The organism is Streptomyces sp. NPDC050508 (genome assembly GCF_040655155.1).
Classification (GTDB): domain Bacteria; phylum Actinomycetota; class Actinomycetes; order Streptomycetales; family Streptomycetaceae; genus Streptomyces.
The window spans coordinates 1-56,915 of record NZ_JBFAJJ010000003.1; the positions used below are offsets into that span (position 1 = coordinate 1).

The 56,915-nt window shown below is 70.7% G+C and carries 47 protein-coding genes (1 of these 47 running past the window's edge); 12 read left to right on the forward strand and 35 right to left on the reverse strand.

Going from position 1 to position 56,915, the window contains the following annotated elements:
- Positions 1-123 precede the first annotated feature (123 nt).
- The 4 genes from AB0I69_RS09615 (at position 124) to AB0I69_RS09630 (ending at position 5,449) form a co-directional block, all read left to right on the forward strand.
- Complete coding sequence (locus AB0I69_RS09615; RefSeq protein WP_363095049.1) at positions 124-909, forward strand: IclR family transcriptional regulator; 786 nt, start codon at positions 124-126, stop codon at positions 907-909.
- A gap of 133 nt (positions 910-1,042) precedes the next feature.
- On the forward strand, positions 1,043-3,115 hold the full coding sequence (locus tag AB0I69_RS09620) for an FAD-dependent oxidoreductase (RefSeq protein ID WP_363095050.1): 2,073 nt from the start codon (positions 1,043-1,045) through the stop codon (positions 3,113-3,115).
- Positions 3,116-3,164: 49 nt separating this feature from the next.
- Positions 3,165-4,418, forward strand: a complete 1,254-nt coding sequence (locus AB0I69_RS09625) for an aromatic ring-hydroxylating dioxygenase subunit alpha (RefSeq protein ID WP_363095051.1) — start codon at positions 3,165-3,167, stop codon at positions 4,416-4,418.
- The gene (locus AB0I69_RS09630; protein WP_363095052.1) at positions 4,415-5,449 is read left to right on the forward strand and encodes a hybrid-cluster NAD(P)-dependent oxidoreductase; all 1,035 of its coding nucleotides are present in this window, start codon (positions 4,415-4,417) and stop codon (positions 5,447-5,449) included. The genes AB0I69_RS09625 and AB0I69_RS09630 overlap by 4 nt, the downstream gene beginning before the upstream one ends.
- Before the next feature lie 35 nt (positions 5,450-5,484).
- Here AB0I69_RS09630 and AB0I69_RS09635 read toward each other — a convergent pair whose 3' ends face one another.
- From AB0I69_RS09635 to AB0I69_RS09670, 8 genes are all read right to left on the reverse strand, one after another.
- A complete protein-coding gene (locus AB0I69_RS09635) occupies positions 5,485-5,994 on the reverse strand; it encodes an O-acetyl-ADP-ribose deacetylase (protein ID WP_363095053.1) in 510 nt (169 codons plus the stop codon).
- Complete coding sequence (locus AB0I69_RS09640; RefSeq protein ID WP_363095054.1) at positions 5,991-7,400, reverse strand: NAD(P)/FAD-dependent oxidoreductase; 1,410 nt, start codon at positions 7,398-7,400, stop codon at positions 5,991-5,993. The genes AB0I69_RS09635 and AB0I69_RS09640 overlap by 4 nt, the downstream gene beginning before the upstream one ends.
- A gap of 109 nt (positions 7,401-7,509) precedes the next feature.
- Complete coding sequence (locus tag AB0I69_RS09645) at positions 7,510-8,352, reverse strand: inositol monophosphatase family protein (protein ID WP_363095055.1); 843 nt, start codon at positions 8,350-8,352, stop codon at positions 7,510-7,512.
- Positions 8,353-8,459: 107 nt separating this feature from the next.
- Positions 8,460-10,259, reverse strand: a complete 1,800-nt coding sequence (locus AB0I69_RS09650; RefSeq protein WP_363095056.1) for a gamma-glutamyltransferase — start codon at positions 10,257-10,259, stop codon at positions 8,460-8,462.
- Positions 10,260-10,294: 35 nt separating this feature from the next.
- Positions 10,295-12,304: a LamG-like jellyroll fold domain-containing protein gene (locus AB0I69_RS09655; RefSeq protein ID WP_363095057.1), complete on the reverse strand. Its 2,010-nt coding sequence runs from the start codon at positions 12,302-12,304 to the stop codon at positions 10,295-10,297.
- Between the two features lie 114 nt (positions 12,305-12,418).
- Positions 12,419-13,237, reverse strand: a complete 819-nt coding sequence (locus AB0I69_RS09660; RefSeq protein ID WP_363095058.1) for a class I SAM-dependent methyltransferase — start codon at positions 13,235-13,237, stop codon at positions 12,419-12,421.
- Complete coding sequence (locus AB0I69_RS09665; RefSeq protein WP_363095059.1) at positions 13,234-13,941, reverse strand: response regulator transcription factor; 708 nt, start codon at positions 13,939-13,941, stop codon at positions 13,234-13,236. Before AB0I69_RS09665 ends, AB0I69_RS09660 begins: the two co-directional genes overlap by 4 nt.
- Entirely contained in the window at positions 13,938-15,053 is a 1,116-nt protein-coding gene (locus AB0I69_RS09670; protein WP_363095060.1) for a sensor histidine kinase, read from the reverse strand. Before AB0I69_RS09670 ends, AB0I69_RS09665 begins: the two co-directional genes overlap by 4 nt.
- A gap of 165 nt (positions 15,054-15,218) precedes the next feature.
- On the opposite strand from AB0I69_RS09670, the gene AB0I69_RS09675 reads away from it, so the two are divergent.
- Together AB0I69_RS09675 and AB0I69_RS09680 are read left to right on the forward strand one after the other, a co-directional pair.
- Positions 15,219-16,214, forward strand: a complete 996-nt coding sequence (locus AB0I69_RS09675) for a carboxymuconolactone decarboxylase family protein (protein WP_363095061.1) — start codon at positions 15,219-15,221, stop codon at positions 16,212-16,214.
- Between the two features lie 162 nt (positions 16,215-16,376).
- Positions 16,377-17,048, forward strand: coding sequence for a hypothetical protein (locus tag AB0I69_RS09680; RefSeq protein WP_363095062.1), 672 nt, complete (start codon positions 16,377-16,379; stop codon positions 17,046-17,048).
- A gap of 29 nt (positions 17,049-17,077) precedes the next feature.
- Here the strand turns inward: AB0I69_RS09680 and AB0I69_RS09685 are convergent, their stop codons facing one another.
- The 9 genes from AB0I69_RS09685 to AB0I69_RS09725 all read right to left on the reverse strand — a co-directional run bounded on the left by AB0I69_RS09685 (position 17,078) and on the right by AB0I69_RS09725 (position 28,462).
- Positions 17,078-18,637, reverse strand: coding sequence for an NCS1 family nucleobase:cation symporter-1 (locus AB0I69_RS09685; protein WP_363095063.1), 1,560 nt, complete (start codon positions 18,635-18,637; stop codon positions 17,078-17,080).
- A gap of 129 nt (positions 18,638-18,766) precedes the next feature.
- The gene (locus AB0I69_RS09690) at positions 18,767-19,786 is read right to left on the reverse strand and encodes a TIGR03842 family LLM class F420-dependent oxidoreductase (RefSeq protein ID WP_317885526.1); all 1,020 of its coding nucleotides are present in this window, start codon (positions 19,784-19,786) and stop codon (positions 18,767-18,769) included.
- Between the two features lie 11 nt (positions 19,787-19,797).
- On the reverse strand, positions 19,798-21,201 hold the full coding sequence (gene hydA / locus AB0I69_RS09695; RefSeq protein ID WP_363095064.1) for a dihydropyrimidinase: 1,404 nt from the start codon (positions 21,199-21,201) through the stop codon (positions 19,798-19,800).
- A 136-nt stretch (positions 21,202-21,337) separates the two neighbouring features.
- Positions 21,338-22,180 carry a nitrilase-related carbon-nitrogen hydrolase gene (locus AB0I69_RS09700; protein WP_329260767.1) on the reverse strand — a complete coding sequence of 281 codons (843 nt, stop codon included), beginning with the start codon at positions 22,178-22,180 and terminating at the stop codon, positions 21,338-21,340.
- A 155-nt stretch (positions 22,181-22,335) separates the two neighbouring features.
- The gene (locus tag AB0I69_RS09705) at positions 22,336-23,916 is read right to left on the reverse strand and encodes a PucR family transcriptional regulator ligand-binding domain-containing protein (RefSeq protein ID WP_363095065.1); all 1,581 of its coding nucleotides are present in this window, start codon (positions 23,914-23,916) and stop codon (positions 22,336-22,338) included.
- A gap of 28 nt (positions 23,917-23,944) precedes the next feature.
- Positions 23,945-25,231 carry an aspartate aminotransferase family protein gene (locus AB0I69_RS09710; protein ID WP_363095066.1) on the reverse strand — a complete coding sequence of 429 codons (1,287 nt, stop codon included), beginning with the start codon at positions 25,229-25,231 and terminating at the stop codon, positions 23,945-23,947.
- Complete coding sequence (locus AB0I69_RS09715; protein WP_363095067.1) at positions 25,228-26,070, reverse strand: nitrilase-related carbon-nitrogen hydrolase; 843 nt, start codon at positions 26,068-26,070, stop codon at positions 25,228-25,230. Before AB0I69_RS09715 ends, AB0I69_RS09710 begins: the two co-directional genes overlap by 4 nt.
- Before the next feature lie 287 nt (positions 26,071-26,357).
- Positions 26,358-27,989, reverse strand: coding sequence for a hypothetical protein (locus AB0I69_RS09720; RefSeq protein WP_363095068.1), 1,632 nt, complete (start codon positions 27,987-27,989; stop codon positions 26,358-26,360).
- Positions 27,990-28,210: 221 nt separating this feature from the next.
- Complete coding sequence (locus tag AB0I69_RS09725) at positions 28,211-28,462, reverse strand: helix-turn-helix transcriptional regulator (RefSeq protein ID WP_019062010.1); 252 nt, start codon at positions 28,460-28,462, stop codon at positions 28,211-28,213.
- Positions 28,463-28,494: 32 nt separating this feature from the next.
- Here AB0I69_RS09725 and map point away from each other — a divergent pair, with 32 nt between their 5' ends.
- Both map and AB0I69_RS09735 read left to right on the forward strand, forming a co-directional pair.
- Entirely contained in the window at positions 28,495-29,265 is a 771-nt protein-coding gene (gene map, locus AB0I69_RS09730) for a type I methionyl aminopeptidase (RefSeq protein WP_363095069.1), read from the forward strand.
- A gap of 125 nt (positions 29,266-29,390) precedes the next feature.
- Complete coding sequence (locus tag AB0I69_RS09735; RefSeq protein ID WP_363095070.1) at positions 29,391-31,910, forward strand: ATP-dependent Clp protease ATP-binding subunit; 2,520 nt, start codon at positions 29,391-29,393, stop codon at positions 31,908-31,910.
- Positions 31,911-31,916: 6 nt separating this feature from the next.
- Here AB0I69_RS09735 and ggt read toward each other — a convergent pair whose 3' ends face one another.
- Positions 31,917-33,728 carry a gamma-glutamyltransferase gene (gene ggt / locus AB0I69_RS09740; protein ID WP_363095071.1) on the reverse strand — a complete coding sequence of 604 codons (1,812 nt, stop codon included), beginning with the start codon at positions 33,726-33,728 and terminating at the stop codon, positions 31,917-31,919.
- A gap of 142 nt (positions 33,729-33,870) precedes the next feature.
- On the opposite strand from ggt, the gene AB0I69_RS09745 reads away from it, so the two are divergent.
- Complete coding sequence (locus tag AB0I69_RS09745) at positions 33,871-34,626, forward strand: hypothetical protein (RefSeq protein WP_363095072.1); 756 nt, start codon at positions 33,871-33,873, stop codon at positions 34,624-34,626.
- A gap of 116 nt (positions 34,627-34,742) precedes the next feature.
- Positions 34,743-36,311, forward strand: coding sequence for a CocE/NonD family hydrolase (locus AB0I69_RS09750; protein WP_363095073.1), 1,569 nt, complete (start codon positions 34,743-34,745; stop codon positions 36,309-36,311).
- 37 nt (positions 36,312-36,348) lie between these two features.
- On the opposite strand, the gene AB0I69_RS09755 is transcribed toward AB0I69_RS09750, so the two are convergent.
- The 5 genes from AB0I69_RS09755 to AB0I69_RS09775 all read right to left on the reverse strand — a co-directional run bounded on the left by AB0I69_RS09755 (position 36,349) and on the right by AB0I69_RS09775 (position 40,051).
- Positions 36,349-37,206 (reverse strand): amino acid ABC transporter permease, encoded by an 858-nt coding sequence (locus AB0I69_RS09755; protein WP_363095074.1) that lies wholly within the window; start codon positions 37,204-37,206, stop codon positions 36,349-36,351.
- Entirely contained in the window at positions 37,203-37,847 is a 645-nt protein-coding gene (locus AB0I69_RS09760; protein WP_363095075.1) for an amino acid ABC transporter permease, read from the reverse strand. Before AB0I69_RS09760 ends, AB0I69_RS09755 begins: the two co-directional genes overlap by 4 nt.
- An 11-nt stretch (positions 37,848-37,858) precedes the next feature.
- Complete coding sequence (locus tag AB0I69_RS09765; RefSeq protein WP_363095076.1) at positions 37,859-38,770, reverse strand: glutamate ABC transporter substrate-binding protein; 912 nt, start codon at positions 38,768-38,770, stop codon at positions 37,859-37,861.
- Positions 38,771-38,787: 17 nt separating this feature from the next.
- Entirely contained in the window at positions 38,788-39,531 is a 744-nt protein-coding gene (locus AB0I69_RS09770) for an amino acid ABC transporter ATP-binding protein (RefSeq protein ID WP_363095077.1), read from the reverse strand.
- Between the two features lie 112 nt (positions 39,532-39,643).
- Positions 39,644-40,051 carry a DUF6278 family protein gene (locus AB0I69_RS09775; protein ID WP_363095078.1) on the reverse strand — a complete coding sequence of 136 codons (408 nt, stop codon included), beginning with the start codon at positions 40,049-40,051 and terminating at the stop codon, positions 39,644-39,646.
- A 148-nt stretch (positions 40,052-40,199) separates the two neighbouring features.
- Between AB0I69_RS09775 and AB0I69_RS09780 the strand changes: the two genes are divergently transcribed.
- Positions 40,200-41,468, forward strand: coding sequence for a lipase (locus AB0I69_RS09780; protein WP_363095079.1), 1,269 nt, complete (start codon positions 40,200-40,202; stop codon positions 41,466-41,468).
- A gap of 19 nt (positions 41,469-41,487) precedes the next feature.
- Here AB0I69_RS09780 and AB0I69_RS09785 read toward each other — a convergent pair whose 3' ends face one another.
- The 8 genes from AB0I69_RS09785 to AB0I69_RS09820 all read right to left on the reverse strand — a co-directional run bounded on the left by AB0I69_RS09785 (position 41,488) and on the right by AB0I69_RS09820 (position 52,244).
- Complete coding sequence (locus AB0I69_RS09785) at positions 41,488-42,267, reverse strand: exodeoxyribonuclease III (protein ID WP_363095080.1); 780 nt, start codon at positions 42,265-42,267, stop codon at positions 41,488-41,490.
- Between the two features lie 30 nt (positions 42,268-42,297).
- Positions 42,298-42,942, reverse strand: a complete 645-nt coding sequence (locus AB0I69_RS09790) for an MBL fold metallo-hydrolase (protein WP_363095081.1) — start codon at positions 42,940-42,942, stop codon at positions 42,298-42,300.
- Positions 42,943-43,013: 71 nt separating this feature from the next.
- A complete protein-coding gene (pcaC, locus tag AB0I69_RS09795; RefSeq protein WP_363095082.1) occupies positions 43,014-44,312 on the reverse strand; it encodes a 4-carboxymuconolactone decarboxylase in 1,299 nt (432 codons plus the stop codon).
- A gap of 168 nt (positions 44,313-44,480) precedes the next feature.
- Complete coding sequence (locus tag AB0I69_RS09800) at positions 44,481-46,559, reverse strand: SWIM zinc finger family protein (RefSeq protein ID WP_363095560.1); 2,079 nt, start codon at positions 46,557-46,559, stop codon at positions 44,481-44,483.
- A 149-nt stretch (positions 46,560-46,708) separates the two neighbouring features.
- Complete coding sequence (locus AB0I69_RS09805) at positions 46,709-49,543, reverse strand: DEAD/DEAH box helicase (protein ID WP_363095083.1); 2,835 nt, start codon at positions 49,541-49,543, stop codon at positions 46,709-46,711.
- A 97-nt stretch (positions 49,544-49,640) separates the two neighbouring features.
- On the reverse strand, positions 49,641-50,222 hold the full coding sequence (locus AB0I69_RS09810; RefSeq protein ID WP_363095084.1) for a sugar kinase: 582 nt from the start codon (positions 50,220-50,222) through the stop codon (positions 49,641-49,643).
- Entirely contained in the window at positions 50,219-51,367 is a 1,149-nt protein-coding gene (locus tag AB0I69_RS09815) for an ROK family glucokinase (RefSeq protein ID WP_363095085.1), read from the reverse strand. The genes AB0I69_RS09810 and AB0I69_RS09815 overlap by 4 nt, the downstream gene beginning before the upstream one ends.
- Positions 51,368-51,506: 139 nt before the next feature.
- Positions 51,507-52,244 (reverse strand): GntR family transcriptional regulator, encoded by a 738-nt coding sequence (locus AB0I69_RS09820; RefSeq protein WP_363095561.1) that lies wholly within the window; start codon positions 52,242-52,244, stop codon positions 51,507-51,509.
- A gap of 130 nt (positions 52,245-52,374) precedes the next feature.
- Here AB0I69_RS09820 and AB0I69_RS09825 point away from each other — a divergent pair, with 130 nt between their 5' ends.
- A complete protein-coding gene (locus AB0I69_RS09825) occupies positions 52,375-53,391 on the forward strand; it encodes a Gfo/Idh/MocA family oxidoreductase (protein WP_363095086.1) in 1,017 nt (338 codons plus the stop codon).
- 63 nt (positions 53,392-53,454) lie between these two features.
- Here the strand turns inward: AB0I69_RS09825 and AB0I69_RS09830 are convergent, their stop codons facing one another.
- The 4 genes from AB0I69_RS09830 to AB0I69_RS09845 all read right to left on the reverse strand — a co-directional run.
- Positions 53,455-53,853 (reverse strand): PaaI family thioesterase, encoded by a 399-nt coding sequence (locus AB0I69_RS09830; protein WP_363095562.1) that lies wholly within the window; start codon positions 53,851-53,853, stop codon positions 53,455-53,457.
- Positions 53,854-54,006: 153 nt separating this feature from the next.
- Positions 54,007-55,191: a cytochrome P450 gene (locus AB0I69_RS09835; RefSeq protein WP_363095087.1), complete on the reverse strand. Its 1,185-nt coding sequence runs from the start codon at positions 55,189-55,191 to the stop codon at positions 54,007-54,009.
- A gap of 65 nt (positions 55,192-55,256) precedes the next feature.
- The gene (locus AB0I69_RS09840) at positions 55,257-55,937 is read right to left on the reverse strand and encodes a response regulator transcription factor (RefSeq protein WP_363095088.1); all 681 of its coding nucleotides are present in this window, start codon (positions 55,935-55,937) and stop codon (positions 55,257-55,259) included.
- A gap of 341 nt (positions 55,938-56,278) precedes the next feature.
- On the reverse strand, positions 56,279-56,915 hold the 3' portion of the coding sequence (locus tag AB0I69_RS09845; RefSeq protein WP_363095089.1) for a histidine kinase. It continues 620 nt past the right edge of the window; 637 of the gene's 1,257 nt are visible here — the last part of the coding sequence; the start codon falls outside the window, past its right edge; its stop codon occupies positions 56,279-56,281.

Sequence of the window (56,915 nt, forward strand, 5' to 3'; positions counted from 1 at the left end):
CCCGGCGCTCGCGCGTACCCGCTGCGGACCGCTCGCGGTGAGTTCGCCGTCGTGGCGCCACCCCCCTTTGTGGTCGGCCCAGAGGCTCGCGGGCTGTGCCGTCCCCTCGATTACCCTTCCGCCATGACCAGCAACGGAAGCCGTCCGCGCGATCACTCGGTGCAGTCCGTCGACCGGGCGGTGTCGATCCTTCAGGTGCTGGCCACGCGGGGGCCCAGCGGCGTGACCGAGATCGCCGAGGAGTTGGGTGTCCACAAGTCGACCGTGTTCCGGCTGCTGGCGACCCTGGAGTCACGGGGTCTGGTCGAGCAGGACACCGAGCGCGGGCGGTACCGCATCGGGTACACGATGGTCGAACTCGCGGCCGGGGCGAGCAAGGTGAACGATCTGTCCCTGCTGAGCCGTCCCGTCTGCCAGGAACTGGCCGCGGCCGTCGGTGACACCGTGAACGTGGCGATCCATGACGGGCACGACGTGATCAGCATCGACCAGGCGATCGGCGCGGCGGCGATCACGAGCATCGACTGGGTCGGCAGGCGCACCCCGATGCACGCCACCGGAGCCGGCAAGCTCTTCATGGCGCACATGTCCCCCGACCAGGTCGCGGAGATCCTCGCGCGCGGGGTGGAGAAGTACACCCCGCACACCCTCGTCGACCCGGCGCCCTTCGCCGCGGCACTGGAGACGATCCGCGAGCGGGGTTACGCCACGACCAGCGAGGAGCACGAGATCGGGCTGGCCGTCATCGCCGCGCCGATCCGCGCCCTGGACGGCAAGGTCATCGCGGCCGTGACGCTGTCGGGGCCGACCTTCCGTATCAACGAGGACACCGTTCCCGGTCTCGCGGAACAGGTGCTGGCCGCCGCCGCGAAGATCTCCTGGCGCCGGGGCCACGTGAAACGCGGATGAGCGCTGCGCGCACGGCGAGTTAACACGGCGGGCTCTTGACGGCTGGGGATTTCCAGCTCCACCATTTGTTTCGTATCGCGGAGCTGTTTCGCATAGCGAAACCATCCGCTCGGAGCTTTCCTGAGGAGCTGCTGTGCCCTCACTCGCCGCTGTGCCCTCGCCCGTCCTGGATCCCCTGCTCCAGCCCTTCCGGCTGAAGCACCTCACCCTGCGCAACCGTGTGGTCAGCACCTCCCACGAACCGGCGTTCGGCGAGGACGGCCTGCCCAAGGACCGCTACCGGGCCTACCACGTGGAGAAGGCGCGGGGCGGGGTCGGCCTCACGATGATCGGCGGCTCGGCGGTGGTCTCGCCCGACAGCCCGCCGGCGTTCGGCAACCTGCTCCTGTACCGCGACGACATCGTGCCGTGGCTGCGCCGGCTCGCCGACGAGGTGCACGAGGCCGGGGCCGCGGTGATGTGCCAGGTCACCCATCTGGGCCGCCGTACCAGCAACTTCACCGGCGACTGGCTCCCGGTGGTGTCCGCCTCGGCGCTGCGCGAACCCGCGCACCGCGCCTTCCCGAAGGCCGCCGAGTCCTGGGACCTGGACCGGATCGTCGCCGACTACGCGGCTGCGGCGGTCCGTTGCAAGGAGGGCGGCCTCGACGGCATCGAACTGGAGGCGTACGGCCACCTGTTGGACAGTTTCCTGTCCCCCGCGACCAACCACCGCGACGACGAGTGGGGCGGCAGCCTGGAGAACCGCATGGCGTTCCCGCGCCGGGTGATCCGTGCCGTCCGCGAAGCCGTCGGCCCGGACTTCGTCGTCGGCATCCGGATGTCGCTCGACGAGGCGCGCCCCGGCGGCCTCACTTGTGACGAGGCACTCACCGCCGCCGAGCAGTACGCCGCCGACGGCATCGACTTCCTCAGCGTCATCCACGGCTCCATCGAGAGCGACGCGTCCCTGGCGAAGGCCATCCCGTCCATCGGCACCCCCCTCGGGCCGTACCTGGACTTCACCGGCGAGATCAAGCGACGCCTCTCCGTCCCCGTGATGCACGCGGCACGCATCGCCGACGTCGCCACCGCGCGGCACGCCCTGCGCGAGGGACTGCTCGACCTGGTCGGCATGACCCGCGCGCAGATCGCCGATCCGCACCTGGTCGCCAAGGTGAAGTCCGGCCAGGAGGACCGCATCCGGCCCTGCGTCGGGGCGAGTTACTGCCTGGACGCGATCTACGACTCCGGCGACACCAAGTGCATCCACAACCCGGCCGTCGGCCGCGAACTCCAGGTACCGCACCTGATCTCCCCCACAATCGGCCGCCGCAGGAAGGCAGTTGTCGTCGGAGGGGGCCCGGCCGGTCTGGAAGCGGCGCGCGTGCTCGGTGAACGAGGCCATGACGTCGTCCTGTTCGAAGCGGGCGACCGGCCCGGCGGGCAGATCAGGCTCGCCGCGTCGAACCCGCGCCGGGGCGACCTGATCCAGATCGTCGACTGGCGCCTCGCCGAGTGCAAACACCTCGGCGTCGACCTGCGCCTGGGCACGTACGCCGAGGCCGCCGACGTCCTCGCCGAACACCCCGACCTCGTGATCGTCGCCACCGGAGGCCTGCCCAACCGCAGCTTCCTCACCGCCGGCGAGGACCTGGTCTCCGACACCTGGGACGTGATGACGGGCTCGCTGCGCCGACCGCGGGGCGAGATCCTGGTCTACGACGACCACGGCGGCTACCCGGCGATGGACGCCGTGGAGGTCCTCACCGCGTCGCCCGGCGTCCGGATCGAGTACGTCACCCCGGAGCGCACGCTCGCCCCCGACGTCGGCAGCATGAACTCCCCTGCTTATCTAAGGGCGTTCACGAAGCACGACGTCACCACCACGCTCGCCCGGCGGTTGCGCTCCGTGCGCCGGGCCGGGGACGGACGGCTCGCCGCGACCCTCTACAGCGAGTACACCGAGACGGAGACCGAGCGGACCGTGGACCACGTGATCGTGGAGCACGGAACCCTGCCGAACGACGAGTTGTACGTCGAACTCCTCCCCGGCTCGACCAACCTCGGCGAGGTCGACCACCGCGCCCTGCTGGCCTACGAACAGCAGTCGGTGGTCCGCAACGAGGCGGGCCGCTACCAGCTGTTCCGCATCGGCGACGCCGTGGCCGCCCGCACCGTGCACGCCGCGGTCTATGACGGGCTGCGGCTGTGTCTGCCGGTCTGAGCGTCACCCCGTCCGCAGGTCAACTCCCCAGTCGTACCGGAGAGATGAGATGAAACAAGCGACCCCCGACGTCGACGACCTCGTTGCCCGACGTCCCTCAGGTCAGAGCCTCGAAGCCCCGTTCTACGTGGGCCAGGAGTTCTTCGACCTCGACATCGAGGCCGTCTTCGCCCGGAGTTGGCTGTTCGTCGCCGCCGAGGCGGAGCTTCCCGAGCCCGGCGACTACGTGACGGTCGACATCGGGTCGTACTCGGTCATCGTCGTGCGCGACGACGAGGAGGACGTACGGGCCTTCCACAACGTCTGCCGCCACCGCGGCGCGCGCGTCCTCAACGAGGAGCGCGGCTCGGTGGGCAACATCGTCTGCGGATACCACCGTTGGACGTACGGCGTGGACGGCAAACTGCTGCACGCCGAGTCCCAGGCACCCGGCTTCGACCCGTCGTGCTTCGGGCTGCGCACCGTGCACGCACGCACGGTGGCCGGGCTGGTCTTCATCTGCCTGGCCGACGAACCGCCCGCCGACTTCGACGAGGTCGCCGCCCGCATCGAGCCGTACCTCGCCCCGCACAACCTCGCCAAAGCGAAGGTCGCCACGCAGATCGACCTGGTCGAGAACGGCAACTGGAAGCTGACCATGGAGAACAACCGGGAGTGCTACCACTGCGTGGGCCACCCCGAACTCCAGGCCTGCTACTTCCCGATCTACGGCTACCAGGAGAAGGACATCCCGCCCGCGCTGCGCCCCGCCTACGAGCGCTTCCAGCGGGCCGACGCCGAGGCCCGTAAAACCTACGACTCCCTGGGTCTGCCCTACGCCGAGATCGAGGAACTGGACACCCGCCCCACCGGTTTCCGTATCCAGCGCGAACCTCTCGACCTGGCCGGGGAGTCCTACACCCCCGACGGCACGGCCGCATGCAAACGCCTGCTGGCGGACTTCCCCACGGCACGCCTGGGCCGACTGTCCATGCACCTCCAGCCCAACTCCTGGTTCCATTTCATGGCCGACCACGCGATCACGTTCTCCACTATCCCGCTCGGCCCGGACCGCACCCTCGTCCGCACCACCTGGCTCGTGCACGCCGACGCCGTGGAGGGGATCGACTACGACCTCGACACGATGACGAAGGTGTGGCAGGCCACGAACGACCAGGACGCGGTGCTGGTGGCCCGCGCCCACCAGGGCATCAGCAGCCCTGCCTACCTGCCGGGCCCGTACGGCCCGACGGAGGAGCAGGTCGAGGCGTTCGTCAACTGGTACGTGACCAGGCTCAAGGCACACCTGGAGCGCCGGCCATGAGCGAGACCGAAGAGCTGCTGGTGTGCCGCCAGGTGCACCCGCTCACGCACGACGTGTCCACGTTCGTGTTCGAGTACGCCGAACCCCGGCTGTTCCGGCACGACCCGGGCCAGTTCCTGACGCTGACCCTCGACATCGACGGCCGACCGGTCCAGCGCTGCTACACCATCTCCTCCTCGCCCACCCGCCCCTTCCTGCTCTCGATCACGGTGAAGCGCATCCCGGGCGGACTCGTGTCGAACTGGCTGCACGACCACCTGCGGCCCGGCGACACCGTGCGGGCGCACGGACCGCTGGGCGAGTTCAGCACGGCCCGGCATCCGGCGCCCAAGTACCTCTTCCTGTCCGGGGGCGTCGGCGTGACGCCGTCGATGTCGATGACCAGGACGCTGTACGACCTTGCCGACCCGGCCGACGTGGTGTTCGTGCACAGCGCACGCACCCCGGCGGACATCGTCTTCCGCCACGAACTCGACCTCATCGCCGCGACCGCGCCCAACATCCGGGTGGTCCACATCTGCGAGGAGGACCGCCCCTACGCCCCCTGGGGCGGCTACCGCGGCCGGCTGACGATCGAGACGCTCCGGCAGGTCGCGCCGGACTTCCACGAACGGGAGGTCTTCACCTGCGGTCCCGCCCCCTACATGGCCGCCGTACGGCACATGCTGGCGGACGCCGGCCTCGACATGGACCGCTACCACGAGGAGAGCTTCACCTTCGAGACACCGGCCACGCAGGCCGAGGCCTCGCCGACCACCGCCACGGATGCCGGTTTCAAGGTCGAGTTCACGCGCAGCGGACGCACCCTCGACTGCGACCCCGACACCTCGCTCCTCGCCGCCGCGTCCCGAGCCGGCCTCAGCCTCCCGGCCTCGTGCGCTCAGGGCATGTGCGGCACGTGCAAGGCGACCCTGCTCTCCGGCTCCGTCGACATGCAGCACAACGGGGGCATCCGGCCACGCGAGATCACCCAGAACAAGATCCTGCTCTGCTGCTCGAAACCGCTGGAGGACGTCGTGATCGATGCGTGAGATCCCCCCACCGACAGACGGCCTACGGCCATCGATCAGCGGACCTGCCGCCCGAACGCCTCGTACGCCGCCTCGTCGAAGAGCACGAACGTGACCTCCTCGACCGATGTCTCCGCCGCCCGCACGGTTTCTACGGCGATGCGCGCGGCGTCGTCCATCGGCCAGCCGTAGATACCGGCGGACACGGCGGGGAACGCGACCGTACGGGCACCGAGTTCATCGGCGACCCGCAGCGACTCCCGGTAGCAGGAGGCGAGTTGCTCCGAGCGGTCCTCCTCGCGGGAGTAGACGGGTCCTACCGTGTGGATCACCCACTGGGCGTCCAGTTCGCCCGCAGTCGTCGCGACCGCCTTGCCCGTCGCCAGGCCCTTGCCGTAGTGCGAGGCGCGGAGCCTGCGGCAGTCCGCCAGGATCGCGGGGCCGCCCCGGCGGTGGATCGCGCCATCGACTCCTCCGCCGCCCAGGAGGGAGGAGTTGGCCGCGTTGACGATCGCGTCGGCGGTCTGGCGGGTGATGTCGCCCCGGACGAGGGTGATGGTGGTCATGACTGCCGCAGCCGTCGCCAGACGGCCTTCGCCGCGTTGTGTCCTGACATGCCGTGCACTCCGGGGCCGGGCGGGGTGGCCGAGGAGCAGATGAAGACGGCGGGGTGCGGGGTGCCGTAGGGAGAGAGGGAAAGCTTCGGGCGGAGCAGGATCTGGAGTCCGGAGACCGCGCCGGTGCCGATGTCGCCGCCTACGTAGTTGGCGTTGCGGGCGGCCAGTTCCGGTGGGCCCGCAGTCGCTCGGGCGAGGACGCGGTCGCGGAAACCCGGTGCGAAGCGCTCCAGTTGGCGTTCGAGGGCGTCCGTGAGGTCGCCCGTCCAGCCGCTGGGGACATGGCCGTAGGCCCAGAAGACCTGTTTGCCGGCCGGGGCCCGGGTGGGGTCCACGATGCTGGGCTGCACGGTGATCATGAACGGCCGCTCGGGGGCGCGGTTCTCGCGGGACGCGGCGCGCAGGGCGTTGCCGATCTCCGTGCTGTCGGCGCCGATCTGCACGGTACCGGCCGTGCGCGCCTCCTTGGCGGTCCAGGGCACCGGGCCGTCCAGGGCGTAGTCGATCTTGAAGACGCCGGGGCCGTAGCGGTAGTTCTCGTAGTAGTTGCCGAAGCCCGCGATCTTCGCCAGGGCGGTGGGTGAGGTGTCGAAGACGTAGGCGCGGGCCGGGGGGAGGTCGTCGAGGCGCTTGACCTCGTAGTCGGTGTGGATCTCGCCGCCGAGGTCCTTGAGGTAGGCGGCGAGGGCGTCCGAGATGGACTGGGAGCCGCCGCGGGCCACCGGCCAGCCACGCGCGTGTGCCGCCAGGGCGAAGACCAGGCCGATCGCGCCGGTGGCGAAGCCGTTGAGCGGAGCCATCACATGGCCGACCAGTCCGGCGAACAGGGTCTTGGCGCGCTCGTCCCGGAAGCGGCTGGTCAGCCACGTCGACGGGGGCAGGCCTGCCAGGCCGAAGCGGGCGAGGGTGACCGGGTCGCGCGGCAGCGAGGTGAGCGGCAGGGACATGAAGTCGCGGACCAGGGTGTCCCACTTGGGGAGGAAGGGCTCGACCAGCCTGCGGTACGTCCCCGCGTCGCGCGGTCCGAACGAGGCGGCCGTCTCCGCGACCGACCGCGACAGCACGGCCGCGGTGCCGTCGGTGAACGGGTGCGCCATGGGCAGCTCGGCGTGCAGCCACTCCAGGCCGTAGCGCTCCAGGGGCAGGGCGCGGAACGCGGGTGAGTTGATCCCGAGCGGGTGTGCCGCCGCACAGGGGTCGTGCCGGAAGCCGGGGAGGGTGAGCTCCTCGGTGCGGGCGCCTCCGCCCACGGTGTCCCGTGCCTCGAACACGGCCACGGAGAAGCCGCGCCGGGCCAGCTCCACGGCAGCCGTCAGTCCGTTCGGCCCCGCACCCACCACGACCGCATCGAGCATCGACGGCACCTTCGGACCCCTTCGTCAGCCGGTGGCAACTCGAAGTCAGGATATGCCGCAGGACTGACAATCCCGGGGCCAGCCCACCAGGTGAGCGGAACCCGTGATCCTACGAGGCCCTCAGCAGCTCCATCACGCGCTGCGCGGTCGCCGCGTCCCGGGCCGCCGTGAACGGCAGCGCGTTGCCGCCCGTGATGCGGAACGGCTCTCCGGTGAGGGTGAGGTGGGCGCCGCCCGCCTCCTCGACGAGGAGCAGGCCCGCCGCATGATCCCAGGCCGCCTCCCAACTGAAGGCAGTGGCGTCCAACTCGCCCCGGGCGATGGCGAGATACTCCAGTCCGGCCGAGCCGCACGGGCGCGTGCGCACACCGTCCGCCCACAGGCCGAGCAGGGCGCGCTTCTGCGCGTCCGTCGTGTAGTCCGGGTGGGAGGTGGCCACTTCCAGGTCCCGGGCGGGGTCCGGGGCGCCGGAGCGCAACCGTACGCCGTCGAGGAAGGCGCCGCCGCCCCTTACGGCCGTGGCCAGTTGGTCGCGGGCGGGCGCGTACGTCCAGGAGGCGAGCAGCTCCCCGTGGCGGGCGAGCGCGATCAGCGTGCAGAAGCCGGTCTCGCCGCGCACGAACTGCCGTGTCCCGTCGACCGGGTCGACGATCCAGACCGGGGCGTCGCCCTGTATCGCCTCGTACGTCTCCGGGTCGGCGTGCACCGCTTCCTCGCCGACCACGACGGAGCCGGGCAGGAGGGCGCCGAGCACCTTCGTCAGATACCGCTCGGCGTCGCGGTCGGCGTCCGTGACCAGGTCGTGCGGGCCGCTCTTCTGGTCGACCTCGTGCGCGGCGAGCTGCCGGAAGCGGGGCATGATCTCGGTCGCCGCCGCCTGGCGGACGGCTTCTTCGACGTCGGCCGTGTGCTGTACGAGAAACTCGTCGATGGTTTCGGTGTCTTCGATCATGCCTCCATGAGAGCACGCGTCACTGACAATCCCCACCCGCCCGGTGCACTCCGGGTGGAATCACCATGAACACCCGGCGCCTGAGATCGACTCAAGCCTCCCGGGGCTCAGCGCCCCACGGCATACCCCTGCATGCCCCGCGGATTCGCCGCCGCCGACAGGATCCCGGCCGCCGGATCCCGGGCGACCGCGCACAGCCGCCCCTCGGACCAGGCGTCCCCGACGGTTACGTCATGTCCGCGCTGCCGCAGCTCCTCCACCACCGCCTCGTCCATGGGGGCCTCGACGGTGACGCTGCCGGGCCGCATGCCGCGCGGGTAGAAGGAACTGGGGAAGCTGTCGTTGTGCCAGTTCGGGGCGTCGATGGCGCCCTGGAGGTCGAGTCCGCCGCGCACCTTCGCGCGCGTGGCGACCGCCAGGAAGAAGTGCAGCTGCCACTGGTCCTGCTGGTCCCCACCAGGCGTGCCGAACGCCAGGACCGGTACTCCGTCGCGCAGGGCGATCGACGGGGTGAGCGTGGTGCGCGGACGACGGCCCGGGGCAAGGGAGTTGGGCAGGCCGGACTCCAGCCAGGCCATCTGGAGCCGGGTGCCGAGGGGGAAACCCAGCTCGGGCACCACGGGGTTGGACTGCAGCCAGCCGCCGCTGGGCGTGGCCGCGATCATGTTGCCCCAGCGGTCGACGACATCGAGGTGGCAGGTGTCGCCACGGGTACCGCCGTCGGCGCTCACCCGCGCGACGGTCGGCTCCCCCGCCCCCATCGGATCGAAGCCGGACTCCTCGGGCGCCACCACGCGCGCGTGCCCGCACAGTCGCGGCGCGCGCCCTCCGGGACTGCCGGGCCGCAGCTCGTACGACGCCTTCTCACCGATCAGCTCCCGCCGCGCGGCGTTGTAGTCCGCCGACAACAACTCCCCCAGCGGTACGGCGTCCTCGCCCGCGTCCCCGTACCAGGCCTCCCGGTCGGCCATCGCGAGCTTGCAACCCTCGATCAGGAGATGGACGTAGTCGGCGGACCCGTAGGACGGCAACTCGGGCGGGAGCAGGGCGAGTTGCTGGAGGAAGGCCGGGCCCTGGCTCCAGGGGCCGGCCTTGCAGAGCGTCCAGCCGTTCCAGTCGTACGTCGCCGGGGCCTCGTAGGACGCGGACCAGGAGGCCAGGTCGGCGGCTGTGAGGGTGCCGGTGTGGCGCTCGCCGCTGGTGTCCATGGTGGGCCGCGCGGACTGCCGTACGAGGGCCTCGGCGATGAACCCGGACCGCCACACCTCCCGCGCCGCCTCGATCTGGGCCTCCCGGTCCCCCGCCCCGGCGGCCTCGGCGAGGAGTCGCTTCCAGGTGGCGGCGAGGGCGGGGTTGCGGAACAGCTCGCCGGGGCGGGGTGCCCTCCCGCCGGGCAGGTACACGTCCGCCGACGAGGTCCACTCCGTCTCGAACAGCTTCCGTACGGCCTCGACGGTCGCCCCGACGTTGTCCACGCACGCGTGCCCGTCCTCGGCGTACCCGATGGCGTACTTCAGGACGTCGGCCAGGGACTTCGTACCGTGATCGCGCAGGAGCAGCATCCAGGCGTCGAAGGCGCCCGGGACGGCCGCCGCGAGGGGTCCCGTACCGGGTACGAGATCCAGACCGAGCCCCCTGTAGTGCTCGATCGTCGCTCCGGCGGGCGCGACGCCCTGTCCGCACAGCACCCGCACCTCCCCGCCCGCCGGGGCGAGGAGGATGGGCACCTCACCGGCGGGTCCGTTGAGGTGCGGCTCCACGACGTGCAGCACGAAGGCACCGGCGACGGCGGCGTCGTACGCGTTGCCGCCGTCCTCCAGGACGGCCATCGCCGACTGCGAGGCCAGCCAGTGGGTGGAGGACACCATGCCGAAGGTGCCCTGAAGGGTGGGGCGGGTGGTGAACATACGGAAAATCTAACCAACCGGGGTGTCCACGAACCCTAGGCGTTCATGAACTGGCCCGGCCGCAGCGCCCGGTCGGTGATCCGTACGTCGCCGATGGTGCCGTGGAATACCTGGCTGACCGCGCCCGCCCATTGGTAACCGCCAAGGAGGAACGGCATGTTGAGCGTGGTCAGGCCGACGGCCGTGCTCGTGGGGTTGCGGCCCTCCTCGCAGCCGTTGACGTAGAGCTTGCTGACCCGGCCGTCGTTGGCTACGGCAACGTGCCACCACTCCTCCTGCTGGAGGAGGTGGCTCCAGGCGGTCGTGGCGCCGTTCTGGTTGAGCGGATAGGCGTTCCACTGCAGTTCGATGGAGCTGGACAGACTGATGGTGAGGACGGGTTCCTCGGCGGTGGCGGAGGGGCCGTTCTTGCCCGCCTGGGCTGCCGTGCCCGCGCGGCTGAGCATCGAGGACCAGCCGTTGCGGCCGCCGTCCCAGTCGGCGGGGACCTTGAAGAAGACCTCGAAGGTGAAGCCGTGGGCGAAGGTCTCGCGGTTGAGGGGTGCCTGGTCGACGGTCTGGAGGTACGCGCCACCGACCGGGTTGCCCTGGCCCGCGAACACCAGCCCCGCGTGGGCGGGTTGGTCCGGGTGGTGGTCGGCGGTCCAGGTGAGCGCGTGTGCGGGGGTGCCCGGGACGGTCTTCAGGACGAGGTCGTTGCCGTGGCCCGTCTGGTCCTTGACGACCGTGTCGGCGGCGACGTCGGCACCGGCCGTACCACCACCCTCGTCGAACCGCCAGTAGGCCAAGGTGCCCGGCAGCAGCATCCGTCGGGCAGGGCGGGACTTGCGTGGCGGGACCGGCGCGAACCCGGCGAAGCGCTTCTCGAAGTCGATCGCCATCGAGAAGTAATCGACCTTCGACGTCAGTTCGAGTTCCTTCGCCGCGAGGGCATTCAACTCGCCCTGCTCCGCCAGCTCGCGGATCCACGGCGAGAAGGTCGCGACGTCGATCATGCCCCGGTCGAGGTCGAAGCGGTAGGAGCGGATCATGCCCGCGCCGCCGTAGTAGCGGTCCTGGTAGTTGGTGATGTGCAGGTGGACGTCGTTCCCCGCACTGTTCTTCAGCACCGTGCTGCCGGGCGGCCAGTAGTGGCCGTTGAGGGTGAGGAAGACCTGGTCGTTGTCCTTGATCAGGCCGTCCCACAACTGCCGTCCGTAGTCGGACAGTTCGGCCGCGCCGTCCTCGTCCGAGCCGACGATCTCGTGCGTGGTGACGATCACCGGCAGCGTCGGATTCGCGGCGATGACCGCGTTGGCCCACGCGAAGCCCTTGGCCGACAGGCGCCAGTCCAGCGACAGCAGCATCCAACTACGGCCGCCCGCACGGAAGATGTGCGCGGTGTTGTAGCCGTCGGGGCTGGAGGAGTGGTAGCCCGGCGTCTTCCGGGCCCGCGCCGGGCTGAAGGTGTCCAGGTAGGGGGTGGGGCCGCGCTGGTCGTCGGCGCGGACGTCGTGGTTGCCGGCCAGCACACCGTACGAGGCGCCCGCACGGTCCAGCATGCCGAACACCTTGGTGACCGCCGCGTACTCCTCGGCGAGCCCGTTCTGCGTCACGTCACCGAGGTGGGCCAGGAACACGATGTTCTCGTCGTTGCCGCCCGCGCGGCCCGCCGGATCGAGGACGTAGCGGAACGACGCCTCCATCGGCACCGGGTGGATGCGGTCCTGGTCGAACATGTACTGCGTGTCGGGCATCACGACGACGGTGAACCGGGGGTTGTCGGGATCCGGGTCCCAACTCCCGCGCGGCGCCGGTGACATCGTTGTCTGCCCATATGGATCACCGCCGCGCCTTTCCGCGTGTGCGGGGATCGCGCCCAGCAGCCCGGCCGCGGCCGTTCCCGCGCCGAGCGCACCGGCCCGGTGCAGGAACGTACGGCGGCTCGACGCGGCGATGCCGTCACCGTCGAGGTCCGCGGTGCGGGGACAGTCGCAGCCCGCCGCATGCAAGTCGTGCCGCTCCTGGTCGTCGAGGCCTCTGTCACCCGTGGGAGAGCTGTCCATGTCCGCTCCAATTGCCGAGTAGGAGAACGGCGTCACGCTACGGACGGCTGCGGTACGGCGGACTTGCGCGGCGGGTACCGGCTGCCGAACGCTCCCCCAACACCACCCGTCCCACTAGGACTTGCGCCTGCCCGCGGTGAGCAGGTGGCCGCTGGTGCCGAGCAGTGTGGGCTCGGACTCGGTGCGTCGGACGGCCGCGAGGACGGCCTCGCGGCGGTCCGGGTCGTCCAGCCAGTCCTCGATGCCGCCCATCAGCCAGGCGGCGCCTTCCAGGCCGTACTGGCCCTCGACGGTGAGGCCCGTCTCCGCGAACTCTTCGGGAGTTTCGTGCGGTTGGGCGAAGTAGGCGGTCGTGAAAGGCCCGCCGCCGTTCCTCCCATGGGTGCTGATCGCGTCGGTGTTGGCCCGCTGGCTCGGGTCGAAGTAGCACTCCCGCAGAAGCATGTCGTGCAGCCCCGCGAACCGGTTGATGGTCGCCGCGACCACCAGTCCGCCCGGCCGCACCACTCGGCACGCCTCACTCAACGCCCTTACGCGGTCCGCCCGTTCGGGCAGGTGGTACAGCGGCCCGAGCATCAACACCACGTCGTACGAGGCCTCCTCGTCCGGCAGTGCCCTGGCGTCCCCGGCCCGCGCGGTGACCCCCGGCAGTCGGCTCGCCTGCTCCACGTGCAGCGGTACGGGGTCGACGAGTTCGACCTCGTACCCGTCCCGGGCGAGCCACTCGGCGTGGATCCCGCTGCCCCCGCCGACGTCGAGCACCTTCGCGGGAGCCGTCGGCAGCAGTCGCCGCAGGACGTCCTGGGTGCGCCAGAACTCCAGCCGGTTGGAACCCTGTCTGAGGCGGCCGTCCTCCTCGCCGCGGGCGTAGTAGGCGAGGATCTCCTCGCGGACACCGACGGCGGGGTCTTGCGCGCGTGTCGTCTCGGTCATCGCCCAAGGTTGCGATCCGGCGCGTCCTCCTCGCAACGGGATTCCGGTGCGCGTGCCGTCACCAGCCCCGACTCGTAGGCGAACACGACGAGTTGGGCCCGGTCCCGGGCCGCGAGTTTCGTCATCGCCCGGCTGATGTGGGTCTTCGCCGTGAACGGGCTGATGACCATGTGGGCGGCGATCTCCTCGTTGGTGAGGCCGTGGGCGGCGAGCGCGGTGACCTCGCGTTCGCGGCGGGTGAGGTGTTCCAGGCCGGAGGGTGTGCAGCGGTCCGGGGGCCGGGAGACGAACTCGCCGATGAGGGTGCGGGTGACGGCCGGGGAGAGGAGCGCCTCGCCGCCGGCGACGATCTCGATCGCCTGGAGCAGGTCCGCCGGGTCGGTGTCCTTGAGGAGGAAGCCGCTCGCGCCCGCGCGCAGCGCCTCGAAGACATACTCGTCCAGGCCGTAGTTGGTGAGGATGACGACTCTGACCGCCGAGAGAGCCGGATCGGCGGCGATGCGGCGGGTGGCCTCGATGCCCGTCATTACCGGCATCTGTACGTCGATCAGCGCGATGTCGGGGAGTTGGGCGCGGACGAGGGCCACGCCCTGTTCGCCGTTCGCCGCCTCGCCCACCACCTCGATGCCGTCCTCGGCGTCGAGGAGGGCACGGAAGCCCGCGCGCATCAGCGCCTGGTCGTCGACGACCGCGACCCGGATCATCCCGTTTCCCCCAGCGGCAGTTCGGCCCGGACCGCGAAGCCGCCCTCCGCGCGCGGGGCGGTGTGCAGGGTGCCGCCCAACGCCGTGACGCGCTCGCGCATGCCGGTGAGGCCGATGCCCGGCTTCGGCGGGCAGCCGGGGTCGGCCGCTCCGTCGTCCTCCACCCGTATCGTCAAGTCACCGTCGCCGTAGTCGAGTTGGACGTTGACCTTCGCCGGTCCCGCGTGCCGGGCGGCGTTGGTGAGGGCCTCCTGCACGATGCGGTACACCGCGCGGTCGACCGTCGCCGCCAGGGGGCGTTCCTCACCGGTCACCGCGAGTTCGACGGCGAGGCCCGCCGCGCAGGCCCGCTCGACGAGCAGTGCGGGGGTGCCGGTGGGCTCCTCCGTGGTGCGCAGGATCTCCAGGGTGGCCCGCAGTTCGCGCATCGCCTCGCCGCCCGCCTCCTGGATGGCGAGCAGCGCGGGCGGCACCTCCTCGCCGCGCTTGCGGGCGAGATGGACGGCAACTCCCGCCTGGAGCTTGACGATCGAGATGCTGTGGGTGAGGGAGTCGTGCAACTCCCGGGCTATACGCAGGCGTTCCTCGCCCGCCCGCCGCAACGCGGCCTCCTCACGGGTACGTTCGGCCTCCAGGGCGCGCTGTTCGGTCTGGCGCAGATACGCCTGCCAGTTGCGGTCGGCGAGGCCGGTGACCACCGCGCACAGGAACCAGCCGGCGATGAGCGCGGTCCGCTCGACCACCTGCTGGGTCGTCGGCCCGGTCGCGAAGTACGCCGCCAGGAACACCGCGCCCGCCCCGGCCGCCCAACCGCGGTGTCCCGCGCGGGCCGCCGTGTGCATGGCGGCGAGGACGGGCAGAGCGGCGATCGGCCCCGGATGGGCGTGCAGGACGTAGGCCGCCTCCGCCGCCGTGGCCACGGCGAGGACCGACCTCGGAGCCGTCTGGTAGAAGGCCAGGGCCGCCGAGGCGAGGGCTGCGAGCGCGAAGTCGACGGCGGTGGTGTCCGCGTCGAAGGCCGCGACGGTCACGACGAGGCCGCCGATCACGGCCGCGAGGGACGCGTCGGCGAGCCGCCTGCGTGGGGTCACATCGACCGGATACCCGCTCATGTCCGCACACTAGACCGCCACGCCGACCCGGGCGTCAGCCCTGTGGACAACTCCTGGACTACTCCCTCTGTAGTACTGCGCGCCGCCCCGGACCTCCCCGTCGTAGCCCCAACTGCCTTCGCCCGTACGACGACCCGGACCACCCCGGCCGCGCACGCTGCTGCCATGCCCACACCCTTCCGTCACACCCGGCCACCGTCGCCGAAGTCGGCCACGGGCCGTACCGCCGAGGTCTTCGAGCAGATCGCCGTCGACTTCGGGATCGAGCGTCCTCCGACCTTCGTGGTCCTGTCCTCCGCATCCGAACTCCTGGCGCCCGCCTGGGCGTTGATGCGGGAGTCACTGATCGCGGGCAACGGCAGCCGCACCGGCAAGGAGCTGGCCGCCCTCGGTGTCTCGCTCGCCAACAAGTGCCCGTTCTGCGCGGACGCGCACACCGTCCTGCTGCACGCCACCGGCGACCACGCCCTCGCCGAGCACCTGGCCCGGGGCGGCACACCGGAGAACGAGGAGCACGCGCGCGTGCTCGACTGGGGGCGCCGGACGCGCGTCCCGGGTGCGACCCTCACGCCGTACCCGTTCCCGCGCGAACAGGCGCCCGCCTACCTGGGCACCGCTCTCGCCTTCCACTTCATCAACCGCATCGTGTCGGCCCTGCTGAACGAGCAGCTCCTGCCGGGCAACGCCCAGCGGTTCCGGGCCGTACGCAGCCTCGCCGGCCGCTCCGTCGCCCGCACCGTGCGCCGTACCGCCGTACCGGGAGCGGCCCTCCCCCTGCTCGACGCGCCGGGCCCCGGCCCGGACTGGGCGGCCGGAACCCCGGTGGGCCCGGCCTACGACGCCCTGCGCACGGCCGCACACGCGGGCGCCGACCTGCTCGACGCCGACGACCGGACGCTCGTACGAGAGACGCTGTGGGCCTGGGACGGATCGCATCCGCCGGTCGTCCTGCGCGGCTTCCCGAACCGTCGGGAGCGGCCCGCGGCGCGCCTGGCGGTGCTGGCCGCGCTCGCGCCGTACCGGATCACGGAGGAGGACGTGGCCGCCTGGCGCGAGCCGGGACACAGCGACGCGAGTCTGGTGCGGCTCGTCGCGTACGGGGCGTTCGCGGCCGTCGAACGGATCGAGACGACGATGCGCGTGCCCGCCGCTCAAGCATGAGGCGCGGACATAAGGGGACACACAGCCCGTCGACAGCGAGGCACTGTCACCGCACAGGCACGGAGCGAGTTCATACTTCCGCCTCACAGGCAGTCATGTGACACTGGCGTCCCCGTCCGCAGTGCGGACCCGCTCCGCACCATCCCCCACGAGAAGTGCGACTTGCGTTCTCTTCCTCTGCCGCTCGCTCTCACCGCGCGTCTGTCGCCGGTCGTCGTGCTCGCCGCGATGGGCTGGGCCCTGACGTCCGGACCGTTCGCCGCGACGACGACCGCCGATCACAAGTCGACGCCCGACGCCGGCTCCTCGTCCGGGACCTCGGCCCCGTCGACGGCGCCCGTGGCCAAGGCGTACGCCACCTCCCCCGCCCCGTGCGGAAGTGTGGCGGTGGCGACGATCAAGTCGCTGGTGCCGGGGGCGAAGACGGCAGGCAAGGAGATCCCGTCGACGGACACGAAGGTGCGCCGCACCTGCTCGTGGAACGCGCTCAAGGGGTACGACTACCGCTGGCTCGACGTGTCGTACGAGATCACGGAATCGGACGCGGCGGCACAGAAGTCGTACACCGAGACGACTACGGAGAAGAGCGGCGGCGGCGCGGTTCCCGGGCTCGGCGACCAGGCCTACTCCATCGTGAACCTCACCACGGAGGACAAGCAGCAGACGCGTGAGGGCACGGTCGTCGTCCGCGCGGGCAACGCGCTGGTGACCATCACGTACAACGGCAGCGACTTCGAGAACAAGAAGGCGCCCAGTACGGACGTCATCAACAAGGGTGCGATCAAGGCCGCCAAGGAGGCGGTGACCGCACTGGAGGGCGGCAAGGCCAGCTAGCCTCGACCGCCCCCCAAGTCGCGGAGTCCTTACGCCTCGACGGTCTCCGACGGCGCCGCTTCGGCCACCGGTTCCGTCTCCTTCCCGGTCAGCAGCGTCAGCACCACGTAGAGCACCATCGACGTGCCCAGGCCCACGGCCCAGCCGTAGTCGGCGAGCGAGGACAGTGCCGGGATGGGCCGGCCGTCGATCAGCGGGTGGAAGTCGGCGCCGCCCACGGCGAGTACGCCACCCACCAGGAAGGCGACGACGGCCCGCCAGTTCCAGCCGCCGTCGTACCAGTAGCGGCCGCCCGCGCGGTACAGGTCGGTGAGGTCGAGCTTGCCGCGGCGCAGGATCCAGTAGTCGGCGATGAGGATGCCGGCGACCGTGCCGAGCAGACCGCCGACCAGACCGAGCCAGGTGAAGATGTAGCCCTGCGGGTCGGAGTACAGCTTCCAGGGGAAGATCAGCACGCCGAGGACGCTGGTCACGAGGGCGCCGGTGCGGAAACTGATCTTCCGGGGCGCGATGTTGGAGAAATCGAAGGCGGGCGAGACCAGGTTGGCCGCGATGTTCACGGACAGGGTCGCGACCAGGACGGTCACCAACGCATAGAGCAGGCCTACGACGTTGTCGGTCTTCGCGGCCAGTTGCACCGGGTCCCAGATCGCCGTGCCGTACACCGCCTGCGAACCGGAGGTGACCATCACGGACAGGAACGCGAACAGGGTCATGGTGGTCGGCAGACCGAGCGCCTGGCCCCACGTCTGGGCCTTCTGGCTCTTGCCGTAGCGGGTGAAGTCCGGGATGTTCAGCGACAGCGTGGACCAGAAGCCGATCATGCCCATGAGCGAAGGCCAGAACAGCTTCCAGAAGCTGCCGCCCCAACCGAGCTTGGACGGCTGGTCGAGCAGCGGGCCGAAGCCGCCGGCCTTGCTGCTCATCCACCACAGCATCACGAACGCACCGACGAGCACGAAGGGCGCCGCCCAGTTCTCGAAGCGGCGGATCGTCTCCATACCCCGGTAGATGATGGCCACTTGGAGCACCCAGAACAGCGCGAACGACAGCCACATCGTCCAGGCGTACCCACCGATGTGCGAGGCGTTGGCCCAGCTGTCCCCGATCAGCTTGCCGGCGAGGAAGTAGATCGCCTCACCGCCGATCCAGGTCTGGATGCCGAACCAGCCACAGGCCACCAACGCCCTTACTACGGCGGGGAGGTTGGCGCCACGCACACCGAACGAGGCACGCGCGAAGACCGGGAAGGGGATGCCGTACTTCGGTCCCGCGTGCCCGGTGAGCAGCATCGGCACGAGCACGATCAGGTTGGCCAGGGCGATGGTGAACACCGCCTGCTTCCAGTCCATGCCGACGGCGATGAGACCGGAAGCGAGGGTCCAGGAGGCCGTGTTGTGGGCCATGCCGACCCAGAGTGCGGAGAAGTTGTACGTGGTCCAGGTGCGCTTCTCGACAGGAACCGGAAGCAGGTCGTCGTTGGCGTACGGCCCGCTGGGCAGCGGGGACCCCGGGGCGATCTCCACCCGCCCGTCGGCGAGGGTGACTTGAGCGGTCGGCGGTATGGCCGTGGGAGCGGTGTCGGTCATGGGCAGGCCAATCAAACGAGGGGCGGATCCGGAAAGGCCGTGCGGGGGCTCCGGCCCCCCTCCCCAGGACGGTGGGGAGGGGGAGAACTGGAGTGGGGGGACGGGGAGTTGAGCGGTACCTAGAGGGGATCAGCCGTTGACTGCCGGGATCACCTTCGACCCGTAGGCGTCGATCGTCGCTTCCTGCGCGTCGTGCATGTCGTAGACGGCGAACTGGTCGACGCCCAACTCGCGCAGGGCGTTGAGCTTTTCGATCTGCTTCTCGGCCGATCCGATGATGCAGAACCGGTCGACGATCTCGTCGGGCACGAAGGCCGTGTCGGGGTTGTCGGCGCGACCGTGATGCGAATAGTCGTACCCCTCACGGGCCTTGATGTAGTCCGTGAGTTCCTCGGGGACGGCGGCGGAGTGCTCGCCGTACTTGGAGACGAGGTCGGCGACGTGGTTGCCGACCATGCCGCCGAACCAGCGGCACTGGTCGCGCGCGTGGGCGAGCGCCTCGGGCGAGTCGTCCTCGGTGACGTAGGCAGGGGCGGCGACGCAGATCTTGACCTCGGACGGGTCGCGGCCCGCGGCGACGGCCGCGTCCTTGACCGCCTTCACCATGTACTCGGTGAGGTAGAGGTCCGAGAGCTGGAGGATGAAGCCGTCGGCCTCCTCGCCGGTCATCTTCAGGGCCTTGGGGCCGTACGCGGCCATCCAGACCGGGAGTTGGGCGTCTTCCTTGGCCCAGGGGAACTTGATGACCGTGCCGCCGAGGTCCGCCTCCTGGCCGGAGCCGAGCGCCCTGATGACCTTCATGGCCTCGCTGATCCGGGCCAGCGTGTTCGGGGCGCGGCCGGCGACGCGCATCGCGGAGTCGCCGCGGCCGATGCCACAGACCGTGCGGTTGCCGAACATGTCGTTCAGGGTGGCGAAGGTGGAGGCGGTGACCTCCCAGGTGCGGGTGCCCGGGTTGGTGACCATCGGGCCGACCGTCAACTTCGTGGTGTTGGCCAGGATCTGACTGTAGATCACGAACGGCTCCTGCCACAGCACGGCGGAGTCGAAGGTCCAGCCGTAGGTGAAGCCGTTGCGCTCGGCGCGCTTCATCAGGCTGATGACCCGCGAGGCGGGCGGGTCGGTCTGGAGGACAAGTCCGAAGTCCATTGGCGCCACTCCTAGTTGAGGTACTGACTGGTGGAGCGCGGGGTGTAGACGCCGTGGCCCGCGTGCCCGGTGTACTCCCGCTCGGTGATGACGAGTTCGCCGCGCGAGAGGACGGTCTCGACGCGGCCGGTGAGGCGCTTGCCCTCGTACGCCGAGTAGTCGACGTTCATGTGGTGGGTCTCGGCGGAGACGGTCTGCTCGGCGTGCGGGTCGTAGATGACGACGTCGGCGTCGGCGCCCGGGGCGATGGTGCCCTTCTTGGGGTAGAGGCCGAACATCCGCGCCGGGGAGGCGCAGGCGATCTCGATCCAGCGGCGGCGGCTGATGTGGCCGTCGACGACGCCTTGGTGGAGGAGGTCCATGCGGTTCTCGACGCCCGGCATGCCGTTGGGGATCTTCGAGAAGTCGCCCCGGCCGAGCTCCTTCTGGCCCACGAAGCAGAAGGGGCAGTGGTCGGTGGAGACGACCTGGAGGTCGTTGGTGCGCAGGCCCTGCCAGAGCTTGGCCTGGTGCTCCTTGGGGCGAAGGGGCGTGCTGCACACGTACTTCGCGCCCTCGAAGTCGGGCTCGGCGAGGTTGTCAGTCGACAGGAACAGGTACTGCGGACAGGTCTCGCCGAAGACGGGGAGGCCCTCGTCGCGCGCCTTGGCCAGCTCCGCGACCGCCTCCATCGCGGAGACGTGCACGACGTAGAGGGGTGCTCCGGCGACCTGCGCGAGCTTGATGGCGCGGTGGGTGGCCTCGGCTTCGAGGAGGGCCTTGCGGACCTCGCCGTGGTAGCGGGGGTCCCGCTCGCCGCGGGCGAGCGCCTGCTCGACGAGGACGTCGATCGCGATGCCGTTCTCGGCGTGCATCATGATCAACCCGCCGTTGTCGGCGGCGCGTTGCATGGCGCGCAGGATCTGGCCGTCGTCGCTGTAGAAGACGCCCGGGTAGGCCATGAACTGCTTGAAGGAGGTGACGCCCTCCTCCACCAGCAGGTCCATCTCCTTGAGGGTGTCCTCGTTGACGTCGGAGACGATCATGTGGAAGCCGTAGTCGATGGCGCAGTTGCCCTCGGCCTTGGCGTGCCAGGCGTCGAGACCCTCGCGGAGGGCTCCGCCGACGCTCTGGATCGCGAAGTCGACGATGGTCGTCGTACCGCCCCAGGCGGCGGCCCGGGTGCCGGTCTCGAAGGTGTCGGCGGCCTTGGTGCCGCCGAACGGCATCTCCATGTGGGTGTGGGCGTCGACACCGCCCGGGATGACGTACTTCCCGGTGGCGTCGATGACCCGCTCGGCGGTCCAGCCCTCGGCGACGGTGGTGCCGGAGGTGGCGAGGGCGGCGATGCGGCCGTCCTCGATCAGGACGTCGGCGTGGAGTTCGTCGGACGCGGTGATGACTAGGCCGCCGCGGATTACGGTACGGGTGCTCATTGTTTTGACTCCGCTGGATTGTGGTCTGGTGCGGGTCTGTGGGGCTGGGCGCGCCCCGCGGCGAAGCCGCTAATGGACACTGCCCCGCGCCCCTGAGGGAGCTGCGCTCCCCAGGGGCGCGGGTGCCCTGCCTGTCTTACGGTGCGGTCAACGGGCCGTATGCATCCGGGCGGCGGTCGCGGTAGAACTGCCAGCGGTCGCGGACCTCTCGCAGCTTCGCCAAGTCCAGGTCGCGGACGACCAGTTCGGTCTCCTTGTCGCTGGCCACCTCGCCGACGAACTGCGCTTCCGGGTCGACGAAGTAGGTCGTGCCGTAGAAGTCGTTGTCGCCCAACTCCTCGACGCCGACCCGGTTGATGGCGCCGACGAAGTACTCGTTGGCGGCAGCGGCAGCGGGCTGTTCCAGCTGCCACAGGTAGGCGGACAGGCCGCGCGAGGTCGCCGACGGGTTGAAGACGATCTCGGCACCCGCGAGGCCCAGTGCGCGCCAGCCCTCCGGGAAGTGCCGGTCGTAGCAGATGTAGACGCCGATCTTGCCGACCTTGGTGTCGAAGATGGGCCAGCCGCTGTTGCCGGGGCGGAAGTAGAACTTCTCCCAGAATCCCGGTACTTGGGGGATGTGGTGCTTGCGGTACTTGCCGAGGTAGGAGCCGTCCGCGTCGATCACGGCGGCCGTGTTGTAGAGGACGCCGGGCTGCTCCTCCTCGTACATCGGGAGGACCAGGACGATGCCGTGTTCCTTGGCCAGCGCCTGGAAGCGCTTGACGATCGGGCCGTCCGGGATCGCCTCGGCGTACTCGTAGAACGCCTTGTCCTGGACCTGGCAGAAGTACGGTCCGTAGAACAGCTCCTGGAAGCACAGGACTTGAGCACCCTGCGCGGCCGCGTCGCGGACCGCCTGCTCGTGTACCTGGATCATGGACTCCTTGTCGCCCGTCCAGGCTGTCTGGAAGAGAGCGGCACGAATCACTGTGCTCATCGGGACCTCCGGTCGCTAGGTGTGCGAGGAGCTTAGGAAGCCCTGAAGTCGGGTTTGAGTTGCACGGTGTCACGTCTGCGAGCGCGCGGCGTTCCACGGTGTCACCCTGTCGTGGGCGCATGTTTCACCGCCGTTTTCCCAGGTAGTCCCATGTTTCACCCCTGTTGCGCGTCGTGCGCGAGGAGCGCGATGTGCACCGATGCGGCCTGCTCGAAGTCGTCGAGGTCCACCCCGAGCCGGCCCTCTATCGCCTCCAGCCGGCGGTACAGCGCGGGCCGCGAGACGTGGTGGAGCTGTGCGGTGCGCGACTTGTTGCGGCCGGTGGCCAGATATGTGCGCAGTACGGCGAGCAGGTCCTCGTCGGCCGCGCAGAGCAGCCCGTCCAACTCCCGCTCGGCGAAGGACTGCACCTGCGGGTCGTCGCGCAACAGCCGGATCAGGCCGCGCAGATGAACGTCCTTGAGGCGTACGACGGCGGGGAGTTCGAGTGCGTCGCTGGAGTCGGCCACGGCGTCGGCGACGTGCTGTGCCTCGCGCAAACCGGCGGGGACGTCGTCCCAGAGGGTGCGCTGCCCGGCGGCGGCCACGACCGCCTTCAACGCCCCGGACTCGGTGCGCAGTCGGCTCGCGAAGTGCGCGGCGAGGGCGTCCGCGTCCTGGTCACGGGGCAGGCTGAGCAAGACGGCGATGACTCCGTCGGCCAGTTCGGCGACGAGTCCGGGCAAGCCCAACAGCCGTAGCACGCGGTCGAGCTGGGCCGTGTCGCCGTCGCGTACGACCATCGGTACGAAGGTGCGGCGGTTGACCGGCAGTCCGGCCGCGCGGGCGCGGGGCAGGAGCTGTCGTGCGGGTACGACACCGCTCGCCAGGTCGGTCAGCAGGCTCTGCGCGGACTGTTCCTCCCAGGTGTGGGCGGAGCCGCCGAGCATGCGGTGCAGGACGAGGGCCTCGGCGGCGCGGTCGGCGAGGAGGCGTCCGGTGGCGGTGTCGCCGCGGTAGCCGCACAGCATGATCTGGCCCCAGCGCTCGCCGCGTCCGCCCAGTTCGGCGCGGATCCAGCCGTCGCCCTCGCTGCCGCCGGCCTGCCGGGAGATGCGCTCCCAGTCGCGCAGCACGTCGTCCACGGCCGACCGCTCCCCCGCCGTGGCGAGGACGCGGTGGGCGAGGTTGGTGACGACGACCGGGCAGGCGCTGTGCGCGGCGACCTCGTCGAGCAGGCTCTGCAGCGGGGCGCCGCCGGTGATGAGTCCGGTGAGCGCGGTCCGTACGGCCTCGGAGAGGCTGACGGCGGCGAACTTCCGCCGTACGAGCCGGGATTGGACCTCTTCCGTCAACTCCGCGAAGGGGAAGGGCCGGTGGAGCACCACCATGGGCAGCCCGCACCGCTCGGCCGCTCGGCGCATCACGTCCGGCGGGGCGGGAAAGGCCCGCCCCAGGCCGAGTACGACGGCCGAGGCCTCCGCGCGGTGCAGGGACTGGATGTACTCGGCCTGCGCCGCCTCGTCACCCGCGAGGAGGACCCCAGTGGTGAGGACCATCTCGCCGCCGGTGAGCATCACGCCGACGTCGGCGGCCTCGGCGACGTGCACCCACCGCACAAGCCGGTCGAGTTGGCTCGCGCCGGCCACCACCTCGGGTTCCCCGGCGAGGACCCGTTCCAGGCCGAGGACCTGGCGCACCGACAGGGCGGGCTCCAGGGCGTCCAGAGTTCCCGGGGTTCCCAAGGAGGTGGTCATGACGGTCTTCCCTTGTTCAGCGTGTGCTCTACTGCGTGCTCCTCAGAGCCCGTTCGAGGATCGCGGCGCCCTCCTCGGCCTCCGCGACGGTCAGGGACAGCGGTGGGGCGATGCGCAGGGCGCTGGTGTTGTGTCCGCCGCCCTTGCCGATCAACAGGCCGCCCTCGCGGGCCGCTTCGAGTACGGCGGACGCGGCGTCCGGGTCGGCCTCGTCGGTGCCGGGCTTGACCAGCTCGATGCCGATCATCAGTCCGCGCCCGCGCACTTCCCGTACGCCGGGATGCTGTGCGGCGACGGCCCGCAGCCGCTCGATGAGGAGGCCGCCGACGCGGCGGGCGTTGCCCTGGAGGTCGTGCTCCAGCAGATAGGTGAGGTTGGCGAGCCCGGCCGCCATGGTGATCTGGGTGCCGCCGAAGGTCGAAATGCTGTTGGAGTCAAGGCAGTTCATGATGTCGGCGCGGGCGACGACACCGCCGATGGACATGCCGTTGCCGATGCCCTTGGCGAAGGTGAGGATGTCCGGCGGGCCGTTCTCCGCATGGGCCTGCCAGCCCCAGAAGTTGTCGCCGGTGCGGCCCCAGCCGGTCTGCACCTCGTCGGCGATCCACAACACCCCGCGCTCGGCGAGGACTTCACGGAAGGCGGCGTACAGGCCGTCGGGCGGGGAGGTGAACCCCCCTACGCCCTGGACGGGTTCGGCGATCAGCGCGGCGGGCGGCCGGACGTGACCGAGCAGGTCCTTGAGGTCGTCCACGCAGGCCGCGATGAACTCGGCGTCGTTCAGGTCGGCGTAGGGACCGCGCGTCCGTACACCCCCGTGGACGTACAGCGTCTGGAGCGGGGAGAGCGAGGTCGGGGACCAGCCGCGGTTGCCGGTGATGCCGACCGTGCTGAAGGAGCGGCCGTGGTAGCTGTTGCGCATGGCCAGGATCTGGTTGCTGCGCCGGTACGTCGTGGCCAGCATGAGGGCGGTGTCGTTGGCCTCGGTGCCCGAGGTGGTGAAGAAGACGCGGGCGTCCGGGATGCCGGACAACTGGGCGACGCGCTCGGCGAGTTCGACCATCGGCCGGTTGAGGTAGAGCGTGGACGAGTGGTTGATCCGCCCGGCCTGCTCGCTCACCGCCTTGGTGACCTCGGGAAGCGCGTGCGCGGTCATGGTGGTGAGGATGCCGCCGAAGAAGTCGAGGTACTTGTTGCCCTCGGCGTCCCAGACGTGCCGGCCCTCGCCGTGCGTGATCTCCAACGGGTCTTGGTAGTACAGGGCGAGCCAGTCGGGGAGCACGTCCCGGTGGCGTCCCAGCAGGTCCTTGGTCACGGCTGCACCAACCCTTCGTAGGCGTCGGGACGCCGGTCGCGGTAGAACGCCCACTGTTGGCGAACTTCCTCGATCAGCCCGAAGTCCAGGTCGCGGACGACGAGTTCCTCGTCCTTGTCGCTGGCGACCTCGCCGACGAACTGGCCCCGCGGGTTGACGAAGTACGACGTCCCGTAAAAGTCGTTGTCCCCGTACTCCTCCTGTCCCACACGGTTGATCGCGGCGATGAAGTATTCGTTGGCGACGGCGGCGGCCGGCTGCTCCAGCTGCCAGAGGTAGGCGGAGAGACCACGCGAGGTGGCGGACGGGTTGTAGACCAACTGCGCGCCGTTGAGCCCGAGTTGACGCCAGCCCTCGGGGAAGTGACGGTCGTAGCAGATGTAGACACCGACCTTGCCGACGGCGGTGTCGAAGACGGGCCAGCCGGCGTTGCCCGGCTTGAAGTAGTACTTCTCCCAGAAGCCCTTGACCTGCGGGATGTGGTGCTTGCGGTACTTGCCGAGGAAGGTGCCGTCGGCGTCGATCACGGCCGCGGTGTTGTAGTAGAAGCCCTCCTGCTCGACCTCGAAGACCGGGACGACGATCACCATGCCGGTCTCGCGCGCGAGCTGTTGCATACGACGCACGGTCGGCCCGTCGGGCACCGGCTCGGCCCAGCTGTAGTGCTCGGGTTCCTGGACCTGACAGAAGTAGGGGGCGTTGAACACTTCCTGGAACCCGATGATCTGGGCGCCCTGACGAGCCGCCTCGCGGGCGTGTTCCTCGTGTTTCGCCACCATGGACTCGGTGTCGCCGGTCCAGGTGGCCTGGACCAGAGCGGCGCGTACGACGTTGGCCATGAGCTGCTCCTTCGACGGGACGCCAGAGCCTCTACGCCCGTAGACAAGGCCGTAGAGGGATGAACGTAAGCCTCCGGAGGAGCCTTGCCAAGACCATCGTCGTTAACCCGCGGAGTCGATCGTGTTTCACCCTCCGGTGGGTGAGCCGCTGGGCCAGGTAGGCGGGCCCGAGCCCCGTAAGGGGCGCGGGGCTGTATCGATATGCGGCTCCGCCGCGTGGGCGCGCCCAGCCCCCACCGACGCGCGGCCGAAAAACCACGTACCCAACCGCTAACCCAGCGGAGCGCTCACGCGCTGAAGCCCGCCACTCGCAGCGCGTGGACGAGATCCCAGTGGCACTCGTCCGAGGCGCCCTGCGCGGCCTCCAGCAGCAGCGGAACCAGCTGCTGTGGGTCGGCCGCGACGCTGCGAGCCGCCTCCTCCGGGGTGCGGACCCTGACGTAGGCGTCGAGAAGCGCGTGGATCTCCCGGCGGCGCCCCTCCGCGGCCAGCGCGAGCACGGCCTCGCCTATCTCTCCCGCGGGGCGGGCCACGCCCTGCCGCAGGATCTGCTCGCCGTCCGCCGTGCGGCCCGCCGCCACCAGCGCGTCCGCCGCGCCGACCAGCCGGTCGGCGGGCAGCGAGGCGGCCTCCCACAGCAGCGTCGCCCAGTCCGCGCCGAGCCCGGCGCGCTGCAGTTCGGCCGCGAGCAGCGGGAAGCGCGCGGCGGGCCAGTTCGCGGCCTCGACGAGCAACGCGTGCGCCTCGCCGCTACGGCCCTCGCGCCGCAGCCCCACGAGGCGCTGAACGGCCTCCACGGTGCCCTGCCGAGCCTCCGCGTCCAACGGCTCCCGCCGCGGCTGCGACCGCTCGACCGGCCGGGCGGCCCCGGCGAAACGGGCTCCGCGCGGGGTCCGGCGGGCGGTGGGCGCGGGATCGGGGAGCTCCGGTACGGCGGCTGCGGGGTCCGGGGCCGCGGTGGTGGCGGTGTCGTCCTCGACCATTCCGGCGAAGCGGGCGCTGCCCCGGCGGCGCTTGCGCTGCTTGGGGGCGGGTGCGGCGGCCTCGGCCTGGTCGGTGGGCTCGGTCGCGGGGGTGGCGTCGGGGCTCGCGAGGTCGTCCCACGTGGGGTCCGGATCGCCGTAGCCGGGGTTCGCGCGCTCGAATTCCTCGTAGCCGCGGCGCGCGTCCGGGGTCCGGTCGTCCCGGCGCATCCCGTCGACACCGTCGGGGCTGCCGTATCCACCCCCGACTCCGCCCCCGGCCTGCGGTCCGGTGACGGGTACCTGCTCGGTGTCGCGCTGGCGCGGCAGTCGGTGCGGGGCCTGGTTCCCGTCGTACGGGGAGGTGTTCTGGCCCTGGAACGTGTCGTCGACGTGGAAGACATTGCCGTGCCGGTCGCGGCGGATGGCCTGGGCACCCTGGAAGTGGGCGCGGTTGTCCAAGTGCTCGATGCGGGTGCGGAGTTCGGTGCAGCGGGCGGTGGCACGTTCGTGGTCGTCGTGGGCCCAGGCGAGGTCGAGGCGGAGGGCGTCGGCCTCTTCCTGAGTACCGGCGGAGTTGAGCAACCGCCCCAGTTCCGCCTGCCGTTCGGCCGCGTACTTCTGCTCGCGGAGCATCACGTCGAGCCGGTCGCTGAGTGCGTCCCGGCTGCCGGGTCGGGCGTCGAACGCGGCGAGCGCGGCAGCGTGCAGGGCGCGGGCCCGGTCCGTCTCGTGGTCGGCGACGCGGGGGCCGTACTCCGCCGCGAGGTCCTGGAGGAGGGCCTCCACCACGTCCCAGGGCGGCACTTCACGCCCGCCGAGACAGGCCTGCATGCCATCGGGATCGCGCTGCCAGAACACCCCGCACCAGCCGCCGCCCTGGTCCAGGCGCGCCAGCAGTCCGTCGAGATAGTTCGCGAACTCCCGCACCTGTCCGGGGAGTTGATCCACAGCCATGCTCCAACTCCCGCCAGACCGGAATGCTCCGATCCGTAGAAAACACCATTTGTGTTACGACGCGGCTACGGAAGCTTTTCGAGCCGGGCGCAGAGAGCTCGGAGCCTACGCCTCCCGACTGTGCGCCCGCGGGGTTCACGCCGGATCCGGCGACGAAAGGGCGCCGGAGCAGGGTCGGACAGGGCAGAGGCCTCCCGCCGGGCGCCGTCGCGCTGCCAGGTTCAGGCTGCCAACGGCGCGCACCTGACCACTAGTTCGTCCATGGACAGCCCGAGCGCCTCGGCGAGGGCGGACACGGTGAAGAAGGCGGGAGTGGGAGCCCGGCCTGTCTCAATCTTGCGGAGGGTCTCCGCCGAGATGCCCGCGTGTGCCGCCACGTCCGTCATGCTGCGGCCGCCACGGGCCTCGCGGAGCAGCCGGCCGAGCCGTTCGCCGCGTTCGCGCTCTTCGGGGGTGAGAGGGGTGCGTACCATGCCGTCATTCTAATACCGGTATAGTAATTGGCATGGTGGAACTGAAGACGGACACTTCTATCGACGCGATGTACGAGGCGGGCCAGGTCGTGGCCCGCGCCCTCACGGCCGTGCGGGAGGCCGCCGACGTGGGCGTATCCCTGCTGGAACTGGACGAGTTGGCGCACGACGTGCTGCGCGCCGCGGGCGCAACGTCACCCTTCCTCGGCTACCGCCCCGCCTTCGCGCCCACCGCGTTCCCCGCAGTCATCTGCGCCTCCGTGAACGACGCGATCGTGCACGGCATCCCGGACGGCTACCGGCTGCGCGACGCCGACCTGGTCTCGATCGACTTCGGCGCCAAGCTGGGCGGCTGGGCCGGCGACTCGGCCATCAGCTTCATCGTCGGCGAGCCGCGCCCGGCCGACGTCCGCCTGATCGACACGGCCGAGCGCGCCCTGGCGGCGGGCATCGAGGCAGCCGTCGTGGGCAACCGCATCGGGGACATCGCCCACGCGATCGGCACGGTGTGCCGCACGGCCGGCTACGGCATCATGGAGGACTTCGGCGGCCACGGCATCGGCCGCCAGATGCACGAGGACCCGGGGATCCCGAACGAGGGCCGCCCCGGCCGAGGCCTCCCCCTCCGCCACGGCATGGTCATCGCGATCGAGCCGATGCTGATCGCGGGCGGCCGGGACGACTACCACGCGGCGAAGGACGGCTGGACCCTGCGCACCAACGACGGTTCGAGAGCGGCCCACGTGGAACACACGGTGGCGATCACGGACGCAGGACCCAGGGTCCTGACTGAGCGACGGTAAGCAGTCCCACCCAAGGGGCGCGGGGAACTGCGCGACCAGCCACAACGCACCCGCACCCGAAAATCAACCGCAATCCCCCCAAACCCGCACATGCCCCACGCGGTGACCCGTGCCATGGTGGATTGATGACCAGCGGCTACATACCCCCCGAAAACGACCCCTTCGGAGACTTCTTCGCCAGGTTCTTCGGAGGAGCCACCCGCCCCGGTCCACGCCACGTAGACATAGCCCGCATGCTGAGCCAACCGGCCAGAGACCTCGTACGAGGCGCAGCCCAATACGCCGCGGAACACGGCAGCCACGACCTGGACACTCAGCACCTGCTCCGCGCCGCACTCACCGCGGAGCCCACCCGTGGCCTCCTCACCCGCGCCGGCGCGGACCCCGACTCCCTGGCGGCGGAGATCGACGAGCGCTCAGGACCGGTCCAACCCCCGGAGGGCACGTCCCTCAACCTCACCCCGGCCGTCAAACGCGCCCTCCTGGACGCCCATGACCTCGCCAGAGCGGGCGGCACCGGATACATCGGCCCCGAACACGTCCTCGGCGCCCTCGCCGCGAACCCGGACTCCGCAGCCGGTCACATCCTGAACGCGGCCCGCTACGCCCCCACAGGCCTGCCTCCCGACGCGCCGGACGGCACCCAGACCCGCACCGACCAGCCCCGCCCCACCGGCACCCCCACCCTCGACAAGTACAGCCGCGATCTCACCGACCTGGCCCGGCACGGCCGTATCGACCCGGTGATCGGCCGCGACGAGGAGATCGAGCAGACCATCGAGGTACTGTCCCGGCGCGGCAAGAACAACCCGGTGCTGATCGGCGACGCGGGCGTCGGCAAGACCGCGATCGTGGAGGGCCTCGCGCAGCGCATCACGGACGGCGACGTACCGGACGTGCTGGTCGGGCGGCGAGTCGTCGCCCTCGACCTCACCGGCGTCGTCGCGGGCACCCGTTTCCGGGGCGACTTCGAGGAGCGGCTGACGAACATCGTCGGCGAGATCCGCGCCCACTCGGACGAACTGATCGTGTTCATCGACGAGTTGCACACCGTGGTCGGCGCGGGCGGTGGCGGCGAGGGCGGTTCGATGGACGCCGGCAACATCCTCAAACCGGCGCTCGCCCGCGGCGAGTTGCACATCGTGGGCGCTACGACACTGGAGGAGTACCGCCGGATCGAGAAGGACGCGGCGCTGGCCCGCAGGTTCCAGCCGATCCTGGTGCCGGAACCGACCGTCCCGGACGCGATCGAGATCCTGCGCGGGCTGCGCGACCGTTACGAGGCACACCACCAAGTCCGGTACACCGACGAGGCGTTGGTGGCCGCCGTGGAGCTGTCGGACCGCTATCTCACCGACCGCAGGCTGCCGGACAAGGCGATCGACCTGATCGACCAGGCGGGCGCGCGGGTACGGCTGCGGGCGCGCACGAAGGGCACGGACGTACGGGCCCTGGAGCGCGAGACGGAGCAGCTCGCCCGGGACAAGGACCAGGCGGCGGCCGACGAGGACTACGAGAAGGCGACGCAACTGCGCGACCGTATCGCCGAGTTGAAGGTCCGGCTGGCGGAGGCCGGTGCCGAGGACCAGGGCGACGAAGGACAGCACCTGGAGGTCACCGGCGAGGCGATCGCCGAGGTCGTGTCACGGCAGACCGGTATCCCGGTGAGCAGTCTCACGGCGGAGGAGAAGGACCGGTTGCTCGGTCTGGAGGAGCATCTGCACCGGCGGGTCGTCGGGCAGGAGGAGGCGGTCCGGGTCGTGTCGGACGCGGTGCTGCGCTCCCGCGCCGGGCTGGCGAGCCCGGACCGGCCGATCGGCAGCTTCCTCTTCCTGGGCCCAACTGGCGTAGGCAAGACGGAACTTGCCCGGGCGCTCGCCGAGGCCCTGTTCGGCAGCGAGGACCGGATGGTCCGGCTGGACATGAGCGAGTACCAGGAACGGCACACGGTCAGCCGTCTCGTCGGCGCCCCGCCCGGCTACGTCGGCCACGAGGAGGCCGGTCAGCTCACCGAGGCCGTACGCCGCCACCCGTACTCGCTGCTCCTGCTCGACGAGGTCGAGAAGGCGCACCCGGACGTGTTCAACATCCTGCTCCAGGTGCTCGACGACGGCCGGTTGACCGACTCGCAGGGCCGCACGGTCGACTTCACCAACACGGTGATCGTGATGACCAGCAACCTCGGCTCCGAGGCGATCACCCGGCGTGGGACCGGTATCGGCTTCGGCCCTGGCGGTGCCGACGCGGACGAGGAGGCCCGGCGCGAGCAGATCCTGCGCCCGCTGCGCGAGCACTTCCGCCCCGAGTTCCTCAACCGCATCGACGAGATCGTCGTCTTCCGCCAGCTCACCGCCGAGCAACTCCGCCTGATCACCGGGCTGTTGCTGGAACACACCCGCCGCCTCCTGCACGCGCAGGGCATCACGGTCGCGTTCACGGACCCGGCCGTCGACTGGCTCTCCCGCCAGGGCTACCAGCCCGAGTACGGCGCCCGCCCGCTGCGCCGCACCATCCAGCGCGAGGTCGACAACCAGCTGTCGCGCCTGCTCCTGGACGGCACGGTCGCGGAGGGAGATCGGGTGACGGTGGACGTGGCGGACGGGCGGCTCGCGTTCCTCACGAAGCCGCCCGCCACTACCGTCTGACGTCCGCTACGGCGCCGGGTCCACGACTGCTGCCGAGCCGCCGCCCCGCCGTACCTTCTCGGCGGCCGCCAACCACTCGCCGTTCGGCAGCCGTTGCACACCGGTTGCCGCGCCGATCTCCGGGTTGAGAGTGAACGAATGCCCAATGGCTTGGAGCTGGGTCTTCAAGTCGCTGTTGTAGAGGGCGGGTTCGAGTTCCGTGTTGGCCGCGTTGCGCTGGCTGGCGCGGGGCGCGGCGATCGCGTCCACGAGCGGGAGGCCCCGGTCGAGGAACTCGGTGAGGGTCTGCAGCACGGTGGTGATGATGGTCGCGCCGCCGGGTGAACCGAGCGCCACGACCGGGTTGTTGTGCTTGTCGAGGACGATCGTCGGCGAGATCGACGAGCGCGGGCGCTTGCCCGGACCGGGCAGGTTCGGGTCGTGTACGGCCGGGTTGGCCGGGGTGAAGGAGAAGTCGGTCAGCTCGTTGTTGAGCAGGAAACCGCGGCCGGGCACGGTCATCGCGCTGCCGCCGGTCTGCTCGATGGTGAGCGTGTAGGAGACGACGTTGCCCCACTTGTCGGCGACGGTGAGGTGCGTGGTGTTCTCTCCCTCGTACGTCGTCGGCGCGGCCGTCCCGGCGGCGGTGCAGGCCGTCGGGTTGCGCGGGTCGGCGGGCGCCAGCGGGCTGGTGAGCACCGCGTCGTCCTTGATGAGGCAGGCGCGCGAGTCGGCGAACTTCTGCGACAGGAGTTCCTTCGTCGGTACGTCCTCGAAGGCGGGGTCGCCGACCCAGCGCCCCCGGTCCGCGAACGCGATCCGGCTGGCCTCGATGTAGTGGTGCAGGTACTGGACCTCGCTGGCCTTCGAAAGGTCCGTCTTCTCAAGGATGTTGAGGGCCTCGCCGACGGTCGTGCCACCGGAGGAGGAAGGCGCGATGGAGTAGACGCCGAGTCCGCGGTACGACGTCTTCGTGGGCGCCTGGAGCTTGGCGCGGTAGGCCGCGAGGTCCTTGGCGGACAGCTTGCCGGGGCGGGCGTTCCAGCCGGAACTGGCGTCCACCTTGGGGTTGTTCACCGTGGCGAGGATGTCCTTGCCGAGGTCGCCGTGGTAGATCGCACCGATCCCCTTCTTGCCCAACTCCTTGTAGGTCGCGGCAAGTTCCGGGTTCTTGAAGGTCGAGCCGACGACCGGCAGCGCGCCGCCCGGCAGGAACAGCTTGGCGGTGTCGGGGAAGTAGCGGAAGCGGGTCTCGTTGGCCGCCGTCTGGCTGCGGAAGGTGTCGTCGACCGTGAAGCCGTCGCTCGCGATCCGCTCGGCGGGCTTGAGCACGGTGCCGAGCTTCCTGCTGCCCCACTGGTCGAGCGCCGTCTGCCAGGTGGCGGGCGAGCCCGGGGTGCCAACGCTGAGGCCGCTGCTGACGGCGTCGGCGAAGGCGAGGGCCTTGCCGTTCTCCACGAAGAGGTTGGAGTCGGCGGTCAGCGGCGCGGTCTCGCGGCCGTCGATGGTGTGCACCGTACGGGACTTGGCGTCGTAGTAGACGAAGTAGCCGCCTCCGCCGATGCCGGAGGAGTAGGGCTCGGTGACGCCGAGCGCGGCGGCGGTGGCGACGGCCGCGTCGACCGCGTTGCCGCCCTTCTTCAGGACCTCGATTCCGGCGGCGGTGGCGTCCGCGTCGACGCTCGCGACCGCGCCGCCGTAGCCGACGGCCACCGGAACCTTCGCCGGGGTGGCGCTTGTTGTGCCGCTCGCCCCGGCGGGTGGGGCCGCTGCTCCCACCGACACCATGGCGGCCGAGACCGCCAGGACCGACAGTTTCCGTGCGACAGGGCGACGCATCCCTACCTCCAGTCAGAACCGTCCGCGCAGCGTAGCCACATTGCCATGACCCCAACAGACCACCTTGCGCCACTGTCACACGAGTGCCACACGTCGAACACCGGTACGTACCAGCCACATGGGGCCGCTAACATGCGCGCCCATGAATGACGACGTGCGCAACATCGTTCTGGGCGTGGCCGCCGCCGGCATCAGCGCCGCGCTCGGCTGGCTGGCCCGCACCTATCTGTGGAAGCGCAAACTCCGGCGCAAGCAGGCGTTCTTCGGGCTGCCCGACAACTCCGAGTCGCTGCTCGTGGTCAACCGCGAGGCAGGCGGCGCCGAACTCTCCGTGATGCGGCACGACGTGTTCGCGCTCCTCGAACTCGCCGCCCTGATCAAGGACTGCAACGCGCACGCCCAGGTCGTCGCGCACGACGCGGCCCAGCAGGGGTTCGGCGAGCGCACCGAGTTCTGCGTGGGCGGCCCGGCCTCCAACCGCCGGATGGCCGCGCATCTGGCGTCCCTGCTGCCCGGCATCCGCGTCAACGTCGACGCCGAGCCGGGACCGGACCGGGGCGCGTTCCAAATAGGCAGCGAGCGCTACCGACTTGAGCCCGGCAAGGGCGAGTACGTGTTCCTCGCCCGCCTCACCGCCGGTCAACTGGGCGGCGCGCGGCCGGTGTTCCTCTTCTGCGGCCAGCGCGCGATCACCAACCAGGCGGCGACCCGCTATCTCGCCCGCAACCACGAGCGGTTGGCCCGCAAGCACGGCGGCAACTCCTTCGTCCTGCTGCTGAAGGTGGTCAACTCGCAGGCGTACGGCCCCGATGTGGTGGAGCTGGTCGCGGATGTGACACGGGCCGCGGAGACACCTCTCCCTGCTCCGGCTCCACGCAGTACACACCGCGCCACCTGAGGTCGCACACACGTCAACAATCTTTACTGGCACGTAACTTACTGACGGGTTACCCAAGGTAGGGAGTCACGGTTACCGTCGGGTCACTTTGCATTGACACGTGTGAGGAGTGACCCGTGCGAACCCATCGCCAGGCCCTGCGTACGACCGCCGCAGGCGCCGTCTCCGCGACCCTGATCGCCGGAGGTGTCCTCGGGATCGCTCCCGCCGCCCAGGCCGCCACGAACGGCGTGCGCTTCGTCGACATCACCGGCGACGGCGGTACGAAGCTCGCGGCGAACGTCGTCACGCCCGCGGGCGCCGACGGCTCGCAGGATTACCCGCTCCTCGTCATGCCCACGGCCTGGGGATTCCCCCAGGTCCAGTACCTGGCCCAGGCCGAGAAACTCGCGAACTCGGGCTATGTGGTGGTGAGTTACAACGTCCGCGGTTTCTGGCAGTCCGGCGGCGGGATAGAGGTGGCGGGCCCGAAGGACGTGGCCGACGCGTCCAAGGTGATCGACTGGGCGCTCGCCAACACCCCGTCCGACGCGGGCCACATCGGGATGGCGGGCGTGTCGTACGGCGCCGGCATCAGTCTCCTTGCAGCCGCACACGACAAGCGGATCAAGGCGGTTGCCTCACTGAGCGGCTGGGCGGACCTGATCGACTCGATCTACTCGGGCCGCACCGAACACTCCCAGGCGACCGCCCTGCTGGACGGCGTCGGCCTCGTCACCGGCCGACCGAGCGCGGAGACGAGCCAGGTCTTCAAGGACTTCCTCGCCTCCGACCTGTCCAAGGAACAGAAGATGATCGACTGGGGGAAGGAACGCTCCGCCGCGACCTACGTCGACCAGATCAACAAGAACGGCGCGGCGATCATGCTCGCCAACGCCTGGGGCGACACGATCTTCCCGCCCAACCAAATAGCCGATTTCTACGGGAAGTTGAGTGGTCCCAAGCGGCTCGAACTCCGCCCCGGTGACCACGCCACCGCCGAGCTGACTGGACTGTTCGGGCTGCCCAACGACGTGTGGACGGACACCGAGCGCTGGTTCGACCACTACCTCAAGGGCGCGGACAACGGCATCAACCGCGAGCAGCCGGTGGAGCTCAAGTCCCGTTCCGCAGGCGGCTACGAGGGCTATCCGGACTGGAAGTCGGTCGGCGCGACCCGGAAGAAGATCGACCTCGCGGGCACGACCACCATCCACACCAACGTCGACTCGGGCGCGGACGGCGGGATCGTCTTCCTGTCCAGCATCCTCGACCAGGTCGCACAGGTGCCGCCGGTGGCGTACGTCCCTCTGCTCCCGCGCCGTTGGGCGGCGGTCTGGCAGTCGGGGACGTACACGAGTGCCCAACAGGTGCGCGGCACGGTGAAGTTGCATACAACGGTCACGGACACCAAGGAGAGCGGCACCCTCGTCGCGTACCTCTACGACGTGGGCCCGCTCGGCCTCGGCAAGCTGGTCAGCAACGCGCCGTACACCTGGCACGAGCAGACGCCCGGCCAGCCGTTCGGTGTGGACCTGGAGTTGTTCTCCACGGCCTACGACGTCCCGGCAGGGCATCATCTCGCCCTGGTCGTCGACACGGTCGACCCGCTCTACATCGAGCACAACCCGACCGGCGCGCAGCTGACCTTCTCCTCGCCGGCGAACGACCCGTCGTACGTGTCGATCCCGCTGCGCGAGCAGTGATCTCCGGCTGCTGCCGGACGGGCAAGTGCCCTCTCAACTACTGCACCCGCGGCAGCAGCGTCCCTGGTTCCGCCGGGGCCACGTCCACGGCCCCGGTCTTGGGACTGCGCTGCTCCCGGCGGGACACCCAACCGGCGAACCAGGAGAGCAGCATGCACATCCCGATGTAGATCGGCGAGATCACCATCACCACAGGGATGAACGGCAAATCGTAGTCGAGGTTCGACGCGATCAGCTTCCCGGCATGGAGAAACTCCTCATAGGTGATCAGATAGCCCAGCGAGGTGTCCTTCAGCGCGACCACCAACTGGCTGATGATCGCGGGCAGCATGGCCCGTACGGCCTGCGGCACCAGGACGTACGACATGACGTGGACCTTCCGCATGCCGAGCGCGAACGCGGCCTCCCGCTGGCCGCGTTCGACGCTGTTGACGCCGGAGCGGAAGACCTCGGCGAGCACCGAGCCGTTGTAGAGGGCCAGGCCCGCGACCAGTGCGGGCAGCGGCTGCACCTTGAGCGCCACGAAGATGAAGAAGATCATCACCAGGACGGGCATGGCGCGGAAGAACTCCACGACGAGCGTGGACAGCCAGCGCACCGGACGGTGGTCCGAGAGGCGTCCCACCGCCAGCAGGGTGCCAAGTGCCAGTGACAGTACGGCTGCGAGACCGAAGGCCTTGAGCGTGTTGCCGAGGCCGCGCAGCAGCAGTTCCTGAATTCCCTTGTACTCGAAGGGCATCCACTTCGTGTAGGTGAACTGGTCGGTGTCGAACAGGAGATAGAGGATCCAGCCGATGAGCGCGAGGATGACGACCGTGGACGCGATGCCGTAAAGGCGGTGCCGTTTACGGGTCTTGGGTCCCGGGACGTCGTAGAGGGCGTTGGCGATGGTCATCGGGCGACTCCCCACTTCCTCTCCAGCGCGTTGAACAGCGCGCTGATGGCGAGGGTGATGATCAGGTAGCCGACGGCGATCCAGACGAACGTCCAGACGATGTCGTAGCCGAGTTCGCTCAACGTCCGGTAGGTGCCGAGGAGTTCGGTGACGCTGAACGCGCCGGCGATCGCGGAGTTCTTGGCGAGGGCGATGAGCGTGGAGCCGACCGGCGGGATCACCGAGCGGAACGCCTGCGGCAGGACGACGAGTCCGAGGCTCTGCCCGAAGGACATCCCGAGGCTGCGGGCCGCCTCCCCCTGCCCGCGGGGCACGGTGTTGATGCCGGAGCGCAGCGCCTCGCAGATGAACGCCGAGGTGTAGCAGCCGAGCGCGAGGACCGCGAACACCTTGAAGGGCAGCACGAGTCCGAAGCGCGGCAGGCCGAGCAGCACGGCGAAGAACAGCAGGGTGAGCGGGGTGTTGCGGAGCACGGTCACCCACACGGTGCCGAAGACCCGCAGCGAGCCGACCGGGGCGACCCGGAAGGAGGCCATGAGGAAGCCGAGGACGAGCGCCAACACCGAGGCGTAGACGGTGAGTTCGACGGTGCCGAGGAAGCCGTCGCCGAAGGTCGAGAAGTTGTCGGTCAGTACGTTCACGTCTGCCTCCCTCAGCTCGCCGGGTAGCGGTCGATCGCGGGCGGGGTGGGCGCGGGCACTCCGGACAGGCCGAGCGTCGCCTCGTACGCCTTCTTCCAGTCGCCGTTCTTCTCACGGGCCTCCAACGCGTCGTCGAGGGCGAACCGCAGGGCGTTGTCGCCGTGCGGGACTCCGATGCCGTACGGCTCCTTCGAGAAGGGCTTGCCGACGACCTTGAGCTGGTCGGGGACCTTCGCCGCGTAGCCGATGAGGATCGCGTCGTCGGTGGTGACGGCGTCGACCTGGTAGGTGAGCAGGTTGTCGACACAGACCGAGTACGTGTCGTAGGCGACGAGTTGGGCCTTGGGGTAGTCGTCCTTGATGCGCTGGTACGGCGTGGAGCCGGCCGCCGAGCAGACGCGTTTGCCGGCGAGGTCCTGCGGGCCGTGGATGTCGTTCTCGTCGGTGCGGACGAGGAGCGACTGGCCGGCCATGTAGTAGGGGCCGGCGAAGCCGACGAGCTTCTTGCGCATGTCGTTGATGGTGTAGGTGCCGACGTAGTAGTCGATCTGGCCGTTCTGCAGGGCGGTTTCGCGGTTGGCGGAGGCGATCGTCCTGAAGTGGATGGTCTTCGGGGCGAAGCCGAGGGAGGCCGACATCATCTTGGCGATCTCGATGTCGAAGCCGGAGTAGGTGCCCGTCGCCGGGTCCTTCTCGCCGAGGTAGGGCTGGTCCTCCTTGGCGCCGACATTGAAGTAGCCGCGCTTCTTCGCCCGCTTCCAGGTCTTGGAGTCGGGGAGCTGAAAGCCTTGCGCCACTTGGTAGTTGGGGAGTTTCTCGGCGGCCGGTCCCTTGACGGGCGGGCTGCCCTCCTTGCCGCAGGCGCTCGCGCACAGCATGGCGAGCGCGGCCACCGCGAGAGACGCACGGGTCGTACGGAACATGGATCGCACTCCCCCGCTCAGTGCTTGAGGATCTTGGACAGGAAGTCCTTGGCCCGGTCGCTGCGCGGGTTGGTGAAGAACTCCTCCGGGGTGCGGTCCTCGATGATCCGGCCGTCGGCCATGAACACGACGCGGTTGGCGGCGGAGCGGGCGAAGCCCATCTCGTGGGTGACGACGACCATCGTCATGCCGTCGTGGGCGAGTTGGCGCATGACCTCAAGAACCTCGTTGATCATCTCCGGGTCGAGGGCCGAGGTCGGCTCGTCGAAGAGAAGCGCCTTGGGTTCCATCGCGAGGGCGCGGGCGATGGCCACGCGCTGCTGCTGGCCGCCGGAGAGCTGCGCGGGGAACTTGGGCGCCTGGGAGGCGAGGCCCACGCGGTCCAGAAGCTCCAACGACCGCTTGTCGGCGTCCTCCCGCTTGCGCTTGCGGACTCTGACCTGGGCCAGCGAGACGTTCTGCAGGACCGTCTTGTGGGCGAACAGGTTGAAGGACTGGAAGACCATGCCGACCTCGGCGCGGAGCTTCGCGAGGGCCTTGCCCTCCTCGGGCAGCGGCTGCCCGTCGAGCTCGATCGTCCCGGACTCGATGGTCTCCAGCCGGTTGATCGCCCGGCACAGCGTCGACTTTCCCGACCCCGAAGGGCCGATGACCACGACCACCTCCCCCTTGCCGACGGTGAGGTTGATGTCCTGCAGGACATGCAGCTCCCCGTAGTACTTGTTGACGTCACGCAGTTCGATCAACGGATCGACGGCCATGCCCAGCCCTACTCACTCTCAGCTGTGTCGTGGTTGCCGCAAACTATCCACACAAGAGTGGAGTTAACGCACGACACGCACTTTTCGGGCATTAGCCGTATTTACACCGCTCTTACTCTTCGGCGACCTCGGCGTACAGCTGCGAGAGCTCGGGTACACCGCTGACGGCCCACTCCTGACCGGAGGCCACGACGTCGAACTCACGCCCGGAGACGAGCCGTACGACGGGCTGGCCGTCCGGCCAGATCTCCCAGGCGGCGCCCGGCACGGTGCGCACGATCACGGTGCCCAGATACAGACCGGCGTCGTTGCCGAGCCGGCGCAGGGTCTCCTCGTCGTCCCGCCAGCGCGGCACCAGCTGGTCGAGCGCCTCCAACGAGCTTGCGGAGTCGTCGAGTTGGACGCCCTCCTGGGCCGCGTGGGAGCGGAGCAGTTCGCACTCGGACAGCAGCTCGGCGATACCCGCGGCGTCGCGAACACCGTGCTTCTCGCCCCGGTTGCCCAGGAAAGGGATATTCATATGCCCAGCGTGTCATTCGTACCGCCGTACGCACCACAGGGCGTCGCCGGTGGCGTGTCAGCACCCGGTCCCGAGAGGGGGAAAGCCCTTCTCCCGGGGGCGGGTTGGCCGGATGGTGGGTGCGATGTCCGCTTCGTACGGTCGCAGTATGAATCGGACAGGCAAGATGATCGTGATGTCGTCGGTGACCGTCGCCCTGGTGGTGAGCGGTTCGGTGTCCGCGGGTGCCGTGGGGGCGGGGGCCGTTCCGGCCGCGTCGGCGCACGGAGTGCCCGATACGGCGCGGGGGCGGCTGGTGTCGGTGGTGCATCTGCGGACGCTGTCCGCGCGGCAGGTGGCCGCCGAGCTGAAGAGCGACGAGGACGGCCCGGCCTGGGACACGGGGACCGTCCACTACGGCGTGGACACGTACCGCGTCGTCTACCGCACGGTGGACGCCAAGGGCAGGCCGACCACCGCGAGCGGGCTGCTGGCGTTCCCGCGCGGTGGTGAACGACGGCTGCGGACGGTGTCGTTCACGCATGGCACCGAACTCTTCAAGGGCGATGTCGCCTCGGTGTCGACGGAGGTGTGGGGGCAGGCGCCCGCCCTCACCTACGCGTCGGCGGGCTTCGCCGTCGTCCTCCCGGACTACCTGGGGCTCGGCCTCGGCTCCGGGCCCCAGGCATGGATGGACGTGCCGTCCGAGACGACGGCCACGCTGGACCTGCTGCGGGCCGCGGCCTCCTTCGCGCCCACGGTGGGACGGCAGTTGGGGCACAAGGTACTGGCCACCGGCTTCTCACAGGGTGCGTCGGCGGCGCTCGGGCTGACACGGGCCTTGCAGGAGGGAGCCGATCCCCGCTTCCGGGTCGCGGCGGTGGCACCGGTGAGCGGCGCGTACGCCTTCCGGGACGTGGCGTTCCCGTCCCTGCTGGACGGGCGGGTGGACGCGAAGGACGGCGTGATCTACACCGCGCTGGCCCTGGTCGCCTTCAACCGGCTCCATCACGTCTACGACCGCCCGAGCGAGGTCTTCCGGGCGCCGTACTCCCGCACGATCGAGGGCCTGTTGGACGGCACGCACACCGGGCAGGAGGTCATGGCCAGGACCCCGGACACGATCGACGCACTCCTCACCCGGCACGGGCGGGCACTGATCGCGCACCCGACGGGCGGACTGGCCACCGCGCTCCGGATCACCGACGGGGTGTGCACGGGCTGGGCACCGCGGATGCCCATGCGGCTGTACTACGCCGAGGGCGACGAACAGGCCGTGAACGGGAACAGCGAGCACTGCCAGGCGTCGTTCCGGGCCCGGGGCGTCGAGGTGCCCCTCGTCGACCTCGGCACTCCGGACTACGGCGGCTCCCGCCATCTGGGCTCCCAGCAGGCGGCGACCGGGGCCGTCGTACGGTGGTTCGCCTCGCTGGGCTGAGCGGACGGGGCCGTTCCGGTCAGACGTCCAGGTCGACGACCACTGGGGCGTGGTCCGAGGCGCCCTTGCCCTTGCGCTCCTCGCGGTCGACGTAGGAGTCGGTGACGGCCTTCGCGAACGGCTCGTTGCCGTAGACGAGGTCGATGCGCATGCCTCGGTTCTTCGGGAAGGCGAGCTGGCGGTAGTCCCAGTACGTGTACGGGTGGTCGTACTTGAGGGGGCGCGGGACCACGTCGGACAGGCCCGAGTCGCGCAGGGCGGTCAGGGCGGCGCGCTCGGCGGGGGTGACGTGGGTGAGGCCCTCGAAGGCGGCCACGTCGAAGACGTCGTCGTCCGTCGGCGCCACGTTGTAGTCACCGAGCACGGCGAACGGGCGGCTGCCCTGCGCGTCATCGGCGACGGCTGCCTTGAGGGCCTCGAACCACTGGAGCTTGTACGCGTAGTGGGGGTGGTCCACCTCGCGGCCGTTCGGCACGTACACCGACCAGACGCGGACCGGGCCGCAGGTCGCCGCGACGGCGCGGGGCTCCTGGACGCCGTCGTAACCGGGGTCCCCGGGAAGGCCCTTGACCACGTCTTCGAGGCCTACTCGGGAGAGCACCGCCACGCCGTTCCACCGCCCGGTCGCGTTGACCGCCGCCTCGTAGCCCGCCTCGCGCAGCGCGTCGAACGGGAACTGTGCCTCGGCCAGCTTGGCCTCCTGGAGGCACAGCACGTCGGTGCCGCTGCTCTCCAGCCAGGCCAGGAGCCTCGGCAGACGGGCGGTGATCGAGTTCACGTTCCAGGTCGCGATGCGCATGCCTCACAACCTACCGGGCGGCACTGACACTCAGACCGTCGTGCTGTCCCCCGGCGCCAGCCGCAGGTGCTCCGCGCCGCCGAGCGCGCCGATCTGCATGTCGTAGATCGGACGGGCGAGGTCGGTGAGCAGGGCGTCGTGGATGTCGTAGGCGCGCTGCGGCTTGACCTCGCGGACGTAGTCGATGACCTCGGAGATCTTGCTCCAGGGGGCCATGACCGGGAGCATCAGGGTCTCGACGGTGTGGTCGGGGACGGTGAGGGCGTCGCCGGGGTGGAAGACACGGCCGTCGTCGACGAGGTAGCCGACGTTGGTGATGCGCGGGATGTCCGGGTGGATGACGGCGTGGAGTTCGCCGTGCACCTGGACGTCGAAGCCCGCCGCCGTGAAGGTGTCGCCGTGGCCGACGGTGTGCACACGGCCCGGGAACGCGGCGGAGAGCTGGTCCGCGACCGACTTCAGTGTCCAGATCTCGGCCGCCGGGTTGGCCTCCAGACCGGCCCGCAACCGGTCCTCGTTGAAGTGGTCGAGGTGCTCGTGCGTGACCAGGATCGCGTCCGCGCCGACCGCGGCGTCCTCCTCGGTGAAGGTGCCCGGGTCGATGACGAGCGTCCGGCCGTCCTTCTCCAGACGGATGCAGGCGTGCGACTTCTTGGTGAGCGTGGTGAGCGTCATGGGTCCATCCTGCCGCGCCGGAACGGCGGACGGGGCGGGTGAGGCTGGTGCTTTCGGTACCAGGCCGACGATCACTCGGTGGGGGTCGTCTCCTCGCGGATGACCTGCTGGGCGACCTTGAAGGCGCTGTTCGCCGCCGGTACCCCGCAGTACACGGCCGCCTGCAGCAGCACCTCCTTGATCTCGGCCGGGGTGAGGCCGTTGCGCAGCGCCGCCCGCGTGTGGAAGGCCAGCTCGTCCAGGTGGCCGCCCGCGACCAGCGCGGTGAGGGTGACACAGCTGCGCGAGCGCCGGTCGAGGCCGGGCCGGTCCCAGATCTCGCCCCACGCGTAGCGGGTGATGAAGTCCTGGAAGTCCCCGGAGAACTCGTCGGCCTGCGCCAGCGCCCGGTCGACATGCGCGTCGCCGAGCACCTCCCGGCGGACCTTGATGCCGGCGTCGTAGGGGTCCGGGCGGCCCATGACCTGCGGCGGGGCGGCGGGCGGCGGCGCGATCTCGGCGATGGGCGTGACCTGCGGCGGGGCGGCGAGGACCGGCTTGACCGGGGCCGCCGTGATGGCGATCTGCCCGGTGTGGTGGTCGTAGGCCGGCTGCCAGGCGGTGGAGAAGTGCCGGAGGAGGAGGTCCGTGACGGCGGCGGGCTGCTCGACCGGGACCAGGTGCGAGGCGCCGGGTACGACCGCGAGGCGGGCGTCCGGGATGCCGGCGACCAGCGTGCGGGCCTCGGCGGGGCCGGTGACCTGGTCGTCCGAGCCGACGAGGACGAGGGTCGGCACACCGATGCGGCCGAGTTCGGACCGTACGTCGAACGCGGCCAGCGCCTCGCACGCGGCGATGTAGCACCCGGGGTCGGTGGTGCGCACCATCTGCACGGCCCACTCGGTGATCGCGGGCTGCGCGGCGGCGAACCCGCTGGTGAACCAGCGGTCGGGCGACATACGGGCGATGGGGTCGAGCCCGTTGGTGCGCACGATCACCCCGCGCTGCCGGAACTCGTCCGCCGTGCCGAACCGGGGCGAGGCGGCGATCAGCCCCAGCGAGGCCACGCGCTCCGGGTGGCGCAGTGCCAGTTCGAGACCGACCGCGCCACCGAGGGCGCAGCCCGCGTAGCCGAAGCGCTGCACGCCGAGGGCGTCGAGCGTGGCCAGCAGCCGGTCGGCCAGGTCGGCGACCGAGCCGGCCGGGTGCGCGGGCGACCCGCCGTGGCCCGGCAGGTCGAACCGGAAGACCCGCCACTGCTTCGCCAGCTCGGGCACCTGGCGATCGAACATGTGCCAGGTCGTCCCGAGGGACGGGCCCAGGATGAGGACGGGGGCGTCTTCGGGGCCGTCGAAGCGGTACTGGAGGGGAGGGGTCTTCATGTCGCTCACCGACCCAACGTAACCGCCGTTTCTTACGGACCGGCTGTGGGGCCCCCGGTCTCCCCACCTGGCTCCCACACATCAGCGGTGAACCCTCACACCGCCTTCACCGGATACCGGTGGGGCTGTGTCGAAGGCCACTCCGTGTTGCAAGCACCCTCCGTGATGCTCGGCGGCTCAGAGTTCGCCGGGCGAGCCCAGGCCCGTGAGTGCGCCGACCGGGTCCAGGTCGGGGGTGCCTCTGGGCCACCAGTCGTCGTGGCCCGGTTCCGATTCGTAGGCGTACCAGAGGCCGTCGCGGCCCAGCCGGAGTTGGACGTGGCCGTGCGGGTGGGTGAGGTGGTTGTGCCGGGGGCGGAAGGCCGGGAGGTCGGCGGCGAGGAGGAGCGGGCGGGCCCGGTCGAAGCGGCCGGCCGGTGGGTCCCAGGGCTCTTCGAGCACCGCGAGGCCTTCGATGCCGCCCTGCCGCCAGGCGGCGACCGCGCGTGCCAGCTCGGCCGGGGTACGCCTGGTGGCCTTGGCGAGGGAGGCGTAGAGGGAGCGGGTGGTGGCGGTCAGTCCGGAACCGGGGCGGGCCGCGGCGAGCCGTACCGCGTCCTGCCACAGCGTCAGCTCCCCGACCGGGTCCCGGCCGGTGCTGAGCAGCGCGTGTGCGCGGGTGGCGGCGTCGGTCGCCAACTGGTCGAGGGCGAAGGGGTCCGGGCCGCCCGGAGCCGCCGGGTACGCGGGAGGCTGCCCGGGGTGCGGGGGCACGGGCAACGGGGGCGGAAGCGGCGGGAGTCGGCGCTCCGCGAGGGCTTCCGTGGCCCGCACCCCGGGGAGGGGTGCCGGTTCCTGTTCCTGGGCGGCGCGGGCCGCCCGGGCCGCGCTACGGCGGGACAGGGCGTCGAGCAACGGGCGTTCACCCCGTCCGCGCAGCAGGAGCAGGACGAAGGGGTCGGCGTCGAGCAGACGCGCGGTCTGGTAGCAGAGGGCGGCTGCGTGCTTGCAGGGGTGACCGGAGTCGGGGCAACTGCAGTGGGGTTCGAGATCACCGGGCCCCGGCAGCAACCGAACCCCGCTCTCCGCAAGGGACTTGGGCATCTCCTTGTCGAGCAGTGCGGCGATGTGCCCGGGCCGGTCGGCGGCGGCGTCCAGGAACCGCTCCCAGTCGCCGTCGTCCAGCGTCCGCAGTCGCACCTGTACGCGGTACGGCCGCGGGCGGCTGCCCTGCACATACGCCAGTACGAGCCCCGGTGTCACGGTGATCGCGTCGACATGCCCCTTCTCCGCGTAACTCCGCCCCCGCAGCAGCCGCTTGGGATCCAGCGCGCCTTCTTCCAACGCGGTGACCCACGCGTTGCCCCACCAGGTCTCGGCGAACCGGGAGTCGCCGTCCGAGGGTCGAGGTGACAGAGCGGGGAAGGTGCGGCGCAGGTCGCTGTCGCGGGAGGGGGAAGCCATGGAGGCGGGGGTTCGGGGGGTGGTTGAGGGTGGAGTGGTTGGGGGTTGAGCGGGCATCGGGGGCCGGACGGGCTCTTCCGGGTCGGTACGGGCCGGCGTCCGTACACCCGAACTCAGTTGGCTCACAGGGTCGTTGTCCCCGGGAAGGTCCTCAGGGGAGCCGACCTCCGTGGGCATCCGGAACGCGTCGGCAAGCAGGTCCCGCACTGCGCGCGCCCTGCCGGCCTCGACGCTGTCGGGCTCCTGGGCGCGCGTGCGCGGAGCGTTGGCCGCGGGGCGGGGTGAGCGGGGTGCGGGCCGGGTTTCCACGTGGCCGGCAGCGGTGCGGGGGGATCGAGTCGCAGGTCCGGCTTGACGAGCCGCGGCATCGGTCTGGGCCCGCTGTGCCTCGCGCCGGGCCGCTCGCAACGCCTCGCGCGCCACATCGGCGGGACGTGCATCTCGCCGGTCCTGGACAGCATCGGGGGCGTCCGGGGCGGTGTCCGCCGGGTCGCCGCCCCGCTCCGCCGGGCGCTCCTTCGCTCCCGCTCCGCCGACGGGGCCGGGCGCGGCGCCCTCCTCACCGGCCGGCTTGTTCTTCCGTGCACCGGCCGGAGTGTCCTCGATGGGCCGTGCGGAGGTGTCCCTGGCTGACAGCGTGCTCCGCAGCGCCGCGCGGGCGGAATCACCCGACCGGGGTGCGGAGCGCTCGGGTTCGGACGCCACGGGCGGGTGAGCAACCGGCTCCCCGGGGTCCGTGGTGTGTCCTACGGGCCTCTCCTCCCCTACCCGCTCCCGATGCTCGCGCGCGGCCCGCAACGCCTGGCGCGCCAGGTCGGCGGGGCGCGTCGATCGCTCCTCGGCCGATCCGCTCGTGTCCTCCGGCGCCGGCGCCGGTGTCTGCTCCGGCTCGACTTCACCGGCCGCGGATCCCATGGTCCGACCCTGCTCTTGTTCAAGTCCCGCGCCCCGCTCCACCCCCGTCACGACGGCCTCCGCAACGACACCAGGTCCGACAGCTCCCGGTCCGACAGCTCGGTCAGGGACGACTCGCCGGAGCCGAGGATCGCGTCCGCCAACGCCCGCTTGGATTCGAGCATTTCGGCGATACGGTCCTCGACCGTGCCCTCGGTGATGAGGCGGTGCACCTGGACGGGCTGGGTCTGGCCGATGCGGTAGGCGCGGTCGGTGGCCTGTTCCTCGACCGCCGGGTTCCACCAGCGGTCGAAGTGGACGACGTGGCCCGCGCGGGTGAGGTTCAGGCCGGTGCCCGCCGCCTTCAGGGACAGTACGAGGACCGGGGTCGCGCCGGCCTGGAAGCGGTCCACCATGCGCTCCCGCTCCGGTACCGGTGTGCCGCCGTGGAGCAGCTCGACCGGGACCGCACGGGCCGACAGATGGGAGGTGATGAGGCGAGCCATGCCGACGTACTGCGTGAAGACGATCGCGGAACCGTCCTCCGACAGCAGTGTGTCCAACAGCTCGTCCAGCAGGGCGAGTTTGCCGGAGCGGGCGGCCAGGCGATCTCCGGCGGCCTGTGCTGCCGCGTGCTCCTCCTTCAGGTACAGCGCCGGGTGGTCGCAGATCTGCTTGAGAGCGGTGAGGAGCTTCAGGACCAGGCCCCGGCGCGCGAAGCCCTCCGTCGTCTCGATCGCCAGCATCGACTCCCGCACCACCGCCTCGTAGAGCGAGGCCTGTTCGCGGGTGAGCGGGACCGGGTGGTCCGTCTCCGTCTTGGGCGGCAGTTCGGGGACGATGCCCGGGTCGGACTTCTTGCGGCGCAGCAGGAACGGCCGGACCAGGCGGGCGAGTCGGGTCACCGCCTCCTCGTCCTCGCCGTTCTCCACCGCGCGCGCGTGCCGGGCGCGGAAGGACTTCAGGGGGCCGAGGAGTCCGGGGGTCGTCCAGTCCAGCAACGCCCAGAGCTCGGAGAGGTTGTTCTCCACCGGGGTGCCGGTCAGGGCCACGCGCGCGGGGGACGGGATCGTGCGCAGTGCCTTCGCGGTCGCCGAGTACGGGTTCTTGACGTGCTGTGCCTCGTCCGCGACGACCATGCCCCACGGCTGTTGGGCGAGGGTCGGTGCCGCCGAGCGCATCGTGCCGTACGTCGTGAGGACGAAGCCGCCTGTCAGGTCGTCCAGGGTGCGGTCCGCGCCGTGGAAGCGGCGGACGGGGACGCCGGGGGCGAAGCGGGTGATCTCGCGCTGCCAGTTGCCCAGGAGTGAGGCGGGGCAGATGACGAGGGTGGGGTCGCGGTGTGCCCGCCGTAGGTGGAGGGCGATGAGGGTGATCGTCTTGCCGAGGCCCATGTCGTCGGCGAGGCAGCCGCCCAGGCCGAGGGAGGTCATGAGGTCGAGCCAGGCCAGGCCCCGGAGTTGGTAGTCCCGGAGCGTTGCCTGCAGGCCGGGGGGCGGGTCTGCGGGGTGGATGCCGGCCGTGAGGCGGTCGCGCAGGGTCGCCAACGCGCCCACCGGGACGGCCTCCACCCGCTCGCCGTCGACCTCCGCGGTGCCGGTGAGCGCGACGGACAGCGCGTCGACCGGGTCGAGCAGGCCCAGTTCGCGTTTGCGGGCCTTGCGGACGAGGGCCGGGTCGACCAGCACCCACTGGTCCCTCAGCCGTACGACCGGGCGGTGGGCCTCGGCCAGGGCGTCCATCTCGGGCTCGGTGAGCGGGTCGCCGCCGAGCGCCAACTGCCAGCGGAACTGGAGCAGTTCCTCACTCTCGAAGAAGCCCGTGCCGTCGGTCGCGGAGCCCGGTGCCGACCGGACCACCGCGGACGCCGTCAGGTCCTGTGCCAGGTCCCGGGGCCAGTGGACGGCGACCCCGGCCGCCGCGAGCCGGGTGGCCGCCATGCCCAGCAGGTCGCCCAACTCCTCCTCGGACAGGGCGAGTACGTCGGGCACGTCCTGCTCGGTGAGGCGGTCCAGCGGGGGCCAGACGCGCGCGGCCCGCCGTACGGCCAGCGCGGCGTCCACGCGCGCGCGGGGCCCGAAGGCGGCGTCCGCCGTGCCTGCCCACAGGGCCGCCGCGTCGACCACGAGGGTGGGGTCGGCGAGGCTGTGGACCTGGACGATCGCCGCGCCCGCGCTGCGCACCCGTCCGCCGTCGTCGAACAGGTCGTAGGCCGCGAGGTCGAGGCGGAGCGAGATCCGCACGCCCGCGTCCATGCCGGCGGCGACCTCCGCGGCCCAGTCCTGGGCATCGCGCAGGCGCTGCGGCTTGCGGGCCGCGAAGGGCATCCCTGAGGTGTACGGCGCGGCCGGGGTGCGGGGCAGGGTGTCCGCGACCGCGTCCAGGAAGGAGCGCATCAGCGCTTCCGGCTCGGGGAGTCGGAGCGGGCCCGGGCCGGGCAGCGGGACGGCATGGCCTTCGTACGGAAGGGCCGCCGCCACCGCGCGGACGTGCGCGATGTCCTCCGGCTCCAGGGGGCCCGCGCGCCACGCGTCGTGGCCTGTCGCCGTGAGGCCGGGGAGCAGTCGGCCGCGGGCCGTGAGCCGCAGCGCGTGCAGGGCGGCGGCGCCCCAGCAGGCCGTGGCGGGATGGGCGGCGGGGTCACGGCGGGCGCGCACGAGCAGGGGCAGCGCCGCTTCGACGGACAGGGTCAGTGCGGAGGTGGACCTGCGGCGGACTCCGGCGCCCTGTCGTCGTACGACCGTCAACTCGGTCTGTTCCATCCCCTCTTCGGCCTCGGGGAGTGCGCGCTCGCCGTCGGGGTCCCAGAAGGCGATGCGGCCCTCGCGCGGGACGACGGGGGACGGCAGGAAGACCGCGGCCAGTCGTACGGAGATCTGCTCCATGAGTGCCGTGTCCGTCATACGTCCTGTCACCTCCCGCCCGTCAGTCGTGTCAGCTGTCTTCGACTCTACGGGCGGGGTCTGACAATCGGCCCCGGCGACCGGCCGGGGCCACCTGCTAGGGAACCGTGCGGGCGACGACGTAGACCATGGGGAGCTTCGGGTCGGACAGGTTCACCACGATGTCCTGGGTGGGGGCCGGGTCCTTCTGCTTGTTGACGACGCCCCACCAGGGGCCGGGGCCGGTGAACTTCCAACCGGTGATCTTCTGGTCACGGGCGCTGATGGTGATGTCGGTCTTCTTCAGCGTGTCCCGGTTGACGTCTATGCCCGCGAGGAAGGTGTCCAGGCCCGCGTCGGTGGTCTGGAACTGGACGTAGAGGCGGCTGGTCTTCCAGTTGTTGGTCTCGTAGAACGCGACCTCTTCGGCCGGGTGCGGGACCGGTACCTGGTAGAGGCGCCGCTGGACCTTCGAGGGCCAGCCCACGGTGAGGCCGGTCGCCGAGTACTTGTCCTCCTTGTCCTTGCCGCTGTTGCGGCTCTGGTTGGCGGAGATCGCCAGATAGACGGCCGGCACGCCGATGAGCAGCACGATGATGAGCAGGGTGATCGCTCGGCGGCGGGCCTTGTGGCGGGGGTCCTCGGGTGGTCGGGGCGGCTCGTCCCGAGGCGTGGCCTGGCGGGGCAGCGATGCGATCATGCCGTGTCCTGGCTGCCGCGCCGGAACTCCGCGAACCGCTCGTAGCGCTCGTACCGCTCGACCCGGCGGCGGTTGGCGCGGCGGAAGCGGCGGGCGACCAGGCGGGCGAGGTCGGCGGCACCCACCATGCCGGCCTCGGGGCCGAGCTGGGCGCGCACTATGCGGGCCTCGGGGCGGTAGCCGCGGCCGGTGAGCTGGCGCTTGAACGCGTCCCGCGCGGGGCCGATCAGCAGGTCGTCGGCGGCCGAGACACCGCCGCCGATCACGAAGCAGGACGGGTCGAGGGCGGCGGCGAGGTTGGCGATGCCGACGCCGAGCCACTGGCCGATGTCCTGGAGCAGCTCGATGCACATGGCGTCGCCCTCGCGGGCCAGCTCGGTGATCATCGGCCCGGTGATCTCGCCGATGTTGCCCTTGACGTGCTCGATGATCCCGTAGGCCACCGGGGAGTCCGCCGCGGCCAGCTCCCGGGCCTCCCTGACCAGCGCGTTGCCGGAGCTGTACTGCTCCCAGCAGCCGCGGTTGCCGCACGCGCAGCGGTGGCCGCCGGGCACGACCTGCATATGGCCGAACTCGCCGGCGACGCCGTACTTGCCGCGCTTGACCTGGCCGTCCTCCAGGATCGCGCCGCCGATGCCGGTGCCGAGCGTGATCATGACGAGGTGGTCCTCGCCGCGGCCGGCGCCGAAGCGCCACTCGGCCCAGGCGGCGGAGTTCGCGTCGTTGTCCACCAGGACGGGGACGGCGAGGCGGCTGGAGATGCGGTCGCGGAGCGGCTCGTTGCGCCAGGACAGGTGCGGGGCGAACAGGATGCGGTTGCGCTCCGCGTCGACCCAGCCGGCCGCGCCGATGCCGACCGCGTGCACGTCGTGCCGGTCGGACAGGTCCAGGACCAGTTCGACGATGGTGTCCTCGACGACCTTGGGGCTCTTGGACTTGTCCGGGGTCTCCGTGCGGAGCTTCTCCAGGATGTTGCCGTCGGCGTCCACGACGCCCGCCATGACCTTGGTGCCGCCGATGTCGATGCCGACCGTGGGCACGCGGGGGGCCGTCAGGTGCGAACGCCGCTCCCGGGTGCCGACGGTGCGGAGCGCGGGCGCGCGGCGGGAGCCTATGGGGGCGCTGAAATTGCCGTAGGTGCTCATCAGGCCCGATTCTGCCTCACCGTGACCGTGGGTGCTGTGCGGGGGCGTGAAGGGGGGTGCGGATCGTTGTTCAGTGCGGGCGCCAATCAATTCCCATTGTCCGGACATTATGACGAATAACGTGGGTGAAATGGTGCACTCAGGGGCGTACCAGGAGCTGGAACTCGAACGAGTAACGCGTCGGCCGGTAGGTGTGGCTGCCGAATTCGACCGCTCGGCCAGTGTCGTCGAATGTGGTGCGCTGCATGGTGAGCAGTGGGGCTCCCTCGATCTCGGCCAAGCGCTCGGCCTCCTCGGCCGTCGCGCCGCGGGCGCCGATGGACTGGCGGGCGCTGTGCAGGGTGATTCCGGCGGTGCGCATCATCCGGTACAGGCCGGTGGCCTCCAGCTGCGCGGTGTCCAGGTTGAGGAGGCCGAGCGGCAGGTGGTTGCTCAGGTACGCCATCGGCTCGCCGTGGGCGAGGCGCAGCCGGTCGATGCGGTGTACGTCGCTGTCCTCGGCCACGCCGAGTGCCGCCGCGACCTCGGCGGAGGCCTGGACGACGGTGTTGACGAGGACCTTCGTGGCGGGGCGCTGCCCGGCCGCCTCCAGGTCGTCGAAAAGGCTGCTGAGTTCCAGCGGGCGCTTGACCTGGCTGTGCACGACCTGGGTACCGACGCCCCGGCGGCGCACCAGGAGGCCCTTGTCGACCAGTGACTGGATGGCCTGGCGGACGGTGGGCCGGGACAGGCCGAGCCGGGCCGCCAGTTCGATCTCGTTGCCCAGCAGACTGCCCGGCGTGAGCGAGCCGTGTTCGATCGCGGCCTCCAGCTGCTGGGACAGCTGGAAGTACAACGGCACCGGGCTGCTCCGGTCCACGCTGAGTTCGAGCGGCACTGTCGGGTCCACCTCTGGTTTCGGCACGGGGCCGAGCGTAGCTGTGTGAATGGTTGACGGGAAGTGATGTAGTTCGATTGTCCGGACATACGCATTGACAGCGTGCCAGGTCGGCCCTCAGTTTGTTCCCATGCGCATCGGAGTCATCGGTACGGGCCGCATCGGGACCATCCATGCCAGGACCCTCAGCCGTCATCGTGAGGTCGGTTCGCTGATCCTCACGGACGTGGACCCCGCACGGGCCCAGGAGCTGGCCAACCGGCTGGGGGAAACGGCGGCACCGAGTACGGAGGAGATCTTCAAGTGGGGCGTGGACGCCGTGGTGATCACTACGGCGACATCGGCGCACGCCGAATTAATCGGCAGGGCGGCACGCTCCGGGCTCCCGGTGTTCTGCGAGAAGCCCATCGCGCTCGACCTGCCGGGCTCGTTGCAGGCGATCGCCGAGGTCGAGACGGCGGGAACGATCCTTCAGATGGGGTTCCAGCGCCGGTTCGACGCGGGCTACACGGGCGCCCGGGAGGCGGTGCGCTCGGGACGGCTGGGACGGTTGCACACCGTGCGGGCGATGACCTCCGACCAGACACCGCCGCCGGCCGCGTGGCTGCCGATCTCCGGCGGGCTGTACCGGGACACCCTGATCCACGACTTCGACATGCTGCGCTGGGTGACCGGGCGCGAGGTCGTCGACGTGTACGCGGCCGGGTCGGACGCCGGACCCGCGATGTTCCGCGAGGCCGGTGACATCGACACGGCCGCGGCGGTCCTCACACTGGACGACGGAACGCTGGCCACGGCGACGGCGTCGCGGCTGAACGGCGCGGGCTACGACGTCCGGATGGAACTGGCCGGGGAGCTCGACCAGGTCGTGGTCGGCCTGGACGACCGCACGCCCATCGCGTCCACCGAACCGAGCGGGCCGCCGGCCGCGACCAAGCCGTGGACCGGCTTCCTGGAGCGCTTCGGGCCCGCATACGAGGCCGAGTTGACGGCCTTCGTCGAGGTCGTGGTCGGTCAGCGCACCAATCCGTGCGACGGTCGCGAGGCCCTGCAGGCGCTACGGATCGCCGAGGCCTGTGACGTGTCCAGACGCGAGCGCAGACCGGTCCGCCTGGCGGAGATCGCCGGCGGCCTGCCCTTCAGTTGAGCGGTCGCACCGCTCGTCGTGGTGGGCGTCCTGGAAGGACGCCCACGAGAAGGACGTACGGACTCAGGGCGTACGGACCGGCAGCACCGTGCCCTGGGCGACCGCACAGAGGGACTCCGTGCCGTCGTCGGCGACCGTGAGGACGTCGCAGCGGACCACGGCCTGGCGCCGGCCGGCCTGCACGACCTCGGCGCGGGCGCGCAGGACACGGCCGGCGGCCGGGCGGACGTACTGGATGGAGAGGCCGCCGGTGAGGACCGCGGGGCCGAGTACCGTGCCACCGGCGAAGGTGAGCGCGTTGTCGGCGGCGTAGGCGAGGACGCCGCCGTGCACGAAGCCGTTCTGCTGGTGGAGGTCCTCCCTGATGTCGATCTCCAGCGTGGCGATGCCGTCCCCGAAGGCACTCAGGCGCGCGCCGATCAGCCTGCTGAAGGGCTGACTCTCCAGCGCCTTCCGCGCCATGGCCAGGTCGAACTCGACGAGTGCGGTCACGGGGGCAGGCCTCCTACGGCGTCCACTACGGCTTCATCACGGCGTCCACGACTGCTACTGCATCCACGACTGCTACGGGCTTCCAGGGGCTCCGCGGCTGCTACGGCGCCCGGTGCAGCCGTTCTACCAGCGCACCGGCAGGCTGCGCATCCCGCGCATCAGCATGCCCGGGAGCCAGTCGCCGGGCATGCCGTCCAGGGCGAGACCGGGGGCGCGCTCCAGCAGGGTGCGTATCGCCGTGCGGGCTTCGAGGCGGGCCAAGGGGGCGCCGAGGCAGTAGTGGATGCCGTGGCCGAAGGCGAGGTGGCCGCGGGCGTCGCGGCGGATGTCGAAGCGGTCCGGGGCCGGATAGCGGTCCCCGTCGCGGTCGGCCGCGGTCAGGCCGACCATGACCGGATCGCCCTGCGCCACGGAGATCCCGGCGATCTCCAGGGGCTCCGCGGCGAACCGGAACGTCGCGTTCTCCACCGGGCCCTCGTAGCGCAGCATCTCCTCGATCGCGCCGTCGAGCAGGGTCATGTCGGCGCGCAGGGCGGCGAGTTGGTCCGGGTGCGTGAGCAGGGCGTGGACGCCGCTGGTGAGGAGGTTGACGGTCGTCTCGTGGCCTGCGACGAGCAGGATGAAGGCCATGCCCCGCAGTTCCTGCGGGGAGAGCCGGTCGCCGTCCTCGGCGGTGGTGCGGATCAGGTCGCTCAGCAGGTCGTCACTGGGTCCGGCGCGGCGTTTGTCCTCGATCAGGTCGCCCAGATACTCGGCGAGTCGTACGAACGCGTCGTACTCGGTGCCCGAACTGGTGGGTGCCACCGCCTCCGTGGACAGTTTGCGGAACTCCGCGCGGTCCATCTCGGGCACGCCGAGGAGTTCGCAGATCACGGTGATCGGCAGCGGGTAGGAGAGCGACTCGACGAGGTCCGCGCGGCCGGCCGGCAGCATCGCGTCGAGCAGTTCGTCGGTGATCTGCTGGACGCGCGGCCGCAGTTCCTCGACCCGGCGCATGGTGAACGAGCGGGTGATCAGCCCGCGCAGGCGGGTGTGGTGCGGTGGGTCGGTGGTCAGCAGGTACCTGCCGATCAGCTCCTCGTCGAGGAACGTCACCCCGATCTTGCTGCCGTCCTTGGCCAGCCGCGGGTCGGCCAGCGCGGAGCGCGCCTCCTCGTGGCCCACGATCAGCCAGGTCACGTGGTGCTCGTCCGGCACCGGAAGACGCACGCGGTGCACCGGGCCCAGCTCCCGCAGCCTGGCGTACACCGGATGCGGGTCCCGCCGGAACTCCTCGCCCAGCTCCCCCAGATCGATGACTTCGGTCATGCCTGCCCCCTCCTGGACGATCCCCCGAGGTCTCCCAGTGCAGTGAGAACGGACGGCGTCGCCGGCTAGTGCCCGCTCTCCCCATCCTCTTCGAGCAGGCCCGCGTCGTACGCCAACAGGGCGATCTGTACTCGGTTGTTGAGGTCGAGCTTGGCCAGGATGCGGGAGACGTGGGTCTTGACGGTGGCGACGCTCATGAAGAGGCCGGTGGCGATCTCGGCGTTGGCGAGGCCCTGTCCGACGGCCACGGCCACCTCGCGTTCGCGGTCGCCCAGGGCGGCGACGCGTGCACGCGCGCGTGAGCGGCGGGTGTCGGTGGCGGTGCCCGCCGCGTGCTCCATCAACTGGCGGGTGACCGCGGGCGACAGCACGGGATCACCGGCCGCGACCCGGCGTACCGCGTCGAGGATCTCGGCGGGCGGGGTGTCCTTGAGGACGAAGCCCGCGGCGCCCGCGCGCAGGGCCCGCAGCACCTGTTCGTCGGCGTGGAAGGTGGTGAGGACGACGATCTGGGGCGCGTCGCCACGGGCACGCAGCCGTTCCGTGGCGGTCAGTCCGTCCACCGACGGCATACGGATGTCCATGAGGACGACGTCCGGGTGGACGCGGTCGACGAGCTCCTCGACCTCGCTGCCGTCGGCGGCCTCGCCGACGATCTCGATGTCGGCGGCGCCGCCCATCATGAAGGACAGCCCGGCCCGCACCAGCGGGTCGTCGTCGACAAGGAGCAGTCTGATCGCAGTCATGGGGCTACGTAACCACGGCTCCGCGGTGGGTGGTGGCGGCACTGTCGTCGGCACCGCGATCGACTACTGCGGCGGCGGGACGGCCGTGCGACCGGTGTTGCACGGCGGCGTCCAGGGCGCCCCGTCCGGCCGGAGTCCCGCGCCAACACGTAGGCGTGGCTCGCGAGTTGGTAGGAGCTCGCGTGGACGGTGCCGGAGCGAGCGGGGCTGCGCGGCGCGCACTCCCCCGCCACGCCCCCTGATCGCAGGCCGGCGGTGGTGGGACAGGGATGCTGTGTCTCCGGAAGCGGCCGCCATCCCCCTTGCCCAGAACGGGAGTTACCCGTAGCGCCGGACGACACTCACCCCCACGGCAGCCAGGCCCGCACCCGGAACCCCCCGTCCTGCCCCGGCCCGTGCTCCAACCGTCCCCCCGCCAGCGTCGCCCGCTCGGTCAGGCCGATCAGACCCTGGCCGGAGCCGGGAACGTGCGGGACCTCGCCCTCCGGGGGCGGGTTGTGCACGGCGATCACCAGGCCGTCGCCCGGGGTGCCGGTGACGGTCACCGTGACCTCGGTGCCGGGGGCGTGTTTGCGGGCGTTGGTGAGGCCCTCCTGGGCGATGCGGTAGGCGGTGCGGCCGACCGAGGCGGGGACGGCGGCGGGGTCGGTGACCCGGTTGTCGAGGCTGACCTTCATGCCGGCCTCGCGGGACTCGGCGACCAGCGCGTCCAGGGCGCCGAGCGTGGGCTGCGGGCGGCCCGTGTCGTCGGGTTCGCCCGCGCGCAGCACGCCGATGATCTCCCGCAGGTCCTGGAGGGCCTCGTGGGCACTCTCGCGGATGACGCCGGCCGCCCGCGCGATCTCCTCGCGGGGCGCGTCCGGCCGGAACTCCAGCGCGCCCGCGTGCACGCTGAGCAGGGTCAGCCGGTGGGCGAGCACGTCGTGCATCTCGCGTGCGATGGCCTCGCGGGCGAGCCGCTGGGCCTGCTCTGCGCGC

Excerpts from the sequence above, each read along its gene's own strand:
- AB0I69_RS09615 (WP_363095049.1), top strand. The coding sequence starts at position 124 with ATGACCAGCAACGGAAGCCGTCCGCGCGATCACTCGGTGCAGTCCGTC.
- AB0I69_RS09625 (WP_363095051.1), top strand. The coding sequence starts at position 3,165 with ATGAAACAAGCGACCCCCGACGTCGACGACCTCGTTGCCCGACGTCCC.
- AB0I69_RS09630 (WP_363095052.1), top strand. The coding sequence starts at position 4,415 with ATGAGCGAGACCGAAGAGCTGCTGGTGTGCCGCCAGGTGCACCCGCTC.
- AB0I69_RS09635 (WP_363095053.1), bottom strand. The coding sequence starts at position 5,994 with ATGACCACCATCACCCTCGTCCGGGGCGACATCACCCGCCAGACCGCC.
- AB0I69_RS09640 (WP_363095054.1), bottom strand. The coding sequence starts at position 7,400 with ATGCTCGATGCGGTCGTGGTGGGTGCGGGGCCGAACGGACTGACGGCT.
- AB0I69_RS09645 (WP_363095055.1), bottom strand. The coding sequence starts at position 8,352 with ATGATCGAAGACACCGAAACCATCGACGAGTTTCTCGTACAGCACACG.
- AB0I69_RS09650 (WP_363095056.1), bottom strand. The coding sequence starts at position 10,259 with ATGTTCACCACCCGCCCCACCCTTCAGGGCACCTTCGGCATGGTGTCC.
- AB0I69_RS09655 (WP_363095057.1), bottom strand. The coding sequence starts at position 12,304 with ATGGACAGCTCTCCCACGGGTGACAGAGGCCTCGACGACCAGGAGCGG.
- AB0I69_RS09660 (WP_363095058.1), bottom strand. The coding sequence starts at position 13,237 with ATGACCGAGACGACACGCGCGCAAGACCCCGCCGTCGGTGTCCGCGAG.
- AB0I69_RS09665 (WP_363095059.1), bottom strand. The coding sequence starts at position 13,941 with ATGATCCGGGTCGCGGTCGTCGACGACCAGGCGCTGATGCGCGCGGGC.
- AB0I69_RS09670 (WP_363095060.1), bottom strand. The coding sequence starts at position 15,053 with ATGAGCGGGTATCCGGTCGATGTGACCCCACGCAGGCGGCTCGCCGAC.
- AB0I69_RS09675 (WP_363095061.1), top strand. The coding sequence starts at position 15,219 with ATGCCCACACCCTTCCGTCACACCCGGCCACCGTCGCCGAAGTCGGCC.
- AB0I69_RS09685 (WP_363095063.1), bottom strand. The coding sequence starts at position 18,637 with ATGACCGACACCGCTCCCACGGCCATACCGCCGACCGCTCAAGTCACC.
- AB0I69_RS09690 (WP_317885526.1), bottom strand. The coding sequence starts at position 19,786 with ATGGACTTCGGACTTGTCCTCCAGACCGACCCGCCCGCCTCGCGGGTC.
- hydA (WP_363095064.1), bottom strand. The coding sequence starts at position 21,201 with ATGAGCACCCGTACCGTAATCCGCGGCGGCCTAGTCATCACCGCGTCC.
- AB0I69_RS09700 (WP_329260767.1), bottom strand. The coding sequence starts at position 22,180 with ATGAGCACAGTGATTCGTGCCGCTCTCTTCCAGACAGCCTGGACGGGC.
- AB0I69_RS09705 (WP_363095065.1), bottom strand. The coding sequence starts at position 23,916 with ATGACCACCTCCTTGGGAACCCCGGGAACTCTGGACGCCCTGGAGCCC.
- AB0I69_RS09715 (WP_363095067.1), bottom strand. The coding sequence starts at position 26,070 with ATGGCCAACGTCGTACGCGCCGCTCTGGTCCAGGCCACCTGGACCGGC.
- AB0I69_RS09720 (WP_363095068.1), bottom strand. The coding sequence starts at position 27,989 with ATGGCTGTGGATCAACTCCCCGGACAGGTGCGGGAGTTCGCGAACTAT.
- AB0I69_RS09725 (WP_019062010.1), bottom strand. The coding sequence starts at position 28,462 with ATGGTACGCACCCCTCTCACCCCCGAAGAGCGCGAACGCGGCGAACGG.
- map (WP_363095069.1), top strand. The coding sequence starts at position 28,495 with ATGGTGGAACTGAAGACGGACACTTCTATCGACGCGATGTACGAGGCG.
- AB0I69_RS09735 (WP_363095070.1), top strand. The coding sequence starts at position 29,391 with ATGACCAGCGGCTACATACCCCCCGAAAACGACCCCTTCGGAGACTTC.
- ggt (WP_363095071.1), bottom strand. The coding sequence starts at position 33,728 with ATGCGTCGCCCTGTCGCACGGAAACTGTCGGTCCTGGCGGTCTCGGCC.
- AB0I69_RS09745 (WP_363095072.1), top strand. The coding sequence starts at position 33,871 with ATGAATGACGACGTGCGCAACATCGTTCTGGGCGTGGCCGCCGCCGGC.
- AB0I69_RS09755 (WP_363095074.1), bottom strand. The coding sequence starts at position 37,206 with ATGACCATCGCCAACGCCCTCTACGACGTCCCGGGACCCAAGACCCGT.
- AB0I69_RS09765 (WP_363095076.1), bottom strand. The coding sequence starts at position 38,770 with ATGTTCCGTACGACCCGTGCGTCTCTCGCGGTGGCCGCGCTCGCCATG.
- AB0I69_RS09770 (WP_363095077.1), bottom strand. The coding sequence starts at position 39,531 with ATGGCCGTCGATCCGTTGATCGAACTGCGTGACGTCAACAAGTACTAC.
- AB0I69_RS09775 (WP_363095078.1), bottom strand. The coding sequence starts at position 40,051 with ATGAATATCCCTTTCCTGGGCAACCGGGGCGAGAAGCACGGTGTTCGC.
- AB0I69_RS09780 (WP_363095079.1), top strand. The coding sequence starts at position 40,200 with ATGAATCGGACAGGCAAGATGATCGTGATGTCGTCGGTGACCGTCGCC.
- AB0I69_RS09785 (WP_363095080.1), bottom strand. The coding sequence starts at position 42,267 with ATGCGCATCGCGACCTGGAACGTGAACTCGATCACCGCCCGTCTGCCG.
- AB0I69_RS09790 (WP_363095081.1), bottom strand. The coding sequence starts at position 42,942 with ATGACGCTCACCACGCTCACCAAGAAGTCGCACGCCTGCATCCGTCTG.
- AB0I69_RS09805 (WP_363095083.1), bottom strand. The coding sequence starts at position 49,543 with ATGACGGACACGGCACTCATGGAGCAGATCTCCGTACGACTGGCCGCG.
- AB0I69_RS09810 (WP_363095084.1), bottom strand. The coding sequence starts at position 50,222 with ATGATCGCATCGCTGCCCCGCCAGGCCACGCCTCGGGACGAGCCGCCC.
- AB0I69_RS09815 (WP_363095085.1), bottom strand. The coding sequence starts at position 51,367 with ATGAGCACCTACGGCAATTTCAGCGCCCCCATAGGCTCCCGCCGCGCG.
- AB0I69_RS09825 (WP_363095086.1), top strand. The coding sequence starts at position 52,375 with ATGCGCATCGGAGTCATCGGTACGGGCCGCATCGGGACCATCCATGCC.
- AB0I69_RS09830 (WP_363095562.1), bottom strand. The coding sequence starts at position 53,853 with ATGGCGCGGAAGGCGCTGGAGAGTCAGCCCTTCAGCAGGCTGATCGGC.
- AB0I69_RS09835 (WP_363095087.1), bottom strand. The coding sequence starts at position 55,191 with ATGACCGAAGTCATCGATCTGGGGGAGCTGGGCGAGGAGTTCCGGCGG.
- AB0I69_RS09840 (WP_363095088.1), bottom strand. The coding sequence starts at position 55,937 with ATGACTGCGATCAGACTGCTCCTTGTCGACGACGACCCGCTGGTGCGG.